Below are 51121 nucleotides of genomic sequence, written 5' to 3' on the forward strand. Positions count from 1 at the left end.
TCGATGGTCAGGCCGTCGAACATCTGCTCGTTGGGATCGTAGCCGGTCAGCCGGGGCGCCAGCACGGCGCCGGCGACAACAATGGCGACGATGACCAGCCCGAGCAGCGCCAGGCGGCGTTTGACCAGCCGACGCCAGACGCCGGCGCGCGGTTTTGCCGGCATGCGTACCGGGAGATCAGGCGCGATGGGACTGGTCATCGCCGCCTTCCTCATCCGTCATTGCCACGATCCTGCGCGCGGCATCCTCGACGCTGATCTGCCAGCTCATCGCCAGCGATCGCAGTTGTGCATAGGCACGCTCGTCATCGCTGCCTTTCGACAGCGCCGTCACCGCGCGCACAATGGTCTGGCGCTCGGCGACGCGCTGGCGCAGCGACGCTATCTCGCCGGCTAAATGCTTGCGTGCCTCGAAGCTCTGCCTTGCGATCAGCAATGCGCTGTACACACCGGCATTGCCGACCGGCTTCAGCAGCTGCGCATCGGCCTTGTGCGACAGCGCCCATTCGATACGCCCCGGCGCCTCGGAACCGATCAGCGCCACCAGCGGCATCGGCGCCTCACCGGCTTCCCACGGGAACTGCTCGTCGAAACCGAGATCGGCATCCAAGAAGACGAAATCGGCGGCGAGAGCTTCCGGCGGCAATTCCGGCCAGCAGTCGATCGTAGCCAGGCCGATGGCCGACAATTGCCTGGTGATGGCCTGCACCGTCGGATGCGGGCGATGCAGGATGAAAGCCCGCGCGCCGCCGAGATTGGGGATGCGCGTCCGCGTCATGACACCACCCTCAGACGCGGACGGCCGAATGTCTTGGCGGGGTCGTAGCGCGACAGATAGGGATCCGGCGCGACCTCATCCTCCTGGCTGACGACCTCGAAGAAGCCATCGGCGATCCGGCCGATGATCACTGGCAGCGTCGCGTGCTGGGAGTGGGCGTCGATGGCGATCGGCCCGAGCCGGGTGGAGAAGCGCCGCTCGGCGAAGGCCTTGGAAAATTCCGCCGGGCCGGCATCAGTGTTGCGCGACAGCACGTCGGCCATCACCTGCACCGAGGCATAGGCGGAGGCCTCGAAGGACGAAGCGAAGGCAGCCGGCCGGGGCGCGAAATAGGGCCCGACCGACAGATGCCCTTTCCCTGTCTCGCCGATCGCCGGCAACTCGCCTTCCGTGAGGTTGCAGGAGATGACGGGGCAGTTTTCCGGCCTGAATGCCGCATCCTCATCGCCCAACTCGCGGTAAGCCGCCAGGAAGGCATACGACGAGGTGCCGATCAGATTGTTGAGGATGAAGCTCGGCCTCGTCGCCCGGATTTCCGCGATCAACCGCGACACGTCGGTCTCGCCGATGCGCAGATAGCGCTCGCCCAGCACTTTGCCGCCGGCATCCGCGATCAGGTCGCGCGCCACGCGGTTCATCTCCCAGCCCCAAATGTAGTTCGAGCCGAGCAGGAAGCCGTTGGCGCCGAAACGCGGCACGACATGCGCCATCAGCGGAACCAGATGCTGGTTGGGGCAGGCGTGCATGTAGACGACATGCTCGTTGGCCTCGAACCCTTCATAGGGGCAGGCATACCAGAGCATGCCGCCGGCCTTCTCCAGCACCGGGATGGTTTCCTTGCGGCTCCACGAGGTGACGCAACCGACGACATGGCGCGCGCTGCTGGTCCTGAAAATGTCCTCGCACAAAGTCGCGTAGCGATCGGCATTACTTTGCGGATCGCGCTCGACCGGAACCAGTTCGATGCCATAGCTCCGATCGGCATTGATGTCGGCGATGGCGCGCGTGGCGCCCATCCGGCACGCATCGGAGACCAACTGGTAGCTGCCCGAGCGGGAATACAGGATGCCGATCTCGATACGCCGTTTCAAACCGATCCTCAGAAATGACAATGCCCCGCAGCCAGCGCCGGAGGGCGAGGCATACGAGGCATATTTGCCGCCCGGCGACCAAGGCCGGTATTTTGCGCTAGCGTATTCGGTCCGGCGGGTCAGTCAAGCGGGAAAGTACGTGGTCATGGGATCGGCCTTGTCCGGCTGCTTCTAGTTCCGCAGCGTGAACATCAAAGGCGCCACGACAGCCGTACCGGCCTTCTCAGGCGGTGGCGCGGGCACCGTCGCACCCTGCAGAATGCCGAGCGCGGCGCGATCGAGATCGGCGTCCCCCGAAGATCGGGTCAGCCGGACGGAGGTCACCTTGCCCGAAGCGCTGACGACGAAGGTCACATTTGCGGTACCCACGGCGCGCCGCGACCTTGCCGCGCTCGGGTAGCGCTTGTGCCGATTGATCCATCCGATCAGCTGGGAGTTCCATTTGCTTGCACTGACTGATGATCCACTCGATTGCGAAGCCTTCGGCGCCGACGCCTTCGCCGCTGCCTTTTGATCGACACTGGCGGTCACGACCGCTTTCGCCGGCGCGGCCTTTTCCTTCTTCTCTTTCTTTGCTTTCGGCTTGGGTTTTTCGGCAGCCTTCTTCGCCTTCTCGATCGGCTTGGTCTCCGCCGGCTTGGTCTCCGCCGGCTTGGTCTGGGGCGGCGGAATGACCACATCCGGCGCTATGGTCGGGACGATGTCGGGCACCACCTCATCCAGCGGCGGCGATTGATCGGGCTGCTCGGCCGCTGCCGTCTCGATCGGAGCGGCGGGTTGAACCGCTTCCGTCTTCTCGGCGACCGGCCCCGGCTGACCGGGCTCGGGCTCCACGACGGGCTTCAGTTCGGCAACCGCCTCCTCGATCTGGTTCGGCGGCTCAGGCGTCACCACGTCGGCCATCGAGTCCTCCTGCACCGCCGGCGCCACCATCATCGGCGACAGCTCGATAGCCACAGCCGGCGGCGGGCCGCCATCGGCCATGTTGGCCAGGCTGAAGCTCTGGACGGCATAGGCGATCGCGACATGCGCGCCGACAATGACAATGGCCGCAGCCGCCCACAAGCCAATTTCGCGCAGGCCGGCGCGTGGCGGGTCGGCCGCGGGTGCGGCGGCGGCCAGTTGCGTCACGGGGCGGCGCCCCGGTGCGCCGCGGATGCGTCCGCCGGCACCGTCTCCAGCCCCACCAGCGCGATCTTCAGATAACCAGCGCCGCGCAGCAGGTTCATCACCTCCATCAGCTCGCCATAACCGACCGCCTTGTCGGCACGCAGGAAGATGCGGGTCTGCTTGTCGCCCTTGGTTCTGCCGTCGAGCACCGCGGCGAAAGCCTGGCGCGGCACGCTGTCATTGCCGATCGCGAGCGTCAGATCGTCCTTCAGGGTCAGGAACAGCGGCGTTTCCGGCCGGGGTGCTGGCGTCGCCGTCGAACCCGGCAGATCGACATTGACGTCGACTGTCGCCAAGGGTGCAGCGACCATGAAGATGATCAGCAGCACCAGGATGACATCGATGAACGGGGTGACATTGATCTCGTGGTTTTCCTCGAGATCGCCATCGATAGCCTCGCGAATTCTAGCCGCCATAGCCCATCACTCCGCCGCCAGCGCGGGCGCCTGCGGCACCGTGCGGAAATCGAGATCGCGGCTGACCAGCCGCTCGACCCCGGCCGAGGCATCGGCAAGGAGCTGCCGGTAGCCGGCTATCGACCGCGCAAAGACGTTGTAGATGACCACCGCGGGAATGGCCGCGACCAGGCCCATCGCCGTGGCGAGCAGCGCCTCGGCGATGCCGGGCGCGACGACCGCGAGGTTGGTGGTCTGCGCCTGCGAGATGCCGATGAAGGCGTTCATGATGCCCCAGACGGTGCCGAACAAGCCCACGAAGGGCGCCGTCGAGCCGATCGTCGCCAGCACGCCGGTGCCGCGCGACATGCGCCGCGCCGCCGCCGCTTCGATGCGCGACAGGCGCGACGTCACGCGTTCCTTCAGCCCGTCGCCGGTGACATGGCCGAGCGCACCGGCCGAAAGGGCAGTCTCTTCCTCGGCCGCCCGCACCAAAAGCGCACCGGGGCCGCCACTGTTGCCAAGCGCGCGCCCGGCCTGGCGCAGCGTGGCGGCATTGCCGATGGCGCGCGCAGCGCGACGGGCGCCGAGCTTGCCGAAGAGAATCTCCAGCGATTTGGCCAGCCACACCGTCCAGGTGACCAGCGAGGCGAAGGCCAACCCGATCATCACCGCCTTGACGATGATGTCGGCGGCCATGAACATGCCCCAGGGCGACAGATCGTGCGGCAGCGTCAGCGATATTGCCGAAGGCTCGGCCTGCGCGGATGCACCGGGCTGGGTTGCCGGCTGTGGCGCGGTCGGCGCCGCCTGCCCGGCAGTTGGCGAAGCCGGCGCGACAGGCGCAGCCGGTGCGGGCCGTTCGACTGCGACCGGGGAAGGCTGGGCCGCCGACCGGGCAGCTGCAGCGGGTTCCGTCGTCACCCTGGGCTGCGTGTTTGGCTGCTCTTGCGCAGCAGCGCTGCCGGCCGACAGCATGACCGCGGCCAGCGCCGCCAACAAACCATTTCTGGACACGCTTCTTCCTCGCTTCGTCATTGCACGTACGATCGGCTGGTCGGTGACGGAATGTCGACCCCGGAAATCCAGCCACTGGTTCTGGCTTCTCTCAAACGCGGCACAGCCGCTGGAAACAATTCAGGCGGCCGAGTGCCCTGCTTGACTATAAAACATGAGTTTACTAGTCAACAAACAAGATGGCTTTTTTGGCCAACGATTATCGGCGCGATGTCTCAGCGGCACATCGTCCTGGCGTCGGTCTACCTGGTGTCGTCGCACTGAGGGATGGACGGCCGCAGGGTTGCTGGGCCACGATACCGGGCAGCAATTGAGGCAGGCTGCGATGATCAAGGCGATACCGTTCGATTTCCCCTATGACGGCCGGCTGGTGCCGGCAAACACCGCGTTGCTGGTCATCGACCTGCAGGAGGATTTCCTCTCGCCGACCGGCTATTTCGCCAGGAAGGGTTATGACCCCGCGCCGCTGCGCGCCATCCTGCCGACAGTCAACCGACTGATATCAGCGGCACGCGCGGCCGGCCTCACCATCATTCACACCAGGCAGGGATATCGCGGCGACATGGCCGACATGACGCCGTACGAGAGATGGCGCCGCAAGCGGGCGGGTCTCGAAGGCACCGACGTGCTGCTGCGCTCCGGCCCCGGCTTTCAGATCGTCGCCGACATCGACGTCGCGCCGCACGACATCATCGTCGACAAGACCTGCAACAGCGCCTTCACCTACACCGACCTGGAACTTGTGCTGCGCGCACGCGGCATCACCCATCTGATCTTTTCCGGCTGCACGACCGATGTCTGCGTGCACACGACGCTGCGCGAGGCCTGCGACCGCAATTTCCAGTGCCTGACCATCGCCGATGCCTGCGCCAGCGGCGACCAATACGCGCATGACGCGGCGCTGCATATGGTGACGGTGGAGGACGGGGTATTTGGTACGCTGACGGAATCTGACGCGGTGTTGGAGGCGCTGGCAGTGCTGAGTGGTGATTAGACGCTGGCGGGACAGCACCCCTCTGCCCTGCCGGGCATCCCCCGCAAGGAGGGCGATCAGACATCACGTCGGCTTTCGCCAATTACCAACGTTGAGAGCCGGCGCTCAAGCTGCCAATCTTCCCCTTTGAGGGGGAGATGTCCGGCAGGACAGAGGGGGGTGCTGTCCCCGCCGGCGTTCCCGATCGCGATCTCGCTACCCAGCTGCGTGAATATCCGACCCGCCCCGCGAGGCAAACGCGCCGGGCTGCGGCACCTCCGCCTCACGGCGTGCCAGCGAATTACGCAAGAGCGCGATCGTCTCGCGGCCGACGCCGGCGATCTCGCGCGGCCTGTCGACGCCAACGATCATGAACTCGCTGATGCCCAGCGCCGCATAGGACAGCAGCGACAGGGCGATCTGCGCCGGTGGTCCGGAAAGTTCGACCGCCTTGTGTCCGACGGTAGAGGCGCCACCCTCCGAGCGGACCCGGACCGGAAGCGCAAAACGCAGCTTGCCGGCGCGGCCATGCTCGGCGGCGGCGCTGCGCGCCCGTTCCATCAGCTGGCGGATCTCGTCGGGCGAACCAGGCGCCAGCTCGAAGACGTCGGCATGGCGGCCGGCGACCTTCAGCGCCGTGCCGGACTGGCCACCCATGCGGATGGTGATATCGACGCCATGCGGCCCCTTGCGCGGCACATAGCCACCCTTGATGCTGTAGAACGCACCTTCATGGTCGAAGGGCCGGTCGTTCGACCACAGCCGCTTCAGCAGCACCAGATATTCGTCGATGCGCTGCCAGACCACGGTGTGGCCGACCGGACGCGTCTCGGCATCGTCGTCATCCAGCGGCTCGCTCAGCATCCTCAGCGCCAGCCGGCCGCCGCTCCTGGCGTCGAGCGCCGCCAGTTGCCGCGCCGCAACGGCTGGCGCGATCACGCCGGCCCAGTGCGTCAGCACCACTTCCAGCGACGAGGTGCGGTCCAGCGCCTGGGCGGCGATGTCCATATTGGTCAACAGCCCGGCCGGGTCGTCGACGACGATGTTCTGGAAGCCGGAATCCTCGATCAGCGACAGCTTGGTCGCCGTCTCGACGAAATCATAGAAGAACGGTACGGCCGAACCGGCATCGGCGGCGTGCGTTTTACCGGGAACATGCGTGAACTCGATCGGCATTGCCATCTCCTCCATCACGTTGGATGTATGTCGCCCCCGGTTTTGAGACGACGACATGCGTAAAAACAAGCATCAGCGCCAAAGCGCGTCCGCGTTCGGTTCATCAACTCCGGTCACTCACTGAAAGCGCTAGGTCGCCACCCTTTCGGCCTGATCGGTCAGGGAATCAAGCCGAGCACGACTGCCCCGGTGAACACGAACGCAAGGGCAAAGACGAGATAGGCGAAAGCGCCGGCATAGGCCGGGCGGAAAGCCTGGCTATTGGCCAGCCTCTGGCTGGTGCGGTCCGTCTCGGCGTTCTGGATATAGGACATATCGACCTCCGTCTTGCGGATTAATCTATAAAATCAGTAGACTTTGTCGAGTGCTATTTTTTGGCGATATGTAGAACGATTTTCTCAGTATTCCTTATTATTTGGTTTGGGATTGCTGGGAGACCCCTGTTGGCGACAAGCGAGCGACAAGCTTGGCCGACATCTGCATAGGCGATAGCATCGCCATTCCGGCGTAAATGCGGATCATTTCGATCGGGAACGGGGAACAGAACATGGGTACAAGACTAGCCGGCAAGATTGCAATCATCTCGGGCGGCGCGACCGGAATGGGCGGAGCGGCCTCGGAATTGTTCGCCGCCGAAGGCGCCAAGGTGGCGATCATCGACCGCAATGGCGAGGCGGCGGCAGCCACTGCGGCGGCGATACGCGCGCGGGGACATATCGCCGAACACTGGGTGGCCGACGTCTCGGACGAGGCGCAGGTCGAGGCCGCAGTGAAGGCGGCGACTGCCAGGCTCGGCCCGGCCACGGTGTTGTTCAACCATGCCGGCACCATCGTGATAAAGCCGTTCCTGGAGACGACAGTGCAGGAATGGGACTGGCTGCATGCGGTCAATGTCCGCTCGATGTTCCTGATGACGCGCGCCGTGTTGCCGGGCATGATCGCTGCCGGTGGCGGTTCGATCGTCTGCACCTCGTCGATCTCGGCTGTGGCGGCCACACCCATGGAGGTGCTCTACGACACCACCAAGGGCGCCTGCCACATGTTCGCGCGCGCCATCGCAGTCGAATTCCGCGACCGCAACATACGCTGCAACGCCGTCTGTCCCGGCTTCATCCGCACGCCGCACGGCCTGCGCGAGGTCGCCGATCTCGGCAAGCTCGGCGTCGACGTGTCGGACGCCGCATTGGCCGCACAGCAGGGCCGCATCGGTGAGCCGGAGGAAGTGGCCAAGGCAGCGCTGTACCTCGCCAGCGATGAGTCCAGCTTCGTCAATGGCACGCATCTGTTTGTCGATAATGGTTTTACGGCGATGTGAGTATCCCAGGCTTGGCGCCCTTCCTCTCCCCCGTCGATCGGGGGAGAGGAAGGGCGCCAAGTCCTACTCGCTTACCGCTCTTCTCGTCGAAACGGCTTCAGCAGCGCCGACGGCGCAACCGCGTTGCGTGACATCACGGCCATCGCGACGATGGTGAAAATGAACGGCAGCATCAAGAACGTCTCATAGGGAATATGCCCGAGGCCGCTCGCCTGCATGCGCAATTGTAGCGCATCGACGAAGGCGAACAGCAGCGCCGCGCCCGCAGAGCGCCACGGGTCCCAGCGGCCGAACACGACCAGCGCGATCGCCACCCAGCCACGGCCCGACACGACACCAAAGGTGAAGGCGTTGAACTGTGCCATGGTGAGGAAGGCGCCCGCAAGCCCCATCAGCGCACCGCCGAGGATGACCGCCTGGAAGCGCGTGGCGATGACGCTGACCCCAGCGGAATCAGCGGCGCGCGGGTTCTCGCCGACCATCCGCACCGACAGCCCCCAAGGCGTGCGGTAGAGCACGAAAGCAGCGAGCGGGATGGCAATGATTGCCAAGTAGACCAGCGCAAACTGGTTGAAAACCGCTGACCCCAGAACCGGAATATCCGACAGCAGCGGGATCGGCACCGTCTGAAAACCCTTGATGCTGGGCGGCACCGATTGCTGGCCGAAGGTCAGACGGTAGAGGAAATAGGCAAGGCCGGACGAGAACAAAGTAACGCCGATGCCGCAGACATGCTGGCTGAGGCCGAGCGCCACGGTGAACAGCGCATGCAGCGCGCTCATCGCCATGCCGGTCAACACCGCGGCCAGCACGCCGAGCCACAGGCTGCCGCTGAGGCTGGCGGCGGTGAAGCCGGTCATCGCGCAGAGCAGCATGATGCCTTCGATACCGAGATTGAGCACGCCGGCCCGCTCGGAGAACATCTCGCCCAGCGTGGCAAATGCCAGCGGCGTGGCGATGCGGATAATGGCGGCGAGGAAGCCGACCTGAAAGATCTGTTCGAACACCGCGCTCATAAGGCGGCACCGACGCGGCGGATGCGATAGGCCGTGAACAGCAGCGCCACCAGCATGGCGAGCAGCGCCGTGCCCTGGATGACATCGCTGAGGAACGCCGGCACGCCGGTGGCGCGCGACATCGCTTCGGCGCCGGTCATCACGGCGGCCAGGAAGATCGCCGCCGGTACGACGCCGAGCGGATTGAGCCTGGCCAGCATGGCAACGACGATGCCGGAATAGCCATAGCCCGGCGAAATGTCGCTCATCACCTGGAAATGCACGCCGCCGACCTCGCCTACGCCGGCAAGCCCGGCCAGCGCGCCCGACAGCAGCGCCGTCGAAATCAGCACCCGCTCGACGTGGATGCCGCCATAGCGGGCGGCTTCCGGGCTTTCGCCGGTGACCCTGATCCGGAAGCCGAGCGTGGTGCGCACGATCAGGAACCAGATCAACGGTGCCGCGATCAACGCGGCGATGACACCCAGATGCAGCCTTGTGCCTTCGAGCAGCACCGGGAAATTCGCCGAATCCTCGATCGGCGGCGAGATCGGATAGCCGCTGAACGAGTCCTTCCACGGCCCCTCGATCAGCGCCATTAACGCATAGTAGATGACCGAATTGAGCAGCAGCGAACTGACGACGTCATCGACTTTGAATTTCACTCGCAGGGTCGCCGGCACAAGCGCGACAGCGGCACCGGCAGCAGCGCCGGCCAGCGCCATCGACAGGATCGCCAGCGCGCCCGGCATTGGGATGGCGCCGACGAAGCAGCTGGCCACGGCGCCGGCCAGCAATTGGCCCTCGGCGCCGATGTTCCAGAATTTGGCCCGGAAGGCGACGGCCACAGCCAGCCCGGTGAAGATCATCGGGGCGGCGCGCACCAGCGTTTCGGTGATGGCATAGCTGTCGCCGAACGAGGCCGACAGCATCACGCCATAGGCCTCAAGCACGCCGGCGCCGGCCAGCGCGATGAGGCCGCTGCACAGGACCAGCGCTGCGCCGATGGCCAGCAGCGGCAAAGCGAGATTGAACCAGGCGGGGGTGGAACTGCGGGCTTCGAGGCGGAACATCAGCTATGCCCCTCCGCCGCCCAGACGGTCGCGCCGCCCTTCATCCGCCTGCCGGCACCTTCTCCCCGTATAGACACGGGGAGAAGGGATCCGGGCCCTATGCAACTCCCCTCTTGCAGCTGTGGTGATTGGCGAAACCATGGGTGAGAGCCCCTCTCCCCGTCTCTATACGGGGAGAGGATGCCGGCAGGCAGGTGAGGGGCAGCGCTGACGCTTAAAGTCAGCCAAAAGCGGGCAGTATTATTTGAGGTTTCTGCGAGGAACCGAGTGAGAAAGTCCATCTAGGCTCTGCCCTCCGCCCCGGTCATCAGCAGCCCAAGCCGCGCGATGGTCGCATCGGCGCTGTCCAGCGTGCCGGCGATGCGGCCCTCATACATCACCGCGATGCGGTCGCAGAGCACCAGCAGCTCTTCGAGATCCTCGCCGATGACGATGATCCCGCAGCCCTTGGCACGCATGTCGAGGAATTTTTCGTGGATGAAGCGGGCGGCACCGATGTCGAGGCCGCGCGTCGGCTGCGAGACGATCAGCACCTTCGGGTCGAAAGCCAGTTCGCGCGCCAGCAGCGCCTTCTGCAGATTGCCGCCCGACAGCGCGCCGGCGCGGGTCATCGGCCCGGGGCACCTAATGTCATAGGCCTTGATCTGTTCTTCGGCGAAGGCGCGGATCGCATCTGGCTTGAGCAGGCCCCGGCTGCTGAAAGCCGCAGTACCAATGCGCGGCAACACCATGGAATCGGCGAGCGGCAGATTGGTGACCAGCCCGGTCGTCATACGGTCTTCCGGGATGCGGCCAAGGCCGAGCGCCTGCACCTCGCGCGGCGAGAACCGCGTAACAGGTTTGCCGGCTATCGTCATCGCGCCGGCGTCGGGCGCGCGCGTGCCGGAAATCACCTCGGCCAGCGCCCGCTGGCCATTGCCGGAGACCCCGGCAATGCCGAGGATTTCGCCCGCGCGAACGGCAAGCGATACATCGCGCAGCGGCGTCCCCGAATGCCGTGAGGTGGAAATACCGTCGAGCGTCAGCACCGCCGCGCCTGGGGTCGAAGGTCCTCTTGCCGGCGGCACGATCTCATGGCCGCACATCAGCTGCGCCATTTCTGCCGATGTCGTGTTCGCCGGATCGTCGACACGGCCGGCGACGCGGCCGTGCCGCAATACGGTGCAGCGATGGGTGAGCGCCCGCACCTCGTTCAATTTATGCGAGATGAAGATGATTCCGAGCCCCTGCGCCGCCATCGAGCGCAGCGCCGAAAACAGCCCGTCGACCTCGCCCGGCGCCAACACCGCCGTCGGCTCGTCGAGGATTAACAGGCTGGCGCCGCGAAACAGCGCCTTGACGATTTCGAGCCGCTGCTGCTCGCCGACCGACAGCGCGGAGACAGGCAGGTTGGGGTCCAGCGTCAGCCCATGCCGACGGCTGATGTCGGACAACCGGGCAAGTCCGCCGGCGCGGTCGATGCGGCCGGATTTGCCGGGAATGCCAATCAGAAGGTTTTCCAGGACCGTCAGCCTTGGCGCCAAATGAAAATGCTGGTGCACCATGCCGATGCCGGCGGCCAGCGCATCGGCCGAACTGGTGATCCGCACGGTCTTGCCCTGGATAAGAATTTCGCCGGCATCCGGCGCATAGGCGCCGAACAGCACATTCATCAGCGTCGTCTTGCCGGCGCCGTTTTCGCCCAGCAGGCCGAGGATCTCACCTGGGGCGACGCTTAGATCGACAGCCTCATTCGCCTTGACGGCGCCGAAGCTCTTGGTGATGCCGCGCATTTCGATGAGAGGGGCGGACAAGGATGCTCCTGCGGAGATACCCCTCCCCCTCGAGGGGAGGGTGCCGAGCGAAGCGAGGCGGGTGGGGTCACCTCAACTGCCTCAACCCATGACTTAGCAGGATGGAGCACTTCGCGGAGGACCCCACCCGGCCCTGCGGGCCACCCTCCCCTCAAGGGGAGGGGGTGCGCCGAGCTAATCCGAAACCGGCGTGTTCTCATCCACATCCACCCGGAAATTGCCTTCCAGGATCTCGACCTTCTTCTTCTCGACCAGATCCTTCACATCCGCCGGCAGCGTCTTGTCGAATTTATGGTAGGGCGCCAGGAACGACCCGCCCTTGGCCATGCGCGAGAAATCGCCATAATCCTGCGCGGTGAAGACACCGGCCTTGACCAGCTTGATCGCCTGCTCGACCGTCGGATACATGTCCCAGACCGGCCCGGTTATGACCGTGTCGGGGCCGAGGCTCGACTGGTCGGACATGTTGGAGATGGCGAGGATCTTCTTGTCCACCGCCGCCTCGATGACGCCGAAGCGCTCGGCATAGATGACATCGACGCCGGCATCGATCTGGGCGACCGCCGCTTCCTTGGCCTTGGGCGGATCGAAGAACGAGCCAATGAAGGCGACCTTCTTCTTGATGTTGGGATTGACCTCCTTGGCGCCGGCAAAGAAGGCGTTGACCAGCCGGTTCACTTCCGGAATGCCCATGGCCGCCACCGCGCCGATCGTGCCCGACTTCGACATCTTGCCGGCGATCATGCCGGACAGATAGGCCGGCTCGTGGATCCAGTTGTCGAAGACGCCGAAATTGGGCTCGGCCGGGCCGGCGCCCGAGCCGAACAGCCATGCCGTCTTCGGGAACTGCTTTGCCGTGCGGCGCGATTCACGCTCGGCGGCGAAGGCGTCGCCCAGCACCAGCTGGTACCCGCCTTGCGCATATTCGCGCATGACGCGGCTGAAATCGGCGGTCTGCACCTTTTCCGACCATTTGTATTCGATGCCGAGTTCCTTCTCGGCCTTCTGCAGGGCGACGTGGATCTGGTTGTCCCACGGCTCCTCGATCGGCGTGGCGAAGATCGCCGCCACCTTCAGCTTCTTGTCCTTGGCGAAGGCTGCACCCGGCAGCATGGCTGCGGCCAGGCCAAGTGCGCCGAGTTCCAGCACGTCGCGCCGCGACAGGCCGGTCGATTGCGATTTGTTTTTCCGGTTTTCCATCTAGTGCCCCTCTGTTTGACAGCCGTGTCGAGCCGGCTGTTCCGAAATCAGACGCGGAACTATGGAACGGGTGCGGACTTTTGTCCACATGGTCAAATTTAGCGGGACTGCTGCCGGGCTCACGCCTTTTAGCGCAGCGCCTTCTCGCCGCCGGCTACGGTGATGACGCCGACGATGATCAGCCCGGTCAGCAACAGCCGAACGCCGGCGCTGACGCCGAACGTGTTGAGCATGGTCAGAAGCAGTACCAGGAACAGCGCCGCGCCCCAGACACCGGGAACATTGGCCTTGCCACCGGCGACCGAGGTGCCGCCGATGACGACGACGGCGATCGAGGCCAGCAGGTACTCGTTGCCGATATCGACATTGGCGCCGCGGAAATAGCCGGCGAGCAGCGCCCCATCCATGCCGCCGAGCGCGCCCGACAGCGTGTAAGTCAGGAAGCGGGTGCGGCCGACATTGACGCCGGCAAGCCACGCGGCGCGGATGTTCTGGCCGATCGCCAGCACCGAGCGGCCATAGATCATGCGCTGCAAGGCGATGGCCGCACCGATGCTGAACAACACGGTAAGGATCGCCAGCACTGGAATGCCCAGGATTTGCCAGTTCGCAAAATCGGCAAAGCCGGGCGGCGGCTTGATCTGCAGGCCACGCCCATAGCTGATGTCGATCGACTGGATGATGAAGCTGGCCGACAGAGTGGCGATGATCGGCGGGATCCTCAGCGCCCAGATCAGGAGATAGTTGACGGCACCGATGGCGGCGCCGCAGGCGAGCGCGGCGAGCAGCCCGACCACGATCATGGAATCGCTGCCGCCCATGACCTTCATGGCGACGGCACTGGCGAGCCCGATATTGGCCGGCAGCGACAGGTCGACATTGCCTGGCCCGAGCGTGATGACGAACATTTGGCCGACTCCGACGATGACGGTGAACACCGCCAGCGACAGTGCCGCCGTGACCATGCCACCGCCGCCATAGCCGCCGGTGAAAGCGATGGTCGCCAGCCAGACGAACATCGCGCCGATGAACGACCATATCCAGGGTTTGGCGGCCAGCGATTTAACCAGCGTCATCGCTACCTCTCCCTGCGGCTGATCAGGACGCGGGCTGCCAGCACGATGATCAGGATGGCGCCGTTGGCGGCGACCTGCCAATCCGGCGGAATGTGCATGAAGGTGAGCAGAGGCGATGCCGCCAGCGCCAGTGTCAGCGCGCCGAGCACGGCGCCGATCGGCGACACCCGGCCGCCGACGAACTCGCCGCCGCCGAGAATGACGCCGGCGATCGCCAGCAGCGTGTAGCCATTGCCGATATTGGCGTCGGCCGAGGTGGTGATGCCGATCAGCGCCATGCCGGACAGAACGCCGAATAGGCCGGTCAGCGCAAACAGCACGATCTTGGTTCGAAGCAGCGACCAGCCAGCGCGCCTGAGCGCCGCCGGATTGCCGCCGGATCCCCGCAGGATGACGCCATAGGAGGTGCGCATCAGCCCAAAATGCACCACCGCTGCGATCGCCAGCGCGGCGATGATAGGGAACGGAATGAAGGGCGGCTTGAAGGCCATCAGCGACAAGAGCCAGTCCGGCGCCTTGCCACCGGGCTTGGGCAGCACCAGAATGGCAAGCCCCTGCCAGACGAAGCTCATGCCCAGCGTTACCACGATCGACGGCAGATTGCGCAGATGGATCAATGCGCCCACCAGTGCATAGACCCCGATGGCGCCGAGCAGGATGACCACGCCGAGCAGCGGCGCGTCCTTCAGCCAGGTCGCGGTGACGCAGCCGACAAAGCCGACAAAAGTGCCGATCGACAGATCGAGCTCATTGCCGGCGATGACGAACATCTGGGCGATCGTCGCCAGCGCGATCGGGATAGCCAGGTTCAACATCAGGCTGAAGCCGAAATAGCTGATGGCGCGTGGGTTGAGCCAGGCGATGGCGATAACCACCAGCGCCAGCGACAGCGCCGGCAACAGGCTGCGCAACAGGCGCGCGCGGGCGGCACTGCTGCGCGGCGAGGTCGTCGGGCCGGGAGCGATTGCCGTCATCTCAGGCCGCGTCGCCGAATGAGGACTGGATGATCTTTTCCTCGGTCAGCTCGTCGCGCGTGAGATTGGCGACGATGCGGCCGTTCTTGAAGACATGGATGTGGTCGCAATTGTCGAGCTCTTCGGTCTCGGTGGTGTACCAGAGGAAGGTCCGGCCCTTGGCCGCCTCCTCGCGCACGAGATCGTAGACCTCGAGCTTGGTGCCGATGTCCACGCCGCGCATCGGATCGTCCATCAGCACGATCTGCGCATCGGAACCCAGTGCGCGGGCAAACAGCGCCTTCTGCTGGTTGCCGCCGGACAGCGAGAAGATGTTGTTGGTCATATCAGGCGTGCGGATGCCAATCTTCTGCTTCCAGAACTCGGCAAGCTCGGCCTCGCGCTGCGGCGAGATCAGCAGCCCTTTGCGCAGCTGCGCCAGCGAGCGGATGCCGATGTTTTCGGCAATAGACCATTGCGGGAAAATGCCGTCCGATTGGCGGTCTCCGGCCACCAGCGCCACCGGGGCGGTCACCTCGATATCAAGCCTTCTACGCGTCGCGGCGGCAAAGATCGCCAGCAACAGGTCGGTCTGGCCATGGCCGGCAAGCCCGGCAAGCCCGATGATCTCGCCGGCGCGGGCGACAAGCTCCTTGCCGTCCTGCTGCCGCTCGGGCCGCGCCCGCACCCTGACCAGGCCACCCGCCGGCCTGGCGGCGATCTCCGCCGCGATCTTCTCGCGCGCTTCCGCGCCACCCATGGTGGCCACCAGCCGGTCGCGGTCGAACGCTTTTGCAACGTCCGTGGCGACCACCTTGCCGTCGCGCATCACCACGATGCGGTCAGCATTCTGCAGCACCTCGCCCAGCACATGCGAGATCAGGATGCAGCTGCCCCCGGTGGCGACGAAACGGCGCACGAAGGCAAGCAGCTGGCCCGCAGTATGCGCGTCCAGCGAAGAGGTCGGCTCGTCGAGAATGACCAGGTCGAGCGGATCGCGCGTCACCGTGAAGGCGCGCGCCACCTCGACCATCTGCCGCCGGCCGATGGAGAGATCGCCGGCAATGTCGTCCGCCGAGATGCCGTGATCCGGAAAGATTTCGTCCAGCTTGGCGGCAATGAGAGCAGCCGCCTTGCGTCGCCAGCCGAAGCCGGTGAGCGCCGGATGGTTGATGCGCGTATTCTCCGCGATACTGAGGTTAGGGCAGAGCGACAGTTCCTGGAACACGCAGCGTATGCCGAGTTTCAGCGCGCGCGCCACCGAGTAGTCGGTTTCGGCATTGCCACGCACCGCGATCTCACCGCCATCGGGCTGCAGCGTACCGGCCACCATATGCATCAGCGTCGATTTGCCGGCTCCGTTGTGGCCGACCAGCCCGACGCATTCGCCTGATACAACATGGAAGTCGACGCCGTTAAGCGCCCGAACGGCGCCGAAATGTTTTTCGGCGCCGTTAAGCCTGATGATGTCCAAATGGGCGGCGCCGAAATGTTTTTCGGCGCCGCCCAGTCTGATGATGTCCGTATTGGCCTCAGGCATGCTCAACGATATCCGGTCGGTCATGCCGCTGGCAATGAATGCAATGCATCACTTGATATTGGCTTTGATCGCCGCGATTGCGTCTTCCTGACTGTATTCGTGGGTGGCGACGCCGCCCTCCTTGATTTTCGGCAGCTCGGTCTCGAAATTGTCCTGGGTAAAGGCGAGATACGGCACCAAAAGGTCATGCGGAATGTCGGTGCGGCCGTCGAGCACCTGCTGCGCCACCCAGAAGGCCAGCGACGACACGCCGGGCGCGATCGAGGCCGACCAGGTCTGGTAGCCATCCTTGTCCTTCTGCTCCTTCCACCATTTAAGCTCGTCCTGGCGGTTGCCCATGATGATGGTCGGACGCGGCTTGCCTGCGGCGGCAAAGGCTTGTGCCGCGCCATAACCGTCACCGCCCTGGTCGACGATGCCGACGATGTCGGGCAACGAAGGCAGGATCGTCGCGACCGCCTTCTGCGCCGTCGTCTGGTCCCAGTCGCCGGTCACCGAACCGACGATCTTGAACTCGGGATGGGCGGCGACGCCTTCGAGGATGCCGGCATGGATGGCATCGTCGATCGAGGTGCCGGCAAGACCGCGGATTTCCAGGAGATTGCCGCCCTTGGGCTGGAATTTGGCCATCTGCTCGACTTCCTGCTTGCCCATGTCCTTGAAGTCGACGACGACGCGGTAGGCGCAAGGTTCGGTGACCGTCCCGTCGAAGGAGACGACGACGATGCCGGCATCGCAGGCCTGCTTGATGGCGCCGTTCAGCGCATCCGGCGATGCGGCATTGATGACGATGGCGTCATAACCCTGCAGGATCAGGTTCTGCACCTGGGCAGCCTGGGTCGGCACTTCCTTGTCGGCGGTGGTGAAGATGTCGGCGGCGCCGACGATCTTATCCTCCACCGCCTTCTTGGTGACGATGCCGTAGCTGTCGAGCATCGCCTGGCGCCACGAATTGCCGGCGTAATTGTTGGAGAAGGCGATCTTCTTGCCGCTGGTGTCGGCAAGCGCCGTGCCCGAGGCGAGCATCGCCGCCAGAGCGCTCAGGACGAGCAGTGTCTTCATGTCATAATCCTCCCATGGATTGTCGGCCCCGCCGACTGTTGCAGATGGTTTTGGCGTTGTCTGCCTGTTTTTTATCTATTGTCAGACAAATTCAGATACGCCCGCTTGTCAACTGCGATCGATCACGCTTGGACGATCAACTTCAGGTGCGGCGGTTGAAAAGCCTTCGCGTGCTGGTCTAGGGAAGGGTCCAGGAGACCATGCATGGCAGCGATGCCGCCGACCCTTCCCCCCAGTGCACCCAAAAGAATGGGCGCCCCCGGAATTCCGGCGCGCTGGACCTCAAGCGCCAAGAGCGGCGTAGGTGCCGCGCTTTCAACGGCGAGTCGCGTCTGGTTCACGCTCAGCCATGGCATCGTCAATGAAGTCTACTATCCCGGCCTCGACAGCGCCTGCACGCGCGACATGGGACTGCTGGTCACCGGCCTCGGCGGCTGGTTTTCCGAGGAGAAGCGTGACGCCACGCATGCCATCGAGCCGTTCGAGGAAGGCGTGCCCGCCTACCGGCTGGTCAACGCGACGGCGCGTTACCGGATCGAAAAGCGCATCCTGGCGGATCCGGCGCGCCCGGCCCTGCTGCAGGAAATCAGCTTCACGGCACTCGAGGGCGTGGCCACGGACTACCGCGTCTACGCCCTGCTGGCGCCGCATCTGGTCAATGCCGGCATGGGCAACACCGCCTGGATCGGCGAGCACAAGGGCAAGCCGATGCTGTTTGCGTCCGGGCACGGCGCCTGCTTGGCGCTTGCCTCCTCGCTGCCCTGGGGCGACTGCTCGGCCGGCTATGCAGGCTTTTCCGACGGCTGGCAGCAACTCAGCCGCGCCGGCCGGCTCGATCCGACCTGCCAAAGCGCGGAGGACGGCAATGTCGCGCTGACCGGCGAGATCGGCTTTTCTTTAGCCAACAGCGAAGCCTTGCTTGCGCTTGGGTTTGGGGCGACGCCGGATGAAGCGGCCGAAAACGCCGCCGCCAGCCTGAAACGCGGTTTTGAGCCGGCGGCAAAGGCCTATGTCGCGAAATGGCGGAAATGGCAGGCAGGCCTGACGCCGCTCGACCACCATGATGCATCCGGCCTCAACACCTACCGCGTCAGCACAGCGGTGCTGGCGACGCACCTGTCGCTGGCGAGGCCCGGCGCGGCCGTTGCCAGCCTGTCGATCCCGTGGGGAGCGAGCAAGGGCGACGACGACCTTGGCGGCTATCATCTGGTCTGGCCGCGCGACCTCGTCGAAACTGCGGGCGGCTTCCTCGCCGCCGGCGATCCGGCGCAGGCGCTTGAGATCCTCGCCTATCTCCGTTCCATCCAGCAGCCGGACGGCCACTGGCCACAAAATGTGTGGCTCGACGGCTCGCTCTATTGGCCGGGCATCCAGATGGACGAATGCGCCTTCCCACTGCTGCTTGCCGATGCGCTGCACCGCGCCGGCCACCTGCCGCGCGCCAAGCTCGCCGCCTTCATGCCGATGGTCGAGAAAGCAGCGTCCTATGTCGTGCGCAATGGTCCCGTCACCGGGCAGGACCGCTGGGAAGAGGATGCCGGCTACAGCCCATTCACGCTCGCCGTCGAAATATCGGCACTGCTTGGCGCCGCCGATCTGTTCGACGTTGACGGCAAACCGGAGCCGGCTAACTATTTGCGCGAGGTCGCGGATTGCTGGAACGACCAGATCGAGCGCTGGACCTATGTCAGCGGCACACCGGCGTGCCACGAGGCTGGCGTCGACGGCTACTACATCCGCATCGCGCCGGCCGACGGTTCAGGCGCCGCATCGCCGAAGGACGGCTTCGTACCGATCAAGAACCGTCCGCCGGGCGATACCGACAAGCCGGCCGAAGCGATTGTCAGCCCGGACGCGCTGGCGCTAGTCCGCTTCGGCCTCAGGGCCGCGGACGATCCGCGCATCGTCGGCACGGTCAAGATCATCGACGCGCAACTGCGCTGCGACCTGCCGCAAGGGCCTCTATGGTACCGCTACACCAGCGACGGTTATGGCGAACACGCCGACGGCGCCCCCTTCGACGGCAACGGCCAGGGCCGACCCTGGCCGTTGCTGGCCGGCGAACGCGCCCACTACGAGCTGGCCGCCGGTAACAAGGACAAGGCGGCAAGCCTGCTCAGGACATTCGAGGCTTCGGCTGGTGTGGGCGGTCTGCTGCCGGAACAGGTCTGGGACGGCGCCGACATACCGGAGCGCGAATTGTGGCTGGGCAGGCCGTCGGGCAGCGCCATGCCGCTGGTCTGGGCGCATTCGGAACACATCAAGCTGTTGCGCTCGCTCCGCGACGGCGCCGTCTTCGACATGCCGCCGCAAGGCGTCAAGCGCTATGTCAGGGACAAGACCGGCTCGCCGCTGAGGATATGGCGCTTCAACAACAGGCTGCGCACCCTGGAAGCCGGCAAGACGCTGCGGGTTGAACTGCTGCAGCCGGCACTGATCCGCTGGAGCGGCGACCAGTGGCAGACCAGCCATGAAATCAACACGTCCGTGAATGTCTTTGGCGTCCATCTGGCGGATCTGCCGGTGGCCGATATTCCGCGAGGTAATACGATCGTCTTCACTTTTTTCTGGCCCGACGGCGACCGTTGGGAGAATGTCGACTTCACCGTCGGCATTGAGAACTAACTCGCCCACAATTTTCTTTCCTCAAGCGACTAGGACAAGACCATGCAGATCGGAATGATGGGACTGGGCAGGATGGGCGCCAACATGGTGCGCCGCCTGATGCGCGACGGCCATGAATGCGTCGTCTACGACATCAACCCGGCAAGCGTTGCCGCCCTGGTTGCCGATGGCGCCATCGGCGCCGCCTCCATGGAAGAGTTCGTCGGCAAGCTGTCCAAGCCGCGTAGCGCCTGGCTGATGCTGCCGGCGGCGATCACCGGCAGGATCGCCGACCAGATGGCAGCATTGATGGAGCCCGGCGATATCATCATCGACGGCGGCAATTCCTATTATCACGACGCTGTCGACCAGGCGGCCGAGCTCGCGGCCAAGGGCCTGCACTATGTCGATGTCGGCACCAGCGGCGGCGTCTGGGGCTTGGAGCGCGGCTATTGCCTGATGATCGGTGGCCCCGACACGGCGGTCAAACACCTCGACCCGATCTTCGCCACGCTGGCGCCCGGCGCCGATGTCGGCGCCACGCCCGACAAGGCGGGTGGAACCGCACCCTTTGGCTACCTGCATTGCGGACCGAGCGGCGCCGGCCATTTCGTCAAGATGATCCATAACGGCATCGAGTATGGCGTCATGGCCGCCTATGCCGAAGGCATGAACATTTTGAAATCGGCAAATGCCGGCAAAAGACAGCGCACGGCGGACGCCGAGACCAGCCCTTTGGAAAACCCGCAATACTATCAGTTCGACATCGACCTGCCGCAAGTGGCCGAGGTCTGGCGCCATGGCAGTGTGATCGGCTCGTGGCTGCTCGACCTCACCGCCGGCGCACTGAAGAGCGACCCGGCATTGGCCCAGTTCGGCGGCCGCGTCTCCGATTCCGGCGAAGGACGCTGGACGCTGAAGGCGGCGATCGACACCGGCGTGCCGGCGCCGGTTCTGTCCTCGGCTTTGTTCGACCGCTTCTCCTCGCAGGGCGAATCCGAATTCGCCGACAAGCTGCTGTCGGCCATGCGCTATGCCTTTGGCGGCCATGTCGAAAAGCCGAAGGCCGGCAAGTGAAGGCCGCAGGGGAGACGCGCAAGATGAGCCCGGAACGGTCCGACACGCTGGTGCTCTTCGGAGCAACCGGCGACCTTGCCCACAAGAAGATATTTCCGGCCCTCTACCAGATGGTAGCCAAGGGGACGCTGACCGAGCCGGTGATCGGCGTCGCCTTCGATGCCTGGGACATCAACCAATTGCAGGCGCGGGCCCGCGACGGCATCGTCAACGCTCTCGGCAAGATCGACGAAAAGATCTTCGCCAAATTCGCCAGTCTGCTGCGCTATGTCAGCGGCGACTACCGCGACGGCGCGACCTTCGAGAAGCTGAAGACGGCGCTCGGCTCGGCGCAGCGGCCTCTGCACTATATGGCGGTGCCGCCGACCATGTTCGAGACCGTCGTCCAGGGGCTGGAGCAATCCGGTACCGCGCATGGCGCGCGGCTGATGGTGGAAAAGCCGTTCGGCCACGATCTCCAATCGGCGCGCTGGCTGAATCGCGTGCTGCATCTGGTGTTCGAAGAGCAGTCGATCTTCCGCATCGACCACTATCTCGGCAAGGAGGCGATCCAGAACCTGCTCTATTTCCGCTTTGCCAATTCCTTTCTCGAGCCGATCTGGAACCGCAACTTCGTCGAAAGCGTACAGATCACCATGGCCGAGGACTTCGGCGTTGAAGGCCGTGGCAAATTCTATGACGATGTCGGCGCTATCCGCGACGTGATCGAGAACCATCTGCTCAACATCCTTTTGCTGCTCGCCATGGAACCGCCGGTCGGCCGCTCGGCCGACGATCTGATCGACGAGAAGGTGCAGGTGCTGCGCGCCATCCGCACGCTGACCAAGGACGACGTCGTGCGCGGCCAGTTCACCGGCTACCTCGCTGAACCCGGCGTGAAGCCGAACTCGCCGGTCGAAACCTTTGCCGCGGTGCGCTTCATGGTCGACACCTGGCGCTGGCAGGACGTGCCCTTCTTCATCCGCACCGGCAAGAACATGCCGGTGCATGTGACCGAAGTGATCGTGCGGCTGAAGCGGCCGCCGCTCGACGTCTTCGATCCGATCAAGCCCAGCGACGCCAATTACGTGCGCTTCCGCATCGACCCGCAGGTGGCGATCTCGATCGGCGCGCAGCGCAAGGCGCCCGGCGACGACATGGTCGGCGAGCAGGTCGAGCTCACCGCGCTGGACGATTCGAAGGGCGACATGCCGCCCTATGAGCGGCTGATCGGCGATGCCATGAACGGCAATGGCCAATTGTTCACCCGCCAGGATGCCAGCGAGCTTGCCTGGCGCATCGTCGGCCCGGTGCTGGGCGACACCACGCCGCCGCATATGTATGAGCCGAAGACCTGGGGGCCTGCCGACGCCATGGCCAGCTTCGGGCCGCCCAACGGCTGGATCAATCCGAGTTGAGCAATTCCAGGAAAAGTGCGAGCGGTCTTTCCGTCCGAAATTGGGTAAAAACAAAGAGTTGGAGCATTCCCCCGTTTCCCTGAAACGCGGGAATGCGCCAAGTGAGCGGAGGAAACGACATGGCCAAGGCAGCCAGGCCCGCGAAGGCCAAGGCCGAACCGATCGTGCTGACGATCGATGTCGGCGGCTCGCATGTGAAAATCCTCACCAGCGCAGGCGGCGAGATGCGCCGCGCCGATTCCGGACCGGACCTGACGCCGCAGCAGATGGTCGCCACGGTGAAGACGCTGGCCGAAGGGCTGGCCTATGACCTGATCTCGATGGGCTATCCCGGCCCGGTCAGGCACAACAGGCCTTCGCTCGATCCCGCCAATCTCGGCAAGGGCTGGGACGGCTACGATTTTGCTGCCGCCTTCGGCAAGCCGGTCAAGGTCGTCAACGACGCGCTGCTGCAGGCGATCGGCAGCTACGATGGCGGGCGCATGCTGTTCCTCGGCCTCGGCACCGGCCTGGGCGCGGCGATGATCCTCAACAATGTCGGCCAGCCGATGGAACTGGCGCATCTGCCGTACCGCAAGGGCGGCAGTTTCGAAGATTATGTCGGCGAGCGCGGCCTGGAGAAATACGGCAAGAAAAAATGGCGCAAATACGTTTTCGACGTCGTGGGGCGGCTGCGTGCGGCGCTGCAGCCGGATTATGTCGTCATCGGCGGCGGCAATGTCGACAGACTGGATGAATTGCCCGCCACATCCAGGCGCGGCGACAATACGCGCGCTTTCGAGGGCGGTTTTCGACTATGGCGCGACAAGGCGCTGATCGTCTGATAGTATTAAAATTCAGTATAGTTGTTCAAAATGACGTGTGGCGCGATACGAAGTCATTGCGTTACGCAGATTTGGCGATTAGATCGGTGGCACCGGATGGAATCATCTGGCGCAACCGCACATATGCGGCAAGACAAATGACTAGAGCGGATTTCCGGCTCCGCTGGGACCACTCTGGGAGTTTCCGCCACCCCCCTAGCGACGGAGAGATAAATTGGCCGACGACAGCAACGACTCTGACAAGGACATCGACCTGCTCGAGCTTACCGCCCATATCGTGTCCGCTTACGTCGAGAAGAACCGCTTGCCCGTTGCCGGCCTGAGCGATCTCATCGCCAGCGTTGCGGCGTCGATCGGCGGGCTCAGCCAGCCGCCGGCCCCAGTGGCGGCGCCGCAGATCCCGGCCGTCAATCCCAAGCGGTCGGTGACGCCGGATTACATCATCTGCCTCGAGGACGGCAAAAAATTCAAATCGCTGAAGCGCCATCTCGGCGTCCATTTCAACCTGACGCCGGAAGCCTATCGTACCAAATGGGCCCTGCCGGCCGACTATCCGATGGTTGCCCCCAACTACGCGGCGTCGCGCTCCGAGCTGGCCAAGTCGATCGGCCTCGGCCGCAAGGCCGCAGTTGCCGCGCCGGCGAAAGCCAAGGGCCGGAAGGCCAAAGTTCCGGCCTGAGTGGGATCAGCGCCTCGGCCCTGAGCCAATCGTTTGGACGACTGGAACAGAAGCCTGCCGGCGAATGAGCCTTGGCAGGCTTCGTGCTTTTATGGCTTGTACCTCTGAGTGTCAGGACTTTGGGGGAGCAGCCATGAACTACGCCAGAATGGTGATCGAGAAAGAGGCGCCGGAGGAATACGGCTACGATCGCATTCGGTTCAATCTCTCCGAAAGCTCGATCGCCGATCAGAAACTCTCCGACGTCGGCCTGTCGCTGCCGGATCTCACGCTGTTCTACGGCGAGCATCGCGGCGACAAGGAGTTGCGGGCGCTGATCGCGGCGCAGGATTCCGGCATTTCGCCTGACGATGTTCTTGTGACCGCCGGTGCGGCGGGCGCGCTCTTCATCATTTCGACCTCGCTTCTGTCGGAGCGCGACCACCTTGTCGTCGTCCGGCCGAACTACGCCACCAACATCGAGACCCCCAAGGCGATCGGCTGCGCCATCTCCTATGTCGATCTCGATTTCGACGCAGGCTTTGCCATCGATTTCGGCCGCGTCGCCGCCAGCATGCAACCGAACACCAAGCTGATCAGCGTCACCTGCCCGCACAACCCGACCGGCACGATGATGGGCCGGGCCGATCTCGACGCGCTGATTGCGCTGGCCGAAGCGAGCGGCTGCCATCTGCTGGTCGACGAGACCTATCGCGACCTCTCCTATGGACAGCGCCTGCCGGCGGCGGCTTCTCTCAGCCCCAAAGCGATCAGCGTCTCGTCGCTGTCGAAAGCCTTCGGCATTCCCGGCATCCGCATTGGCTGGCTGATCACCAGCGATGCCGAACTGCAGGAGCGCTTCCTCGCCGCCAAGGAGCAGATCGGCATTTGCGGCAGCGTCATCGACGAAGGCATTGCGCGCGGCATGCTGGGGCGCCGCGACGCTTTCTTGGGCGCGCTGCTGCCCGAGATGGCGAAACGCCGCGACATCGTGCAAGCCTGGATCGACCGCGAGCCGCTGGTCGACTGGGTGCGGCCACAAGGCGGCGTCGTCGGATTTCCAAGGCTCGTTGTCAGTCCAGACTTCGACCTCGACCGTTTCTACGTCAATCTCTTGGAAAACCACGGCACCTATGTCGGTCCCGGCCACTGGTTTGATATGCCCAAGCGCTTCTTCCGCGTCGGTTTCGGCTGGCCGAAAGAGGCGGAATTACAGGGCGGCCTCGACGCCATTTCCGCCGCGCTGAGGCAGTAACGTCCGCGTGCAATCGGGCGAGCGGCTTGAAAACCGCTTGATCCGGGCCCGATTTTCACGCATACGCGCCCCGAACTTTGATAAGTTTCATTGGCCGGAACAGCGCCCATTTCCGGGAAGTGCCCCGCCGGCCAATGCAAGCAACGGGGCCTGTATCCATGACATCCCATTCCCATACACCGCCTGACCGGCGTTACGCCGCCTTCCGCCATCGCTCCTTCCTGAGCTATTGGGCGGCGCGTTTCCTGACCACCTTCGCCACCATGATCGTGTCCGTCGCCGTCGGCTGGCAGATCTATGATCTGACGCGCGATCCCTTCGATCTCGGCATTGTCGGCATCGTCCAGTTCCTGCCGTCGCTGCTGCTGGTGCTGGTCACCGGCGTTGTCGCCGACCGTTTCGGCCGCCGCCTGATCATGGCGCTGGCGACGGTAGTCGAGGCAGGTTGTGCGCTTGTCCTGTTGTACTTCACGCTGCGCGGTCTCGTCAGCCCGCTGCCGATCTTCATCGTGCTGGCTATGTTCGGCCTGGCGCGCGCTTTTTATGGGCCGGCCTCGTCGTCGCTGTTCGCCAACCTTGTTCCGCCGGAAGATTTCGGCAATGCGATCGCCTGGAACTCGTCCGCCTGGCAAACGGCGACCATTGTCGGCCCGGTCGCCGGCGGCCTGCTCTATGGCGTCTCGGCCGAAGCCGCTTACGCCGTTGCCTCCGTGCTGATGCTGGTGGCCGGTCTGCTGATCTTCACCATTCCGAAACCGGCCCAGCAGAGCGCCACCGACAAGCCGACGATGGAGACGCTGTTTGCCGGCTTCCGATACATCTGGAGCGAGAAGATCGTCCTGGGCGCCATCTCGCTCGACCTCTTCGCCGTGCTTCTGTCCGGTGCCTCGGCGCTGCTGCCGGTCTATGCCCGCGATATTCTGGAACTCGGCCCGTGGGGCCTCGGCCTGCTGCGCTCGGCGCCCGGCATCGGCGCCATCTGTGTCGCGGTCTGGCTTGCCGGGCACCCGCTGCGCGACAGTGCCGGCAAGATCATGCTCGGCTTCGTCGCCGGGTTCGGCGCCTTCACCGTGCTGTTCGGCGTCTCGACCATCACCTGGCTGTCGATCCTGGCCCTTGCCGGCCTCGGCGCCACCGACATGTTCAGCGTCTATATCAGGGAGACGCTGATCCAGCTGTGGACACCCGACGAGGTGCGCGGCCGCGTCAACGCCGTCAACCAGGTCTTCGTCGGCGCCTCCAACGAAGTCGGCGAGTTCCGCGCCGGCACCATGGCGGCGCTGATCGGCACCGTGCCGGCGGTGGTGATCGGCGGCGTCGGTGCGATTGCCGTCGCCGGACTGTGGGCGGTGCTGTTTCCGCAACTGCGAAGGGTGCGGCATCTCAACAGCCGCAACTGATCGAGTAAGCCGCAGGATCCGGCGCTCGGTCCAAATCAGCTTGCGCCGATGACGGCTGAGATGGGCCGGAAGCGGATGGGCCGGTTCTGGGCGAACTAGCCAGAAGGCGGGGCAGCCACAGGGTGGACATTTCAGTCCATATGGAAAATGATTATGTTGCCATGCACAATACTGCAGTGCTCTGGTCTCGACGAGAAACCTTAAATATAGAAGAGAACCACCCGACCTCCGGGTCCAGCTAGCGGGGACGCAAATGGACACTTCAGGGAATCGGCAATCGCATCGCGACGCAAGCGGGCGACCCAGCCGATCGGTCGGCTGGCTGGCCCGCTCCGCCGTCCCAGTGGCATTCCTGCTCGGCATGGCTTTCAGCAGCAACGCGTTTGCGCAGGACCAGCAACTGCCGGTGGTGACGGCGGCCAAGCCGGTGGTGCGTGAAATCGTCGAAGACGACGAGTTCGTCGGGCGCTTCGAAGCCGTCGACGAGGTCGCCATCCGTTCGCGCGTCAGCGGCTATCTGGACAAGATCAGCTTCCAGGACGGCGCACTGGTCAACAAGGGCGACCTGCTCTTCACCATCGACCAGCGTCCGTACCAGGCGGCCTACGATGCCGCCAAGTCGCAAGTAGACGTCGCCAAGTCCCTGCTCGAATTCTCCAAGATGCAGCTGGATCGCGCCGATGAACTCGCCAAGACCGGCAATATCTCGGCCGCGACGGTCGACGACCGTCGGCGGGAATACCTTTCGGCGCAGGCGCAGATGCAAGGCGCGACGGCTGCGCTGACGACGGCCAACCTGAACCTGGAGTTCACCGAGATCAAGGCGCCCTTGTCCGGCCGCATCGACCGCCGGCTGGTGTCGGTCGGCAACCTCGTGCAGCCGGATTCCACCTTGCTGACGACTATCGTCACACGCGATCCGATCGACTTCTATTTCGACGTCGATGAGCGCCTGTATTTCAGCTACGCCCGCGACGCGAAGGAGCGCGGCGGCAGCATGCAGGAAGGCGCCGGCGGGCTCGAGGTGGTGGTTCGCGTCGCCGACCGCGCGGAGGCGGTATTCAAGGGCAAGCTCGATTTTGCCGAGAACCGGATCGACAACGCGACCGGCACCATGCGGGTGCGTGCAAGGTTTGCCAACGCCGACGGCGTTCTCCAGCCAGGCATGTTCGGGCGCATCAACGTGCCGGGGTCGCTGCCGCATAGCGGCGTCCTGGTGCCCGACGAGGCGGTCGGCGCCGATCAGGATCGCCGCATCGTGTACCTGGTGGATGAGGCCGGGATGGTGTCGGCGAAGCCCGTGCGCACCGGCCCGCTTCTCGACGGCTACCGGGTGATCCGCGCGGGCCTGACCGGCGACGAGACGATCATCGTCAACGGGCTGATGCACGCCAGGCCCGGCACCAAGGTGAAAGTCGAGATGGTGACGTTGCCGCCCAAGGTCGAGACCGCCGGGTTGCAGCAATGAGGTTCGCCCATTTCTTCGTCGACCGTCCGATCTTCGCATCGGTGGTTTCGATCGTCCTCCTGATCCTCGGCGGGATTGCTTATACCCAGCTGCCGATCGCGCAATATCCCGAGATCGCGCCGCCGACCATCGTCGTTCGCGCCCAGTACCCGGGCGCCGACGCCGAGACGGTCGCAGCGACGGTGGCAACGCCGATCGAGCAGGAGATCAACGGCGTCGAGGGCATGCTTTACATGTCGTCCTATTCGTCCGGCGACGGGGCGATGGCGCTGACCATCACCTTCAAGCTAGGCACCGATCTCGACCAGGCGCAGGTGCTGGTACAGAACCGCGTGTCGGTCGCCGAGCCGCGCCTGCCCGAAGAAGTCCGCCGCCTCGGCATCACCACCATCAAGAGCTCGCCCGACCTGATGATGGTCGTGCACATGCTGTCGCCCGACAATACCTACGACCAGCTCTACGTCTCGAACTACGCCCGCTCGCGGGTGCGCGACATACTGCTCAGGTTGGACGGCGTCGGCGACCTCATCATCTTTGGCGAACGCGAATATTCGCTGCGCATCTGGCTCGATCCGGAAAAACTGTCCGCCCTGGGGATGACCTCGGGCGATGTGGTGCAGGCGCTGCGCGACCAGAACGTCCAGGTGTCGGGCGGCTCCATCGGCGCGCCGCCGACCAATACCGGCACGGCGTTCCAGTACACGGTCACCACGCAAGGCCGCTTCAACGACGCACGCGACTTCCGATACGTGATCGTCAAATCGGCCGAAGACGGCCGCCTGATCCAGCTGCAGGACGTGGCGCGCATCGAGCTCGGCGCCAAGGATTACGTCACCAACTCCTATCTCAACGGCAAACCGGCGGTGGCGCTCGCCATCTTCCAGCGGCCAGGCACCAATGCGCTCGCCGCAGCCGCGGAGATCCAGGACAAGATGAAGGAGCTTTCCCAGGACTTCCCGAAGGGGTTGAGCTACGACATCGTCTACAATCCGACCGAGTTCGTCGCCGAGTCGATCCAGGAGGTCTACAAGACGATCCTCGAGGCGATGGTGCTGGTCATCATCGTCATCATCGTCTTCCTGCAATCGTGGCGGATGGCGATCGTGCCGATCGTGGCGATCCCCGTGTCGCTGATCGGCACGCTGGCGGTGCTTTACGCCGCCGGCTTCTCCCTCAACATGCTGACGCTGTTCGGCCTCGTGCTGGCCATCGGCATCGTCGTCGACGATGCGATCGTCGTGGTCGAGAACGTCGAGCGCAATATCGCCAGCGGGCTGGCGCCCAATCCGGCGTCGCATCTGACCATGGACGAAGTCGGAACGGCGGTCATCGCGATCTCGCTGGTGCTGATAGCGGTGTTCGTGCCGACAGCCTTCATTCCCGGCATTTCCGGGCAGTTCTACCTGCAGTTTGCGATCACCATCGCGGTGTCGACGGCGATCTCGGCATTCAATTCGCTGACGCTCTCGCCGGCCTTGGCCGCGCTGCTGTTCAAGCCGCACCACACTGCTGCGGCGCCGCCGCGCTTTTTCCTGGCGCGGTTCGGACGGGCGCTCGCCGACGGCTTCAATCGGGGCTTCGACAAGGTCGCCCATTGGTATTCGAGCATCGTGCGCGTGCTGGTCGGCTCGCGAATAGCGATCGCCGCCACGCTGGCCGTTTTCGCGGCCCTCATCTACGCCACGGTCTATATGGTTCAGACGGTGCCGCGCGGTTTCATTCCGTCGCTCGACCAGGGCTATGCGATCGTCGTCGTCCAGTTGCCGGACGGCGCCTCGCTATCGCGGACCGATGCCGTCATCCAGCAGGCGTCGCAGATCATCCAGAAAACACCGGGCGTCGACTACGCGGTCGCCTTCGCCGGCTTCTCCGGCGCGACCTTCACCAACGCCAGCAACGCGGGCGTGATCTTCGCCAGGTTCAAGCCGTTTGACGAGCGACTGGAAGCCGGCCAGTCGGCGACCCAGGTCATCGGCAATCTGTTCGGCAGCCTGCAAAGCATCAAGGAAGCCTTCATAATCGCACTGCCGCCGCCGCCGATCCGCGGCGTCGGCAATGCCGGCGGCTTCAAGCTGCAGATCCAGGAGCGCAACAGCGCCGACATGCGGCAGATATTGGCGCTTGCCTATGAAATTGCCGGCAAGGCCAACAAGACGGCGGGGCTGACCGGCGTGTTCACCACTTTCTCCGCGTCCAGCCCGCAATTCTTCCTGGCGATCGATCGCGACAAGGCGCGCATCCTGAACGTGCCGATCCCCAACATCTTCGAGACGCTGTCGATCAATCTGGGCACCGCCTACGTCAACGACTTCAACGCTTTCGGGCGCGTCTACCAGGTGCGCGCGCAGGCCGACCAGGCGTTCCGCCTCGATCGCGCCGACATCTTGAAACTGAAGGTGCGCTCGGCGACCGGCGCGCTGGTTCCGCTGGGCACGTTGATCGAGATCCGCGACGTCACCGGCCCGGCGCTGGTCCAGCGCTACAACATGTACGTCTCGGTGCCGCTGCAGGGCAACGCCGCGCCCGGCGTTTCCACCGGCGATGCGCTTGCCAAGATGGAAGCGATCACGGCACAGACGTTGCCGGCCGGTACCTCCTACGAATGGACCGAACTCGCCTATCAGGAGCGTAACACCGGCAATGCCGCTGTCTATATCTTCGGACTGTCGGTGCTGTTCGTGTTCCTGGCGCTGGCGGCGCAATATGAAAGCTGGGTGCTGCCGTTCGCCATCGTGCTGGTGGTGCCGCTCGGCGTGCTCGCGGCGTTGCTCGGCGTGTCGTTCCGAGGGCTGGACAACAACATCCTCGTGCAGATCGGCCTCATCGTGCTGATCGGGCTTGCCGCCAAGAACGCGATCCTGATCGTCGAGTTCGCGCGGCAGGCCCAGGAACGCGGCCTGTCGGCCGCCGAGGCTGCCGTCGAAGCCTGCCGGCTCAGGCTGCGGCCGATCCTGATGACCGCCTTCTCGTTCATCCTCGGCGTCGTGCCGCTGATGATCGCGACGGGCCCGGGCGCGGAAATGCGCCAGTCGCTCGGCACCGCGGTGTTCTCCGGCATGCTGGGCGTCACTTTCGTCGGCCTGTTCCTGACGCCGGTGTTCTACGTCACGCTCAGGTCGCTGTTCTCACGGCGCAAGCCGCATGCCGAGGCCGAGTCTTCGGCACCGGCAGAGGTGCCGTCCGAGACGGCCGCCGAGTAGTGTTACACGGGCAGTTCGTGGCGCTGCCGACTATTTCGTTTTGGTGTTGAATTCACGGTTTGCAGCATAGTCGATAGTGAAGGTGCCCGCAGGAGCGCGAACGCCCTGCTTCACGTTGGATATGGTGACTGTCGAGGTAAGGCCCCTCTCGTCAGTCAGGGTCCATCTGCGTAGATCGAGCGATTCCCTGTCAAACACCATAGTGATATTCGAATTGCCGAAGGCCGACTTGTCGGCCAGCCTGATGATCACCTGGGCGCCATCGTCCCTGATACTTTTGAGGCGATTGCCGGAAAAGTCGACCTGATTGTCGAGGAGCAGCTTGAGCGGCGTCTTCGAGAGAGCATAAAGCCGCGATGTCTTGAGCTTCTTGTTATAGACCACCAAGGATTTTCCATCTGCAATTACGCTGACCCCTGATTGGCCTGCATAGTTGAACCGGATCTTGCCCGGCCGCTGGAGGAAAAATTTCCCTTTGGTCCTTTCCGCTCTTGGGCCCGACTGGACAAAGTCCCCGGACATGGACTTTACCGATGAGAAGTGATCGGCAATCGTCTTCGCTTCTACAGGTGCGGCCAAGGCCGCGGTCGAAAGTTCGGCGTTTATCGCGACAGCGCTGACAACGGCTAACCAGAAAGCCAGCAGTCTTTTGCTGTTATATGCCATTCAGTTATCCTACCCCGAGCAGGCGCGTGATCGAAAGAGATCACGCGCCTTTGAGATCAGTAGCCGTCCGGGCACTGAGCAACGTAAACTCGACCGTTCCGACCGCGATATCTGCACTGGCCGGCTTCGCTGGCGTGCCCGATGACCGCCCCGGCCAGCGCTCCGACCGCCCCGCCAACAACCGCCCCTTTTACCGGGTCGCCGGCCACTGCTGCGCCTACAGCTGCGCCACCCAAACCACCGACGGCAGCGCCTTGTTCGGTGCGGGAGCATGCCGCGAGCGGAATGAGTAGGCTCAAAATGAGCAGCGTCTTCTTCATTGGTTCTCTCCTGGGGCCGTTATTAGCCGAAGCTTAAATGCGCCACGGAGTTTTTCGATCCATCGGAGTGTTTGGGGCGCAATCCAAATCTGCGGGAACGGGCTAAGGTCCCGGATCCATCGTACACGCCTCCCAGAGGTAAGTCGTCTTTGGCAAGCTCGGCCGTTCAGAGTAGTTGGATTTTGCTCTATCCCTCAGTAGGCTTGCCGAAGATCAGGCTCAAAAATTCGCTCAGCCAGCGCTTGAGGTGCATATCCCAGATCAGCCGGCCGCCGAGATGGTCGCGGCCGGGCTGCGCGCCGGGCAATTCGAAACGGTGCGCGCCGCGCACCACCCAGCGCTGCATCATCAACCGGGTCAGTTCGCCATGGAACTGGATGCCCCAGGCATTGTCGCCATAGCGAAAAGCCTGGTTGGGGTAGGTTTCCGCCGTCGCCAGCAGCGTCGCATCCCTGGGCAGCGAAAAGCCTTCGCGGTGAAACTGGTAGACCATGTCGGGCCAAGGCAGCAGTTTCTTGCCGGCCTCGGTCGGCTTCAGCGGATACCAGCCGATCTCGACCAGCCCCTCGCCATGCCCCTCGACCTTGCCGCCGAGATGATTGGCCAGCATCTGCGCGCCAAGGCAGATGCCGAGGAAGGGCCGGTTCTCCTTTAGCGGAACATTGAGCCAGTTGGTCTCGCGGCGGACGAACTCATCTTCGTCATTGGCGCTCATCGGCCCGCCGAACACCACGGCGCCGGCGTGTCCCTCCAGCGTCTCCGGCAGGCTGTCGCCGAGAGGCGGCCGGCGGATGTCGAGGTCGAAACCTTCCTCGAGCAGCATGTGGCCAACCCGGCCGGGGCTCGAAGTCTCCTGATGCAGCACGATCAGGATTTTTGGTTTCGAGCTCGGTCTGGGCGGCATGGAAAGGCGGAATCCTATTCGTCGCTCGACGTTCCGCTGGCGCCGGGCGCGGCGGCCGCCGCCTTGCGGCGCGCCTCGACGCGGTCGTGGCGCTCGACGCCGATCAGTTCGGCGACGCGCCAGACGGTGTTGTCCTCCAACTCGTGCAGTTCGCCATCGGCATAGACGATTTCCCACATCAGGCCGATGAAAGCCTTGCGCGCCTCGGCGTCGAGATGGCGCTTCAAGACGCTGGTGAAGGCATAGAGGTCGATCGCCTCATTGTCGGCGCGCTCGCCGGCGGCAGCCAGTGCATCGAGTTCGTCGCCGCTGATCGAATAGCTCTGCGCCAGCACCTGCTTGAACCGCTCCCACTCGACATCCTGGCGCACGCCGTCGGCATTCATCACATGATAGAGCAAAGCCGACGCCGCAACGCGCGGATCGTCCGCATTGGCGCGAGCCCCAGCCCCGGAGGGCAGGTCTTTCAGAAAGGCCAGGACGCGTTCGAACATGGTGCTCACTTCACATTATTGGAGCATGATCTTTTCCAAAAACCGGTATCCACTTTTTGGGATCATGCTTCAGGGATCAAAACAGGCGGAAGCGGCGCGGTGACTTCTCCGCTTCGTCATCGGGGTCGACGCCGGGGTCGTCGGGCAGCCGCGCCAGTTCCTCGGCAGGTTCGACGGGTTCGGCGTCGTTTGGTATTGCGGCGAAAGCGGCGGCGGTGACCGGCGTGACCTGGTCATCGCCCACAGCGGGCTTCGGCTCGGTCGGCGCCTCGCTGATCGTCTTGGCAACGGCGGGATGATCGATCACTTCGGCTTCCTTTGCCGGCTTGGCGGGTGCCGCAAGCACCGGCACATCGGCTTCGTCTTCATGGCTGTCGATGAGCTGACCCAGCCGCTCCATCGGTGCGCGCCAGGCGAAAGCGTCGAGCTTGCCGCTGACCGGCGATACCGGCGCCCAGCGTTCGGAGACGACGCCGTCGGCGACCCAGGCCGGATCGCGCGGCGCCCTGACCGCCTTGGACAGCAATTGCCTGATCTTGCCCTGGTCGCCGGTCTCTGCCTCCTCGATATCGGCCAGCAGCAGGTAAGCGCCTTCCCGGCGATCCATGCGGATCGCCGCTTCCGCCTCCCGGCGGGCGGTGGAAAAATCCTGCGCATCGAGCGCGGCGCGCGCCACCGTCATCGACGATTCGGCATTGTTGCGCTTCAGCTCCTGCAGCTTCTTCGCCCGGTTGAGACGATCGACCACGGCATCTCCCGGCCTTGCATGGGTGTAGAGCTCGGCGATCTCGGGATGCGGCTCCGCCTTCCAGGCTGCCTCAAGGATCTTCGAGCCTTTGCGCACATCGTTCTGTTTGAACAGAAGATTGGCGGCTGCAACCGCGGCCGGTGCGAAATCGGGCGCGAGCTTGTTGGCCTCGAGTGCCGCTGTCTTGGCTGCATTGGGGTCGCTGTCGGTCAGCGCCTGCGCCTTGGCGGTCAACAGCACGGCGCGGCGGCGATTGGCGGCGTCGCGTTCGATCTGCCTGGTCGACTTCTGCGCCTCCACCAGCTTCAGCGCGCCGTCCCAGTCGCCGCGCCCGGTCAGATCCTCCAGCGTCGATTCGGCGGCCCAAGCCAGTTGCGGCGCGACGGAAGCGGCGCGCCCGGCATAGTGACGCGCCGCGTTGCGGTCGCCGAGCCGCTCGGCTTCGAGATAGAGCCCGCGCAGGCCAAGCAGCCGCATTTCGGGATCGTCGAGCATCGCCTCGAATTTTTCGCGCGCGCCCTCATGGTCGCCTTCGAGCAGCGAGGCTTGCGCTTCGAGCAGCTGGATCAGCGGCTCCTGGTCGGAGCGGATCAGTTTGGCGGCTTCCTTGGACTTCTTGCGGGCCAGCGCGCCATCGCCGGCGCCGGCTGCGATCATGCCGGTCGACAGCGCCTGATAGCCACGGTCGCGGCGGCGGACGCGGAAATAGCGCGAGATCGTGTATGGGCTGTTCCACAGCGACTTGATCAGCCACCAGACGATCATCACCGCTGCGACGACGGCAACGATCGCCACCGCAGCCACCATCAGGCTGACCTGGTATTGGTAACCGTTGAAGGTGACGACCATCTCGCCGGGACGATCGGCCAGCCAGGCAAAGCCAAGACCGAGCGCGAAGACGGCGCCGAGAAAGATGAGAATGCGGATCATCGTGTCGTCCTCATGCCTTCATCGCACCTGCAATCAGCGCGTCGACCTGCGTCTCGACGTCGATGCGCGCCTTCAGTTTGCCGGCAAAGTCGGCGCCGGCGGCCTTGACCGCATCCGGCAGCGTTGCGTATTCGCTGAGCGCCTTGGCGTAGTCGCCCTGATTGACCGCCACTTCGATGCGCGCCACGGTTTCCGGCGCGCCGGCGCCTTCGACGGCGCCGATCGGCCGAACCTTGACCAGCGATTCGGCGCTCGACAAAAGGTTCTGGAAGAAGCCGGCATTTTCATCGACCGGCGTCGCCGCCGCGACCATCGCATTGGCCGCGGCGTCGGCCTCGCCGGCGATCTCGGTGCGGGTTGGGACGCCCTTTTCAGCGTAGGGGCGCAGCGCCGCAATCTGCGGTGCATCGGGCGAGATCGCTGCGAAGGTCTCCAACTCGGCGGCGAACGGCGCGCCGCGGTCAAGCGCCGCCTTCAAGGCCGAAGCGGCGATGGCCATCGCGATCTTTGGCTGCGAGGCCTGCGCATCGACCTTGCCGGCGAGTTGCGTCACCGACTGCTCCAGCGCGGCGATCTTGCCTTCCTGCGCCTTGGCTGCCTCGCCGGCCGATTTCACCAGCGCGTCGAGGCCCGCCAGTCTTTCATTGAGCGGCGCGAGATCGACGGGCGCTGCACCACCGGCCTGGCCAAGGGCGGCGACCGCGGTCTCGATCTGCTTGACCTTGTCGCCAAGCGAGGCAAGCCCGGCATTGTCGCCGGCGCCGCCCCTTTCGACCGCCGATTTCAGCGATGCGACATCGGCCTTGACCTGATCCAGCGCCGAAGACAGCCCGTCGACCTTGGCCGTTGCGGCGCCATTGCCGCTGGCTTCCCTGAGGTCGGCGATTTCGCGCTTCAGCGAAGCGATCTCGCCATTGACGCCGTCGAGCGAGACCGTGCCCGCCCCTGAGCCCGGAGCGCCAAGCACGCCGGCAAACTGCAGCCCGCCGGCGGCAGCCAGCGCGATGACACCGCCGATGATGCCGGCGGCAATGCCGCTCGTGCGCTTCGGTTGCGCGGCCATGGGCTGGTTCCCGGCTGTCCTTGGGGTTTCCTTGGGTGCACCCGGCTTGGGCGAGGCATCCTCGAAACTGTAGTCGGAGGTTCTGGCGCGCGGTGGCGCATCCGAAGCGGTGGGGTAAGGCTGCTCCGCCTGGGTGGACGCCTTGGCATCGGCGCTTTCGGGAGCGGCCTGCGCCGCGGCGTCGGAGTGCTCCCACGGCTCGAGATCGGCTTGATCGGCATGAACGGGCTCGTCAGGCGTCTCCGGCTGCGCATTGGCCATGGCAGCCGCATCCTCGGCCGCAACCGATTCTGCCGGGGCCCCAACGTCGTCCGAGTTGGCGACATCCGTCTTGGCGGCATCCGCATCGGCAATGCGCGAGACAGCGCCGGGTTCGAGTTCGATGGTCACCGGCTCGCGGCGGCTTTTCGAATGTCGCATCTTCGGCGTCTTGACCATGCCTGGGCTCCGCAATCCTGCTTCGTCTGGGCGCCCGACGGCGCGTGATGGTTTGAAAAATGGTCTAGCACATCATCATCAGGTGAAAAGGGGCGGCGTGATGACACGGCGCTCAGTCGCCGCGGTGCAACAGCTCAAGCAGCGCCTCCTCCTGCGGTTCCCGCGCAATGCGTATTTTTTTGCCGGCGGCATTGTCAAACGCCGCTGCCACGCGCTCGGAGAGCGCAAAAGCCTGCATGTTTTCAAAGAGATCGCGCAGTTCCGCCCGGCGGGCCAAGGCCTGCAACGCTGCCGCCGCCTTGGCTGAATAGAGCAGCACCGCGTCGACCGCCTGATCGGACAGGCGTGTACGGATTTCAGCATCGGAATAATCGAGCGAAATCGTGTCGTAGGTTTCGACGGTGCGGACCTCGACGCCGGCCTTTCGCAGCCGCGCCTCGAATGCCGGAAACCGCACGCGCCCTGTGAGATAGACGACCGCCTTGCCGGAAAGGCCGGCAGCAATCGCCTCGGCCAGCCGCTCGGCGTCGCCCGCCCCTTCGCTGACCGACAAGAACCCTGTCGAACGTGCCGCTTCAGCCGTCCTGCGTCCGACGGCATGGCAAGGCAAGGCGGCGAGCGCACGAATGAGTTCTTTCGGCGCATGCCGCACCGCATTTGCGCTGGTCACAGCGACGGCCACGGCATTGTCGCTCGCAGCATCGGCGCCAACCCGCAGTGTCACCGTTTCGGTCAGCGGCAGAAGGAGCGGCTCAAATCCCAATTCCTGCAGCCGCCGCATGGTTCGCGACGCCCCAGGTTGCGGCCGCGTCACCAGGACACGCATATCAGACCCAGCCGTCGAAGAAGGTTTCGCCCGCTTTGACCCGCACCATCCTGGCCGCGTCCGTGCCGATGTCAGCGGCATCCAGCGCCAAGCCTTCGGCTTTGACCTCATGCGATTGCGTGCCATCGGGCGAAATGATCAGCCCGGCGAAAACCAGCCTGCCGCCCGAGATCGTCGCATAGCCGGCGATCGGCGTGCGGCAGGAGCCGTCGAGCGCCGCCAGGAAGGCGCGCTCACAGGCCAGCGCCTGGCCTGTCGGCACATCATGGATGGCCACCAGCATCTTTTCGACCTCGCTGTCGCCGATGCGGGTTTCGATGCCGATTGCGCCTTGTCCCGGCGCCGGCGGAAAGGCATCGAGCGGCATCAGATCGGTGACGACGTGGCCGAGCCCGAGCCGCTTCAGCCCGGCATAGGCGAGGATCGTGCCTTCGGCGACGCCTTCCTCCAGCTTGCGCAGCCTGGTCTGCACATTGCCGCGGAACATGACCACGTCTAGGTCCGGCCGCATGCGCCGGATCAGCGCCTGGCGCCTGAGCGAAGACGACCCGACCTTGGCGCCTTGCGGCAAATCAACAATGCGCTTCACCGCCTTTCCGATGAAGGCGTCCCGCGCATCCTCGCGCGGCAGGAAGGCGGACAGCTCCAGCCCGTCCGGCAGCACTGTCGGCATATCCTTGGAGGAATGCACGGCGATATCGATCGTGCCGGCCAGCAGCGCCTCTTCGATTTCCTTGGTGAACAGGCCCTTGCCGCCGGCTTCCGACAGCGGCCGGTCCTGGATGCGGTCGCCGCTGGTCGAAATGACGACGACCTCGAAGGCTTCCGCCGGCATGCCGTGCGCTTCCATCAGCCGCGCCTGCGTTTCATGCGCCTGGGCGAGCGCCAGCGGGCTGCCGCGTGTTCCGATTTTCAAAGTTTGCATGGCGCGCGGTCCGTGATAACCCCCGGCTGGCTTTGCGTTGCCGGCGCTCTCCCTAGCGAGGCCCGCCTCTACTAACTAGGAAAGTCCGGCGACACAATCTCTGGAGATAGCGACGAATTGATCCGCGTTCTGGGCATTGAGACGAGTTGCGACGAGACCGCCGCCAGCGTGGTGACGCTGGACGGCGATTCCGTGCCGGTGATTGCGTCCAACATCGTGCTCAGCCAGATCGAGGAGCACGCCGCCTTCGGCGGCGTCGTGCCGGAGATCGCCGCGCGCGCCCATGTCGAGGCGCTGGACGGCATTGTCGAGGCCGCTCTTGCGGATTCGGGCGTAGCCCTGGCCGACATCGACGCCATTGCCGCCACTGCGGGCCCCGGCCTGGTCGGCGGGCTGATCGTCGGCCTGATGACGGCCAAGGCGATTGCAGCGGCCGCCGGCAAGCCGCTGATCGCCATCAACCATCTCGAAGGCCACGCACTGACCGCAAGGCTGACCGACGGGCTCGACTTTCCCTATTTGCTGCTGCTGGTTTCCGGCGGCCACACCCAGATCGTCGCCGTGCGCGGCGTCGGCGACTACCAGCGCTGGGCGACGACCATCGACGACGCGCTCGGCGAAGCTTTCGACAAGACGGCCAAAATGCTCGGCCTGCCCTATCCCGGCGGCCCGAACGTCGAAAAGGCGGCAATGTCGGGCGATGCGACGCGCTTTGCCTTTCCGCGGCCGATGAGGGGCTCGGCGCAGCCCGATTTCTCCTTCTCCGGCCTCAAGACCGCCGTGCGCCAGGCGGCGACCGCCATCCAGCCGCTAAGCGAGCAGGATGTCGCCGACATCTGCGCTTCGTTCCAGGCGGCGGTAGCCGACGTACTTGGCGACCGCGTGGCCCGCGCGCTGGCCCGCTTCCGCGACGAATTTCCGGACAAGGCCGAGCCGGCGCTGGTCGTTGCCGGTGGCGTCGCCGCCAACAGAGCGATCAAGGCGACGCTGCAGAAGCAGTGCGCCGAGGCCGGCTTCGCCTTTGTCGCGCCGCCGCTCAAACTGTGCACCGACAACGCGGCGATGATCGCCTGGGCCGGCATCGAGCGGTTGCGGGCAGGCCTGTCTCAAGAGAACGGCTTCGATTTCGTGCCGCGTTCGCGCTGGCCGCTGGACAGCATTTCGGCCCCGATGGTCGGCTCCGGCCGGCGCGGAGCAAAAGCATGAGCGCCGGCAACACAAGCGGCAGGGACAGAACCGGCTGGCGCGTCGCCGTGCTCGGCGGCGGCGCCTGGGGCACGGCGCTGGCGCTGGCGATGCTGCGCGCCGGTCACGATGTCCGGCTCTACGCCCGCGACGAAGAGACTGTTTCCGCGATCCGCCGCGGCGAGAACCCGCGTTATCTCCCCGGCATCGCCATTGAAACAGGCATTGCGGCGACGAGCGATATCGGCACGGCCCTGACCGATGCCGATTGCGCGCTGGCCGTGGCGCCGGCGCAGGCGCTGCGCGCCATGCTGACGACGGCAAAGCCCCATATGCCGAAAGGCATCCCGCTGGTTCTCTGCGCCAAAGGCATCGAGCGCGACACCGGCGCGCTGCTGTCGGCGATCGTTGGTGAGATCCTGCCCGAAACTCCGGTTTCGGCCTTGTCCGGTCCGAGCTTTGCCGCCGATGTGGCCAGGGGTCTGCCGACCGCTGTCGTGGTTGCTGCCCCCGACGACGCCTTGGCGGCCGAGCTTGCCGCGCGCTTTTCGGCGCAGAATCTGCGCTGCTATTCCAGCGACGATTTGATCGGCGTCGAGATTGGTGGCGCTTTGAAGAATGTCTTCGCCATTGCCGCTGGCGCCGTCACCGGCGCTGGGCTCGGCGCCAGCGCGCAGGCCGCCATGGTGACACGCGGCTTCGTCGAACTGCGCCGCATCGGGGCATCCTTCGGCGCCAAGCCGGAGACGCTGATGGGGCTTTCCGGCCTCGGCGACCTTTTGCTCACCTGCTCTTCGGCCCAGTCGCGCAATTTCGCCTATGGGCTGGCGCTGGGGCAAGGCAAGCCCTTGGCCGGACTGCCGCTCGCCGAAGGCGTGCCGACGGCGGCGATCGCCGCCCGCATCGCCACCGAGCGCGACATCGACGCGCCGATCATCGCTGCGGTGTCGGCGATACTGGACGGCACGATCACCATTCGGCAGGCTGTCACGGCATTGATGACCCGGCCGCTGAAGACCGAAACCGGTATTTAATTGTAAACTCCCGTGAACAGCTCGGCATTGTCCCCGCCAGGCACGATGCGGTTTTCATAGTCACCTTCCGGCAGCAGCAGTGCCTCGGCTGGACCGTTGCGCAGGACAACGTCGCTGGTACCTGCCTCCAAGGATAGGGGCGAAGAATGCGAGGTGCCGTTTATCTCGACCTCGCCGTCTGCAAGCTCCCCGCTGGTCGTGTACAGGCTGTATCGTCCGGCGACAGGCACCTTGAAAACGACCGGACGACCGGAATAGAGGCGACGACCAGCCATTCTGATGTTGGGAGCGATCTGGACGTAGCTGTCGCGGATGAGAGGCGCGATGACGGTATCGATCAAATCCATGCGATATGACCAGAGGACCATCTTGGGCGGGGAATCCGAGAGAACTTTGTAGGCTTCCGATTGCCTGCCTTCCTGCAATGTTTTCAAGACATAATGCTGGTCGAGCCAGAGTGTGGAGGGCTCCTGTCGATTGGGCAGCATGGCGATGCCGTCGAAATACTTCTCATCCGGTGCGAGCAAAGATTCCGCGCGCGAGACCAGTTCAAGCTGGGTCTGATTGTTGAGGCGTAGGTAAACGACATTGCTCGCGTAGCTCATGGCGATGGCTGTGATCAGCACCGCGAGGACAGGAACCCGGTAGCGCGCGTGGGTTGCGGTGCTGTCGAGAAGCTCCAACGACCAGAGCGCAACGAACGGCAACGCCATGATGAAGACATAAGGCCAGGGCTGGTCGTGCGTGAATACCAGCACCGTGATGACGAGTGAAAAGATCAGCGCAATTCGCCTTCGACCATCGAGTTTCATGATCCGCATCAGTGACAGGGCCATACCGGAGAAACAGATCCCGTAAAGAAGGGCGTTCCGCGCCAGTGTCTGTAACACGAACTGCCTCAGTCCCCCATAGTCACCGCCTCCACGCGTCGCAATCTCGACCGGGCCAAGTATAAGGTTTTTGGCCGCGAGAACAGGGGCTCCTCCACCGAAGATCAAGCAATAGACGATTATCGGAACGGCCCATCCAAGCACGAGCCACCCTCCGCGAACCGCCCCTGTTGCGTAGCGTCTCATCAAGGCTGCGTCAGCAACAAGGCCGATGCCGAGCGCAACGTTGAAGTAGACCGATTTCTGAGTGATGACGAAGGCAAGGCCACTTAGCATGCCGGCGGCAACAAGCTGCCTTGCCCTCAACCCAGGTGCGCGCAGGACAACCAGCAACGCCGCCACGGCGAAGAACACTGCCGGCGGTTCGGCGATGGTACGAAAGATGCGCTCCATGAAATTCGAAAAGCACAGGAGAACGAGGACGATCGTCAAAGCGCGCACGCGATCCTCGCCCAGAGCGCGAGCGCATGCGTAGATCAAAGAGATCGTCCCGCAGGCCAGCAATGCAGTCTGCATGCGGCCAGCAAGCAGAATCGACGTGGCACTCCAGCCGATCAGATGAGCAATCTCATAAAAAGCCGCATAGCCGACCGCCTTGGGATGCCAGATCGTATCGAACAGGCCGTTGGAGAAATATTTCGCCCATCCGAGTTGGACGAATTCATCCATGACGAAGCGGATGTTCCAAGCCAGAACGAACAGCAAGATGATCTTGAGTGCGATCAGGATATGCAGAAAAGTTGTTGTTGGGCGCTGCCCGAGAGCGAACAGCTTGTTTGGTCCCGGCTCCTGCGTATTCAAGACAACCCCCTCGATCGTGCCCAGGCAGACCAACGCCAGGCGTGCTGCCTCGCTGGGCACAACGCCCTTCATCCTCAGACAACAACTTCGAGGCCGGCAGCTCCGCTTGGCGAAGCATGGTTCCACCGCAGTTAATTTTCCGACACTGTGCGGAACTGAAGCCGTCGCGCTTCGGATTCTTGCAGCGCTCCGCTCCAGCCTGTCTATACGTAGCGGACTTTAGCCGCTGTTAGCCTTTTGCTTGCTAAGAAGCGTTACGTTCAGACACGGCAACCTGCCTCTGCGACAATGCAGAGGCTTGAAAGGACATCGCGTGCTACAACCCAAGATGGCATCGGGCCTCGTCTGCCCAGTCTGCTATTCCAGGCTTGGCACAAGCCCGGCTGCCCTGACCTGCGAATCTTGCCCTGCCGCCTATCCCGTGCACAAAGGCGTTCCGTTCTTTGTCGAGTCGCCGGTGAGGGAGGGCTTCGACGCTAGCTTCCATGAAGAGGCGTATGACGGTACCAGCACGCGCGCCCGAATGTACAATTCGCTGAAGCAGGTCATCACCAGCGAATATTCACCTCACGACACGCTGAATTCGTTTCTTGCGTCGATACCTCAGGGCTCGATGGTCGTGGAGTTCGGCTCCGGCGCACGGCGCGTCCGCCCCGATGTCCTCAACATTGACCTGTTCCCCACCCCGAACGTCGATCTGGTTGCTAATGTCGAGCACACGCCGCTTGCGAGCGATTCCATTGACGTCGTCATTCTGGACAGCGTGATCGAGCATGTTCCCAATCCGGCAGCGGTCGTCGATGAAGTGTTCCGTGTCCTGAAGCCGGGCGGAACGCTGCTCTGCATCAACCCTTTCTTGTTCCCCTATCACGGCTATCCCGCCCACTACTGCAACTTCACAAAGGATGGGATCGAGCAGCTTCTGCAGCGGTTCGCAAGGGTGGAGGTCCAGACGCATCAAGGACCGACAAGCGCGATCGTCAACATCCTTTCGGAATATATCGGCGTCGTTATCGGTCGAGAGAACCGAACCCGCTACATGATAGCGAAAGCCGCAATCCTGACGCTGACATTCCCGTTGAAGTTTATCGATAAATTTCTGGTCGATCGCCCGGAGAGTCACCGGATCGCCAGCATGCTCAGCACCATCGCGACCAAATAGCGTGTCGTTGATCCGCGCTTACCGCCCGTGACACGCCGGGATCCACCCATCTGCTACCAGCTGAGCAGTTCACAATAATTCGGCCGGTCCGGTGATGCCGATACTCTCTTTGCCGTCGGGAAATGCCGCTTTGCCATGGCCGCGAAGTCCGAACGCGAAAACAAGACGACATGCTTGTCTCCGGTAATGTGCCGGTCCGCAAGAAGCGACAAGGTGGCGCGTATTCCACCAGGCTCGATGTCCTTGAGGATGATCTTCCGGCAGGCCCAGCGTTCGCAACTGTTGGCCAGCGATTTGAAGAACGCCTCGCGCCGATCCACCGGTACATGATGAATGACGTCGGAAATCGTGACGACATCGTAAGACCCTTGCACGCTGGAAAGGTCCGTCGCGGGCAGAAGTTCGACCTTCGCCCGATTTGCGTTGCTTAGAAACGCACCGATCGAAGGGGCGAGATCGCACATCGTAATCCTCAGGTCGGGGCGCTGATCGAGCAGCCGGTCGACGAGCGCTCCATCGCCGCCGCCGATATCCAAAACCTTCGCGCCGTTCGGCAATTCGCGATCGAGAAAATCCGCGATTACATTGAGATTGACGAAAACACGACGGTAGACGTCTCCGACCGGCTTGAAATGGCGGCCAAGAGCCCTGCGTATGATCTGACCTGGCGGTAACATTCTTATTCCTCGTTTCCCGCAAATTGCTGTGTGGCTGGGCGAGACGATGCCGTCGGCGCGGTGGCGGGCCGCAGATTGAACCGTGACAAGATCGCCAGGTGCGCAACGACAACGTTCCAGATGAGCAATGCGACGGTGGCGATCGGAGACGCAATCGCAACACCAAGGCCAAGCCAGCAACAGAGAAGCACCATCATGGCTACCGAGATCGGGTAGGCCGCAGCCACGCCTGCCGCAAAACGCGCAAATGCCTTGAAGCGTAGCGGTTTGCCGAAGGTGAACCAGCTGTGCAGAGCGTAGCCGGTCGGCGTCACCGCCAGGAATGAAATCATGATGCCCAGCAGGTAGTGCCTGCCCAGCTGATCGACCGTAATCATGATGACATTGTGCGCAATTGCGCATATCGCTCCCACCACAATGTACCGCCATCCCCGTTCCAGAAGCGGTCTTTCGCTCTGGTCCACTGGGATGTCGGCGATCCTGACAGAGCTGGACATTGCCTCAGAAAGCTCCTGTCAGTTTCGCGCGAAGCCGGCACATGACACGCTCACGCAGCCGCGAATCGCGCAAATAGCGCCTCAATCCCGTCGGCCCGAGCGACAGCATAATACGAGCGGCTCGAAGCAAGGCCTTCAAGTCGCCGGCTGACGCAGCCGCCAGCGACACATTAACGCTGATCGATGCCCGAGCAGCAGATTCGATCCGGCGCCGGCTGCGCGCCGAAAGCCGGTCCAAATGGCGCTCCAGGACAGTCTGCATTTGCGAACGGAATTCGTTCGCATCGCGCGATCCGGTTACGGTCAGCGAATCGCCATGAACCCGGAAGGCCGTGGTTATCTCCTGGTGATAAATGACGGGTCCGGCAACGGCGAGCTTCGCCCATATATCCCAATCAGCTGTATACCAGAGCCTCTCATCCATACCCCCGCATGCCAGCCACGCATTCCGACGAAATATCGGAGCAGGCACGGACACGAAATTCTGTACGAGAAGCCGTTCCAGCAAGAAGTCGGATTCGAGCACCTTGTCGCTCGGCAAGGGACAGTTCCAGCATCCCATTCCCCGGCCGTGGCGGTCGACGATCGCAGTCGGGGCCAAGTGAAGCGCTGCTTCGGGCAGGTCCTCGAGCCAGCGTCGCGTGGCCTCGATGCGCCCGGGCAACCAAAGGTCGTCTTGGTGGAGTATGCAGACATAGTCGGCGGCGGCCAGCTCAACGCCCAGATTGGTCTTCGCCTGCCAGGGCGCTAGATCCTTTCGCCGCAGCAGCCGGAAGGCCGGCCGGTGGAGAAATCGCTCGACAATGGCGGAAGTAGCGTTTGTCGGGCTGCTGTCGATGATGATTATCTCCAGGCCATCGCTCGGCTCTGCAGCAAGCGAGTCAAGTGTCGCTCCAATCCATGCCGCCCCGTCATGGACCGGCATGACAACCGACAGAAAAGGCTTTGCGGCCGAGCCGCTTGCCGCTTGAATTTCCGCTCGCAAGGCTGCTGGAGGGCTAGAGCTCACGTCTGCTACTCAACGTATCAAGCAGCAATTTGAGCACGAAGCCGGACAGCACCATCGACATGCCGGCCACGCAGATGGTGGTGACTACAAAGGTCAGGTGCACCGATTGCTCCATGGGGCCGCCAATAAGAATCCAATGTAGCGCGAGTGAACCATCGGCCGCGAAGCCGGTTGCCGCGAGTACGCCACCGGAAAAAACCAGCCATTCCAAAGGCCGGCCGCGCGTCAGCCATGGCACAATTCGACCGCTGTAGACCGGGTGGTAGATGGCGATTGCCACCTTTGCCAGCATACCGAACAGGATCGCTGAAAGGCCAATCAACGTCGCCATGGCCGAAAGCGCGACGAAGTGAATTCCAAAGTACCATCCGCCGATGCGAACAGGCCCAGCCGCGAGAACGGCAAGGCCGGCAATGCCAGCGATCAACAAGGTCAGCCCAGGCACGAGATACATGGTATCGGGCGCATGGGCTATGATCAGCCGCAGATGTCGCCAACCGTCCCGGAAGGAACGCAGATGCGGCGCGCGGTTGCGCTTGTCGGGGTAGAGCTTGATCGGCACTTCACGAATGGCGAGCCCGGCGCGATGCGCATTGATGATCATTTCCGAAGCGAATTCCATCCCTGGCGAGCGCGCGCCGATTTTTAGAAATGCCTCGCGCGTGAAACCGCGCATGCCGCAATGGAAGTCGCGGACCGGAGAGTTGTGCAAACAGCGAGCGATGGTGGAAAGGACAGGATTGCCGAGGTAGCGATGCAACGATGGCATGGCGCCCGGCTGGATCCCGCCGGCGAACCGGTCGCCCATCACAAGTTCCGCACCCTGTTCCAACGCATCGACGAAATCGCCGAGCTGGCTCCAATCGTAGGAATCATCGGCATCCGCCATGATGAGATATTTGCCTTCGGCCGCTTCGACCGCGGCACTGATTGCCGCGCCATAGCCCTTTACCGGCTGATGAACGACCCGCGCTCCCAGCTTTTGCGCAATCTCCACCGACTTGTCCGCGGATCCATTGTCGCCAACGACGACTTCCCCCTTGATGCCGCGCATCGAGAAGGCATTGAAGGCTTTGCGAATGCAAATGCCGAGCGTCAGTTCCTCGTTCAGGCAAGGAATGATTGCAGAGACGAGAACACGCTCGGTCCCCATGCCGGCCGTGAAAGCAAGCGCGACGTCGTCGATCCGAACCGTCGTGTTGCGCGCGATGCTCTCCATTGCGACCTCTATTCAGGCGTTCTGAGCAGACCAGCCCATTTCACAATTGACTTGCTGGAGTGTTGCGTATCGAAAATTGATTATTTTTGAATTTACGAAATACTCGGTAGTGGATTTATAGGCGGCGGCAAGCAAAGCTGGTGCGCTGTTGTGGTGCGCGACGCAGCCTGTCGCCTTCGTCCACTCTTTCGGCGAAGCGGGTTGCGTTTGTGATTTTCATCAACCCAGGACTGTCAACTATTTCAACGCCTTGGCTTGAGCCATAGCGGAGATTCAATGCGTCGAGAGATCGTCATTTGGCATTGACCCGAAGCCAGCATAAAAGCAAAACCGCGATTTCGGCAGTTCAAGCGAGCTGTTGTCGCAATCCCAAAACGGAGTTTTAAAAATGCTGTTTGCGTTGATTTGCAAGGACAAGCCGGGCAGCCTGCAGGTGCGGGTCGATACGCGGCCGGTCCACGTCGCCTTTCTCGAACGCCTGAACGCCGACAACAAACTGGCCTTTGCCGGCCCGTTCCTCGACGCCGAGGGCAAGCCCAATGGCAGCCTCGTCGTCGTGGAAGCGCCCGACCTCGCCGGTGCGCAGGCGCTGTCGGCTGCCGACCCCTACGCCAAGGCCGGGCTGTTCGAAAGTGTCGAAATCCGCCAGTGGAACTGGACCTTCAACAAGCCGGCGGCTAGTTAGTTCCGGCGGCGCCTAGAGCGATCCCAGGAAAAGTGTGTAACGGTTTTCCGTCCGGAATTGCGCAAAAATAGTAGTTGGAGCAAAGACATGAACTACTGGCTGTTCAAATCCGAACCTTCGGTCTTCTCCTTCGAGGCGCTGAAGGCCAAGGGCAAGGCCGGCACGCAGTGGGACGGCGTGCGCAACTATGCAGCGCGCAACAACATGAAGGCGATGCAGATCGGCGATCTCGGCTTCTTCTATCACTCCAATGAGGGGCTGAACGTCGTCGGCATTGCCGAGGTCTGCGCGCTTGCCCATCAGGATACCAGCACCGACGATCCGCGCTGGGAATGCGTCGACATCCGAGCCTTCAAGGATGTGCCGAACCCGCCGACGCTGGAACAGGTCAAGGCCAATCCGAAACTCGCCGAGATGGCTCTGGTGCGGCTTGGACGGCTTTCCGTACAGCCGGTGACGCCGGCCGAATGGAAGGAAGTCTGCCGCATGGGCGGCCTGACGCCGGCTCCGTGACGGCCCTCACGCCGAACAGCGCGAAAAAGTTCATTCTCGACAACACGGCGCTTATGTCGCCGCCGCATGTGCCGGAGATTGTCCTCAATCTTGCCGACGAAGCGCATGACCTCTGGCAGCGCACGGAGAACGAGCTGATCGAAATCGGCCTGCCGCCGCCGTTCTGGGCCTTTGCCTGGGCCGGCGGTCAGGGCCTTGCCCGTTACGTGCTGGACAATTCGTCGGATGTGCGGGGCAAACGCGTGCTCGACTTCGCCTCCGGCTCCGGCCTTGTCGCCGTCGCCGCCGCCAAGGCGGGTGCGGCGCACGTGATCGCCGCCGACATCGACCCGTTCTGCGAAACGGCGATCCGCCTCAACGCAGAGGCCAATGGCGTTGCCATCGACTTTTGCGGCACGGACTGCATCGGCACCGACGCCGGCTGGGACGTGGTACTGGCGGGCGACGTCTTCTACGAAAAATCCTTCGCCGACACGCTGATGCCGTGGTTTTCGACACTGAAGGCGCGCGGCGCTGACATCCTCGTCGGCGATCCGGGCCGCTCCTACATGCCGAAGGCGGGACTGGAGCCGCTCGCAGTCTACGAAGTGGCGGTGACGCGGGCGCTGGAGGACGCCCTGGTCAAGCGCACCACGGTGTGGCGCTTCGCTTGACGGCATTGCCGAACAGGCGTTCCATCGCGCATTGATTTGAAGAATACGCATGTCGTTATCCCAGAACCGTCAGGCTTTGGGCGGCTTGCTTGAGGGGAGGACTTTATGGATTTTTCAGTGGTGAACTGGCTGGCGGTGATTGTCGCGGCCGTCGCGGCGTGGCTGTTTGGCGCCGTCTGGTACACGGCCCTCAGCAAGCCTTGGATGAGGGCGGCCAGGATCGATCCGTCAACGTCAAAGAAATCGATATCGCCCTTCATCATCTCCTTCATCGCCGAGCTGATCATGGCGCTGGTCTTGGCCTTGGTCGTCGGCGCGATGACCGGCGGCGAGCCGGTCCTTGTCGCAGGGCTGGTCTTCGGCTTCGTCCTCTGGCTGGGTTTCGTCGCCACGACGCTGACGGCCAACCATCGCTATGAGAATTTCGGCTGGGACCTGACCCTGATCGACGGCGGCCACTGGCTCGGCGTGCTGTTGATCATCGGCGCGGTGATCGGCTGGTTCGGGGCGCCGGTCGCCGGCTGAGGCCTGCAGAAGTCGTCAGGTCTGCGTCCTGGCGACTTCGTCGAGGATCCATTCGCGGAAAGCGATGATGCGCGGATCGTTGGCAGTGCTCTCGGGATAGACCAGGAAGTAGCCGAACTCCGGCCCCACGCGCAGACCGAGTTCAAAGGGCTGCACCAGCCTTCCCTGGGAAAGGTCGTTTGCCACCATGGCGAACTCGGCGAGCGCCACGGCATTGCCGTCGAGCGCCGCCTGCACGGCATCGGTAGAGGTTCCAAACACGATAGTCCGACTGTCGTCGAAATCGTTGATGCCGGCCGCCGCCATCCACATGCGCCAGTTCGGCCATGTCACGCCTTGGCGCGACCATTCGATATGGGCAAGCGTGTGGTTGAAGAGGTCGCGCGGTTCGCGCAGCGGCGGGCCGGAGGTCAGCAGGCTCGGGCTGCACACCGGAATGAGGATGTTGTCGAACAGGCGATGGGCGCGAAGCCCCGGATACTTGCCGACCCCGAACCGGATGCCGACATCGACGTCGTCGAGTTCGAAATCGCGCACTTCGTAGCCGATGTCGAACCTCAGTTCGATACTGGGCTGAAGTTTGCGAAAATCGTCGACGCGCCGCATCAGCCATTTTGACGCGAACTGCGCGTCGAGCGTCACCTTCAGCAATGCCGTGCCGCGCGTCAGCTTGCGCGCCCGCGACACCGCCCGGTTGAGCAGGTCGAGCGCATCGATCGAGGCCTCGAACAGCACCGTACCTGCCTCGGTCAACCGGATGGTACGACTGGTTCGCGTGAACAGCACCAGCCCGAGCTGATCCTCGATTTCCTTGATCTGGTGGCTGACCGCCGCCGGCGTCAGCCCGAGCTCGTCGGCAGCGCGGGTGAAATTGAGGTGGCGGGCGGCGGCTTCCAGAGTCCTCAGCGCGCGCGTTCCGGGCAACAGACGGGACATCACCTTATCCTCAAATAAAATTTGACGATCCGAAAAGAACTACTCGTTTCTCTCATGGATTTCAATGCGGGATGATGCACCCATCGAAACACCATCAAGCCGGATTTGATATCCGGCGGACACGGAGCGCATCATGTCCATCTTCGTTTTGAACTCGCCAGCAGCTCGCTCGAACTGGTTGCATGCCGTAACGGACTGGCTTCGCCAGGCGAAAGTCGCCATCAACCTGCCGCGCCAGGACGTGGAGGACCTTTCGGATCGCCAACTGCGCGACGTCGGCGCGCAGCGCAAGGACGTGACGCGGGCCGTGGACCGGGAACTCGGCCGGCTTGGATTGCTGGACACTGGGTGGCAGAAGCCGAGAAGGCGTTAGGCAATGGTGAGTAGGGAGTAGTGAGTAGTGAAGGATTGAAACGACGCCGAGACCATCCTACTCCCTACTCCCTACTCCCTACTCCCTACTCCCTACTCCCTACTCCCTACTCCCTACTCCCTACTCCCTACTCCCTACTCCCTACTCCCTACTCCCTAC

General features: G+C 63.7%; 49 protein-coding genes (1 of these 49 running past the window's edge). 19 read left to right on the forward strand and 30 right to left on the reverse strand.

Features of this window, described 5'->3' with window-relative positions:
- The 6 genes from NKK50_RS22495 to exbB form a co-directional block, all read right to left on the reverse strand.
- Window positions 1–200, reverse strand: partial view of an ABC transporter permease gene (locus tag NKK50_RS22495; RefSeq protein WP_023693235.1) — the start only. It extends 703 nt beyond the left edge of the window; only the first 200 of its 903 coding nucleotides appear in the window; the start codon lies at window positions 198–200; its stop codon lies beyond the left edge, outside the window.
- Window positions 178–777 carry an ANTAR domain-containing response regulator gene (locus NKK50_RS22500; RefSeq protein ID WP_023834664.1) on the reverse strand — a complete coding sequence of 200 codons (600 nt, stop codon included), beginning with the start codon at window positions 775–777 and terminating at the stop codon, window positions 178–180. The genes NKK50_RS22495 and NKK50_RS22500 overlap by 23 nt, the downstream gene beginning before the upstream one ends.
- Window positions 774–1868: a transporter substrate-binding protein gene (locus NKK50_RS22505; protein WP_023693237.1), complete on the reverse strand. Its 1095-nt coding sequence runs from the start codon at window positions 1866–1868 to the stop codon at window positions 774–776. Before NKK50_RS22505 ends, NKK50_RS22500 begins: the two co-directional genes overlap by 4 nt.
- 171 nt (window positions 1869–2039) lie before the next feature.
- Window positions 2040–2999 carry an energy transducer TonB family protein gene (locus NKK50_RS22510; protein ID WP_023713408.1) on the reverse strand — a complete coding sequence of 320 codons (960 nt, stop codon included), beginning with the start codon at window positions 2997–2999 and terminating at the stop codon, window positions 2040–2042.
- Window positions 2996–3454, reverse strand: a complete 459-nt coding sequence (gene exbD / locus NKK50_RS22515; protein WP_023710186.1) for a TonB system transport protein ExbD — start codon at window positions 3452–3454, stop codon at window positions 2996–2998. Before exbD ends, NKK50_RS22510 begins: the two co-directional genes overlap by 4 nt.
- A 6-nt stretch (window positions 3455–3460) precedes the next feature.
- Window positions 3461–4450, reverse strand: a complete 990-nt coding sequence (gene exbB / locus NKK50_RS22520) for a tonB-system energizer ExbB (protein WP_023687757.1) — start codon at window positions 4448–4450, stop codon at window positions 3461–3463.
- Window positions 4451–4775: 325 nt separating this feature from the next.
- Here exbB and NKK50_RS22525 point away from each other — a divergent pair, with 325 nt between their 5' ends.
- Complete coding sequence (locus NKK50_RS22525; protein ID WP_023686098.1) at window positions 4776–5444, forward strand: cysteine hydrolase family protein; 669 nt, start codon at window positions 4776–4778, stop codon at window positions 5442–5444.
- Between the two features lie 195 nt (window positions 5445–5639).
- Here the strand turns inward: NKK50_RS22525 and NKK50_RS22530 are convergent, their stop codons facing one another.
- Window positions 5640–6599, reverse strand: coding sequence for an LLM class flavin-dependent oxidoreductase (locus NKK50_RS22530; RefSeq protein WP_023732922.1), 960 nt, complete (start codon window positions 6597–6599; stop codon window positions 5640–5642).
- A gap of 158 nt (window positions 6600–6757) precedes the next feature.
- Complete coding sequence (locus NKK50_RS22535) at window positions 6758–6913, reverse strand: hypothetical protein (RefSeq protein WP_023670454.1); 156 nt, start codon at window positions 6911–6913, stop codon at window positions 6758–6760.
- Between the two features lie 233 nt (window positions 6914–7146).
- On the opposite strand from NKK50_RS22535, the gene NKK50_RS22540 reads away from it, so the two are divergent.
- Window positions 7147–7914 (forward strand): SDR family NAD(P)-dependent oxidoreductase, encoded by a 768-nt coding sequence (locus tag NKK50_RS22540; protein ID WP_023686096.1) that lies wholly within the window; start codon window positions 7147–7149, stop codon window positions 7912–7914.
- Between the two features lie 71 nt (window positions 7915–7985).
- On the opposite strand, the gene NKK50_RS22545 is transcribed toward NKK50_RS22540, so the two are convergent.
- The 8 genes from NKK50_RS22545 to NKK50_RS22580 form a co-directional block, all read right to left on the reverse strand.
- Entirely contained in the window at window positions 7986–8930 is a 945-nt protein-coding gene (locus tag NKK50_RS22545; RefSeq protein WP_023694455.1) for an ABC transporter permease, read from the reverse strand.
- Window positions 8927–9982, reverse strand: a complete 1056-nt coding sequence (locus tag NKK50_RS22550) for an ABC transporter permease (protein WP_023683937.1) — start codon at window positions 9980–9982, stop codon at window positions 8927–8929. The genes NKK50_RS22545 and NKK50_RS22550 overlap by 4 nt, the downstream gene beginning before the upstream one ends.
- Window positions 9983–10263: 281 nt before the next feature.
- Entirely contained in the window at window positions 10264–11775 is a 1512-nt protein-coding gene (locus NKK50_RS22555) for an ABC transporter ATP-binding protein (protein ID WP_023715879.1), read from the reverse strand.
- Between the two features lie 174 nt (window positions 11776–11949).
- A complete protein-coding gene (locus NKK50_RS22560) occupies window positions 11950–12975 on the reverse strand; it encodes a BMP family protein (RefSeq protein WP_023687751.1) in 1026 nt (341 codons plus the stop codon).
- A gap of 128 nt (window positions 12976–13103) precedes the next feature.
- The gene (locus NKK50_RS22565) at window positions 13104–14051 is read right to left on the reverse strand and encodes an ABC transporter permease (RefSeq protein WP_023694459.1); all 948 of its coding nucleotides are present in this window, start codon (window positions 14049–14051) and stop codon (window positions 13104–13106) included.
- A 2-nt stretch (window positions 14052–14053) separates the two neighbouring features.
- Window positions 14054–15025: an ABC transporter permease gene (locus NKK50_RS22570; RefSeq protein ID WP_352500527.1), complete on the reverse strand. Its 972-nt coding sequence runs from the start codon at window positions 15023–15025 to the stop codon at window positions 14054–14056.
- Window position 15026: 1 nt separating this feature from the next.
- The gene (locus tag NKK50_RS22575; protein WP_352500528.1) at window positions 15027–16544 is read right to left on the reverse strand and encodes a sugar ABC transporter ATP-binding protein; all 1518 of its coding nucleotides are present in this window, start codon (window positions 16542–16544) and stop codon (window positions 15027–15029) included.
- 48 nt (window positions 16545–16592) lie between these two features.
- Window positions 16593–17606: an ABC transporter substrate-binding protein gene (locus NKK50_RS22580; protein ID WP_023670464.1), complete on the reverse strand. Its 1014-nt coding sequence runs from the start codon at window positions 17604–17606 to the stop codon at window positions 16593–16595.
- 204 nt (window positions 17607–17810) lie between these two features.
- Here NKK50_RS22580 and NKK50_RS22585 point away from each other — a divergent pair, with 204 nt between their 5' ends.
- The 9 genes from NKK50_RS22585 (at window position 17811) to NKK50_RS22625 (ending at window position 31489) form a co-directional block, all read left to right on the forward strand.
- Window positions 17811–20231 (forward strand): glucan 1,4-alpha-glucosidase, encoded by a 2421-nt coding sequence (locus NKK50_RS22585; protein ID WP_502896555.1) that lies wholly within the window; start codon window positions 17811–17813, stop codon window positions 20229–20231.
- Between the two features lie 42 nt (window positions 20232–20273).
- Complete coding sequence (gene gnd / locus NKK50_RS22590; protein WP_023670467.1) at window positions 20274–21287, forward strand: phosphogluconate dehydrogenase (NAD(+)-dependent, decarboxylating); 1014 nt, start codon at window positions 20274–20276, stop codon at window positions 21285–21287.
- Window positions 21288–21310: 23 nt separating this feature from the next.
- Window positions 21311–22684 (forward strand): glucose-6-phosphate dehydrogenase, encoded by a 1374-nt coding sequence (zwf, locus tag NKK50_RS22595; protein WP_023687745.1) that lies wholly within the window; start codon window positions 21311–21313, stop codon window positions 22682–22684.
- 119 nt (window positions 22685–22803) lie between these two features.
- Window positions 22804–23508: an ROK family protein gene (locus tag NKK50_RS22600; protein ID WP_023670469.1), complete on the forward strand. Its 705-nt coding sequence runs from the start codon at window positions 22804–22806 to the stop codon at window positions 23506–23508.
- Between the two features lie 214 nt (window positions 23509–23722).
- Entirely contained in the window at window positions 23723–24187 is a 465-nt protein-coding gene (locus tag NKK50_RS22605) for a Ros/MucR family transcriptional regulator (RefSeq protein ID WP_023670470.1), read from the forward strand.
- A gap of 133 nt (window positions 24188–24320) precedes the next feature.
- A complete protein-coding gene (locus NKK50_RS22610) occupies window positions 24321–25421 on the forward strand; it encodes an aminotransferase class I/II-fold pyridoxal phosphate-dependent enzyme (protein ID WP_023670471.1) in 1101 nt (366 codons plus the stop codon).
- Between the two features lie 158 nt (window positions 25422–25579).
- The gene (locus NKK50_RS22615; protein ID WP_023670472.1) at window positions 25580–26821 is read left to right on the forward strand and encodes an MFS transporter; all 1242 of its coding nucleotides are present in this window, start codon (window positions 25580–25582) and stop codon (window positions 26819–26821) included.
- A gap of 361 nt (window positions 26822–27182) precedes the next feature.
- Window positions 27183–28289, forward strand: coding sequence for an efflux RND transporter periplasmic adaptor subunit (locus NKK50_RS22620; RefSeq protein WP_023687741.1), 1107 nt, complete (start codon window positions 27183–27185; stop codon window positions 28287–28289).
- A complete protein-coding gene (locus NKK50_RS22625) occupies window positions 28286–31489 on the forward strand; it encodes an efflux RND transporter permease subunit (protein ID WP_023745388.1) in 3204 nt (1067 codons plus the stop codon). Before NKK50_RS22620 ends, NKK50_RS22625 begins: the two co-directional genes overlap by 4 nt.
- A 30-nt stretch (window positions 31490–31519) precedes the next feature.
- Here the strand turns inward: NKK50_RS22625 and NKK50_RS22630 are convergent, their stop codons facing one another.
- From NKK50_RS22630 to hemC, 8 genes are all read right to left on the reverse strand, one after another.
- A complete protein-coding gene (locus tag NKK50_RS22630) occupies window positions 31520–32155 on the reverse strand; it encodes a LolA family protein (protein ID WP_023745389.1) in 636 nt (211 codons plus the stop codon).
- A gap of 56 nt (window positions 32156–32211) precedes the next feature.
- A complete protein-coding gene (locus tag NKK50_RS22635; protein ID WP_023670477.1) occupies window positions 32212–32475 on the reverse strand; it encodes a YMGG-like glycine zipper-containing protein in 264 nt (87 codons plus the stop codon).
- A gap of 187 nt (window positions 32476–32662) precedes the next feature.
- Window positions 32663–33379: a glutamine amidotransferase gene (locus NKK50_RS22640; protein ID WP_023834670.1), complete on the reverse strand. Its 717-nt coding sequence runs from the start codon at window positions 33377–33379 to the stop codon at window positions 32663–32665.
- Between the two features lie 14 nt (window positions 33380–33393).
- Window positions 33394–33873, reverse strand: a complete 480-nt coding sequence (locus tag NKK50_RS22645) for a tellurite resistance TerB family protein (protein WP_023698391.1) — start codon at window positions 33871–33873, stop codon at window positions 33394–33396.
- A 76-nt stretch (window positions 33874–33949) separates the two neighbouring features.
- A complete protein-coding gene (locus tag NKK50_RS22650) occupies window positions 33950–35551 on the reverse strand; it encodes a heme biosynthesis protein HemY (protein WP_352500530.1) in 1602 nt (533 codons plus the stop codon).
- A gap of 10 nt (window positions 35552–35561) precedes the next feature.
- A complete protein-coding gene (locus NKK50_RS22655) occupies window positions 35562–37052 on the reverse strand; it encodes a COG4223 family protein (protein ID WP_023745390.1) in 1491 nt (496 codons plus the stop codon).
- A 112-nt stretch (window positions 37053–37164) separates the two neighbouring features.
- Window positions 37165–37878 (reverse strand): uroporphyrinogen-III synthase, encoded by a 714-nt coding sequence (locus tag NKK50_RS22660; RefSeq protein ID WP_023745391.1) that lies wholly within the window; start codon window positions 37876–37878, stop codon window positions 37165–37167.
- A 1-nt stretch (window position 37879) separates the two neighbouring features.
- Complete coding sequence (gene hemC, locus NKK50_RS22665; protein WP_023736796.1) at window positions 37880–38803, reverse strand: hydroxymethylbilane synthase; 924 nt, start codon at window positions 38801–38803, stop codon at window positions 37880–37882.
- 120 nt (window positions 38804–38923) lie between these two features.
- On the opposite strand from hemC, the gene tsaD reads away from it, so the two are divergent.
- A complete protein-coding gene (gene tsaD, locus NKK50_RS22670; RefSeq protein WP_196815009.1) occupies window positions 38924–40009 on the forward strand; it encodes a tRNA (adenosine(37)-N6)-threonylcarbamoyltransferase complex transferase subunit TsaD in 1086 nt (361 codons plus the stop codon).
- Complete coding sequence (locus NKK50_RS22675) at window positions 40006–41022, forward strand: NAD(P)H-dependent glycerol-3-phosphate dehydrogenase (RefSeq protein ID WP_023745393.1); 1017 nt, start codon at window positions 40006–40008, stop codon at window positions 41020–41022. Before tsaD ends, NKK50_RS22675 begins: the two co-directional genes overlap by 4 nt.
- Here the strand turns inward: NKK50_RS22675 and NKK50_RS22680 are convergent.
- A complete protein-coding gene (locus tag NKK50_RS22680; RefSeq protein WP_198022456.1) occupies window positions 41019–42713 on the reverse strand; it encodes a DUF7056 domain-containing protein in 1695 nt (564 codons plus the stop codon). The two genes, NKK50_RS22675 and NKK50_RS22680, sit on opposite strands and share 4 nt — an antisense overlap.
- 313 nt (window positions 42714–43026) lie before the next feature.
- Here NKK50_RS22680 and NKK50_RS22685 point away from each other — a divergent pair, with 313 nt between their 5' ends.
- A complete protein-coding gene (locus tag NKK50_RS22685; protein WP_155923597.1) occupies window positions 43027–43875 on the forward strand; it encodes a methyltransferase domain-containing protein in 849 nt (282 codons plus the stop codon).
- 53 nt (window positions 43876–43928) lie between these two features.
- Here the strand turns inward: NKK50_RS22685 and NKK50_RS22690 are convergent, their stop codons facing one another.
- From NKK50_RS22690 to NKK50_RS22705, 4 genes are read right to left on the reverse strand one after another with little or no spacing between them, the layout of a single operon-like run.
- On the reverse strand, window positions 43929–44552 hold the full coding sequence (locus NKK50_RS22690) for a class I SAM-dependent methyltransferase (protein WP_023745395.1): 624 nt from the start codon (window positions 44550–44552) through the stop codon (window positions 43929–43931).
- A gap of 2 nt (window positions 44553–44554) precedes the next feature.
- Window positions 44555–45049 carry a GtrA family protein gene (locus NKK50_RS22695; protein WP_352543868.1) on the reverse strand — a complete coding sequence of 165 codons (495 nt, stop codon included), beginning with the start codon at window positions 45047–45049 and terminating at the stop codon, window positions 44555–44557.
- 4 nt (window positions 45050–45053) lie between these two features.
- Window positions 45054–46058 (reverse strand): glycosyltransferase, encoded by a 1005-nt coding sequence (locus NKK50_RS22700; RefSeq protein ID WP_023745396.1) that lies wholly within the window; start codon window positions 46056–46058, stop codon window positions 45054–45056.
- Window positions 46048–47277: a glycosyltransferase family 2 protein gene (locus tag NKK50_RS22705; protein ID WP_023745397.1), complete on the reverse strand. Its 1230-nt coding sequence runs from the start codon at window positions 47275–47277 to the stop codon at window positions 46048–46050. Before NKK50_RS22705 ends, NKK50_RS22700 begins: the two co-directional genes overlap by 11 nt.
- A 388-nt stretch (window positions 47278–47665) precedes the next feature.
- Between NKK50_RS22705 and NKK50_RS22710 the strand changes: the two genes are divergently transcribed.
- From NKK50_RS22710 to NKK50_RS22725, 4 genes are all read left to right on the forward strand, one after another.
- A complete protein-coding gene (locus NKK50_RS22710) occupies window positions 47666–47962 on the forward strand; it encodes a YciI-like protein (protein WP_023687732.1) in 297 nt (98 codons plus the stop codon).
- Window positions 47963–48049: 87 nt separating this feature from the next.
- On the forward strand, window positions 48050–48475 hold the full coding sequence (locus tag NKK50_RS22715) for an EVE domain-containing protein (RefSeq protein ID WP_023826897.1): 426 nt from the start codon (window positions 48050–48052) through the stop codon (window positions 48473–48475).
- Window positions 48430–49128: a class I SAM-dependent methyltransferase gene (locus tag NKK50_RS22720; protein WP_196815008.1), complete on the forward strand. Its 699-nt coding sequence runs from the start codon at window positions 48430–48432 to the stop codon at window positions 49126–49128. The genes NKK50_RS22715 and NKK50_RS22720 overlap by 46 nt, the downstream gene beginning before the upstream one ends.
- Before the next feature lie 105 nt (window positions 49129–49233).
- On the forward strand, window positions 49234–49653 hold the full coding sequence (locus tag NKK50_RS22725) for a DUF1761 domain-containing protein (RefSeq protein WP_352520778.1): 420 nt from the start codon (window positions 49234–49236) through the stop codon (window positions 49651–49653).
- Window positions 49654–49668: 15 nt separating this feature from the next.
- Here the strand turns inward: NKK50_RS22725 and gcvA are convergent, their stop codons facing one another.
- Window positions 49669–50589 (reverse strand): transcriptional regulator GcvA, encoded by a 921-nt coding sequence (gcvA, locus tag NKK50_RS22730; RefSeq protein WP_023683901.1) that lies wholly within the window; start codon window positions 50587–50589, stop codon window positions 49669–49671.
- Window positions 50590–50722: 133 nt separating this feature from the next.
- On the opposite strand from gcvA, the gene NKK50_RS22735 reads away from it, so the two are divergent.
- A complete protein-coding gene (locus tag NKK50_RS22735) occupies window positions 50723–50962 on the forward strand; it encodes a hypothetical protein (RefSeq protein WP_023670491.1) in 240 nt (79 codons plus the stop codon).
- The last annotated feature ends 159 nt before the right edge of the window (window positions 50963–51121 follow it).

Source organism: Mesorhizobium sp. M0001 (assembly GCF_040324255.1).
Lineage (GTDB): Bacteria > Pseudomonadota > Alphaproteobacteria > Rhizobiales > Rhizobiaceae > Mesorhizobium.

Coding starts and splice junctions, on each gene's coding strand:
- NKK50_RS22500 (WP_023834664.1), bottom strand. CDS start 777: ATGACGCGGACGCGCATCCCCAATCTCGGCGGCGCGCGGGCTTTCATC.
- exbD (WP_023710186.1), bottom strand. CDS start 3,454: ATGGCGGCTAGAATTCGCGAGGCTATCGATGGCGATCTCGAGGAAAAC.
- NKK50_RS22525 (WP_023686098.1), top strand. CDS start 4,776: ATGATCAAGGCGATACCGTTCGATTTCCCCTATGACGGCCGGCTGGTG.
- NKK50_RS22530 (WP_023732922.1), bottom strand. CDS start 6,599: ATGCCGATCGAGTTCACGCATGTTCCCGGTAAAACGCACGCCGCCGAT.
- NKK50_RS22535 (WP_023670454.1), bottom strand. CDS start 6,913: ATGTCCTATATCCAGAACGCCGAGACGGACCGCACCAGCCAGAGGCTG.
- NKK50_RS22540 (WP_023686096.1), top strand. CDS start 7,147: ATGGGTACAAGACTAGCCGGCAAGATTGCAATCATCTCGGGCGGCGCG.
- NKK50_RS22545 (WP_023694455.1), bottom strand. CDS start 8,930: ATGAGCGCGGTGTTCGAACAGATCTTTCAGGTCGGCTTCCTCGCCGCC.
- NKK50_RS22550 (WP_023683937.1), bottom strand. CDS start 9,982: ATGTTCCGCCTCGAAGCCCGCAGTTCCACCCCCGCCTGGTTCAATCTC.
- NKK50_RS22560 (WP_023687751.1), bottom strand. CDS start 12,975: ATGGAAAACCGGAAAAACAAATCGCAATCGACCGGCCTGTCGCGGCGC.
- NKK50_RS22565 (WP_023694459.1), bottom strand. CDS start 14,051: ATGACGCTGGTTAAATCGCTGGCCGCCAAACCCTGGATATGGTCGTTC.
- NKK50_RS22570 (WP_352500527.1), bottom strand. CDS start 15,025: ATGACGGCAATCGCTCCCGGCCCGACGACCTCGCCGCGCAGCAGTGCC.
- NKK50_RS22575 (WP_352500528.1), bottom strand. CDS start 16,544: ATGCCTGAGGCCAATACGGACATCATCAGACTGGGCGGCGCCGAAAAA.
- NKK50_RS22580 (WP_023670464.1), bottom strand. CDS start 17,606: ATGAAGACACTGCTCGTCCTGAGCGCTCTGGCGGCGATGCTCGCCTCG.
- NKK50_RS22585 (WP_502896555.1), top strand. CDS start 17,811: ATGGCAGCGATGCCGCCGACCCTTCCCCCCAGTGCACCCAAAAGAATG.
- gnd (WP_023670467.1), top strand. CDS start 20,274: ATGCAGATCGGAATGATGGGACTGGGCAGGATGGGCGCCAACATGGTG.
- zwf (WP_023687745.1), top strand. CDS start 21,311: ATGAGCCCGGAACGGTCCGACACGCTGGTGCTCTTCGGAGCAACCGGC.
- NKK50_RS22600 (WP_023670469.1), top strand. CDS start 22,804: ATGGCCAAGGCAGCCAGGCCCGCGAAGGCCAAGGCCGAACCGATCGTG.
- NKK50_RS22610 (WP_023670471.1), top strand. CDS start 24,321: ATGAACTACGCCAGAATGGTGATCGAGAAAGAGGCGCCGGAGGAATAC.
- NKK50_RS22615 (WP_023670472.1), top strand. CDS start 25,580: ATGACATCCCATTCCCATACACCGCCTGACCGGCGTTACGCCGCCTTC.
- NKK50_RS22620 (WP_023687741.1), top strand. CDS start 27,183: ATGGCTTTCAGCAGCAACGCGTTTGCGCAGGACCAGCAACTGCCGGTG.
- NKK50_RS22625 (WP_023745388.1), top strand. CDS start 28,286: ATGAGGTTCGCCCATTTCTTCGTCGACCGTCCGATCTTCGCATCGGTG.
- NKK50_RS22630 (WP_023745389.1), bottom strand. CDS start 32,155: ATGGCATATAACAGCAAAAGACTGCTGGCTTTCTGGTTAGCCGTTGTC.
- NKK50_RS22635 (WP_023670477.1), bottom strand. CDS start 32,475: ATGAAGAAGACGCTGCTCATTTTGAGCCTACTCATTCCGCTCGCGGCA.
- NKK50_RS22640 (WP_023834670.1), bottom strand. CDS start 33,379: ATGCCGCCCAGACCGAGCTCGAAACCAAAAATCCTGATCGTGCTGCAT.
- NKK50_RS22645 (WP_023698391.1), bottom strand. CDS start 33,873: ATGTTCGAACGCGTCCTGGCCTTTCTGAAAGACCTGCCCTCCGGGGCT.
- NKK50_RS22650 (WP_352500530.1), bottom strand. CDS start 35,551: ATGATCCGCATTCTCATCTTTCTCGGCGCCGTCTTCGCGCTCGGTCTT.
- NKK50_RS22655 (WP_023745390.1), bottom strand. CDS start 37,052: ATGGTCAAGACGCCGAAGATGCGACATTCGAAAAGCCGCCGCGAGCCG.
- NKK50_RS22660 (WP_023745391.1), bottom strand. CDS start 37,878: ATGCGTGTCCTGGTGACGCGGCCGCAACCTGGGGCGTCGCGAACCATG.
- hemC (WP_023736796.1), bottom strand. CDS start 38,803: ATGCAAACTTTGAAAATCGGAACACGCGGCAGCCCGCTGGCGCTCGCC.
- NKK50_RS22675 (WP_023745393.1), top strand. CDS start 40,006: ATGAGCGCCGGCAACACAAGCGGCAGGGACAGAACCGGCTGGCGCGTC.
- NKK50_RS22690 (WP_023745395.1), bottom strand. CDS start 44,552: ATGTTACCGCCAGGTCAGATCATACGCAGGGCTCTTGGCCGCCATTTC.
- NKK50_RS22695 (WP_352543868.1), bottom strand. CDS start 45,049: ATGTCCAGCTCTGTCAGGATCGCCGACATCCCAGTGGACCAGAGCGAA.
- NKK50_RS22705 (WP_023745397.1), bottom strand. CDS start 47,277: ATGGAGAGCATCGCGCGCAACACGACGGTTCGGATCGACGACGTCGCG.
- NKK50_RS22710 (WP_023687732.1), top strand. CDS start 47,666: ATGCTGTTTGCGTTGATTTGCAAGGACAAGCCGGGCAGCCTGCAGGTG.
- NKK50_RS22715 (WP_023826897.1), top strand. CDS start 48,050: ATGAACTACTGGCTGTTCAAATCCGAACCTTCGGTCTTCTCCTTCGAG.
- NKK50_RS22720 (WP_196815008.1), top strand. CDS start 48,430: ATGGAAGGAAGTCTGCCGCATGGGCGGCCTGACGCCGGCTCCGTGACG.
- NKK50_RS22725 (WP_352520778.1), top strand. CDS start 49,234: ATGGATTTTTCAGTGGTGAACTGGCTGGCGGTGATTGTCGCGGCCGTC.
- gcvA (WP_023683901.1), bottom strand. CDS start 50,589: ATGTCCCGTCTGTTGCCCGGAACGCGCGCGCTGAGGACTCTGGAAGCC.
- NKK50_RS22735 (WP_023670491.1), top strand. CDS start 50,723: ATGTCCATCTTCGTTTTGAACTCGCCAGCAGCTCGCTCGAACTGGTTG.